The sequence below is a fragment of the Silanimonas sp. genome, assembly GCF_027531545.1.
Lineage (GTDB): Bacteria > Pseudomonadota > Gammaproteobacteria > Xanthomonadales > Xanthomonadaceae > Silanimonas.
Genome location: NZ_JAPZSC010000058.1, coordinates 1 through 56,748, shown reverse-complemented (window position 1 = coordinate 56,748; position 56,748 = coordinate 1). Strand labels below are relative to the sequence as shown.

Below are 56,748 nucleotides of genomic sequence, written 5' to 3'. Positions count from 1 at the left end.
GAATCAGCGCGTTGCGATGCAGGGCGACGATCTGGCGGTGCTCCTCCAACGCGCGCGATCCGGTGCGCACCGCGTTCGTGGCATTGAGCTCGGCGAGCTGCACTCGGGCTCGGGCTTCCGCGACCAGCGCCTCGGCCCGAGCGAGCTTGCCCTGGCCCTGGTTGAACAGCGGCAGTTGCAGACTCAGGGTCGGGCCAGTCAGCCGCGATCCGTCGGCGTCTTTTTCGCGCTCCGCCCCGGCCTCGACCCCGCCGAACCAGCGCGTGGCGCGGGTGGTGCGTAGCGCCGACCGCAGCTGGCTTTCCTGCAGTCGAGCGGCCTGCAGCTCGAGGTTCGACGATTCCGCCAGTCGAACCAGCGCCTCGGCGTCGTCCTCCGCGGTGACGGGCATCGGGAGACGATCGGCCAGCGACCACTCGCCATCCGCGGCACTCAAGCCCAGCAGGTTGCCGAACGCGAGGCGCTCACGCAGCGCGTCGGAACGCGCTTGGGCGGCATCGATGCGGAACTGGGTCGCCACCGCCTGCTCGCGCTTGAGCTGCAGCTCGCTGATGTTGCCGGCGTCATAGAAGCGCTGCGCCAGCTCGGCGGTGGCGTCCGCGCCCTCAGCGACGGCGGAGCGCATGTCAGCGACCTGCTGTGCCGCGACGGCCCGATACCACGCCGCCTCCACCTCAACGGTCAGGCCGATTACAGCCTGCGCCACTTCGATGCTGTGACGCTCGTACTGCTGTCGGGCCCAGCGCGTGCGAACCGGCAGAAGCAGCACGTCGACGAACGGCAGCGATACCCCCACGGTCTGGTTGTACCCGGCGCTAGGGCTCAGATTCATCCGGGCAAAGGACACGCCGGGGTTCGCCACTTCCACGGCTTCGATCACCTCGGCGCGGGCGAGACCCAAGCGGGCATAGGCCTCGCGCATGCGCGGACTGCGCAGCAAGGCAATGGCGACGGCGCGATCCCGGTCGATGGGTGCGGCAAGGCGTTCGCGAAGGTCGATCAGCGGCTCGTCGGCGGCCATTTTCGTCAGGGCCGGTGCGCCCCGCGCTTCCAGCAGGCGATTGACCTGAGCGTCATCAGGGCGTGGGGACAGGGAAGCGCAGCCCCCCAAAAGGGAGGCGAGAGCCACAGCCAGAGCGCTGCGGCGAAACAAAGGATTCATGGTGGTCTCCGGAACTCAGCGGCAAGAGAGCCGCGTCATCCGCCTGTCCGACGACAGGCAGGGGCGTTCAGCGGGCTTGGCGCCCGCTCAGGAGGATCGGTGCGATCGGTGGTCGGAGGCCGGGGGAGCGCGGCGCGCTGGACGCCGCGGTCACATCGAGTGCCGCCACCGGCGGCCAAACGGCCACCACCACCACCGGCGGGACGGAGGCCAGCACGACGGTGCCGTGGTGGATGCAGGCGCAAGCGCAGCGCCCGTCCTCGCAGCAGTCGGTGGCGGCACTGGAGTGATGGTCTGCCGCTTCTGCTGGGGCTGCGGCGACGCTGTCGTGGCAGCCGCCATGGGTTTCGGATGCCAGAGCCGCCGGAGCATCCGCAGGTGCCCCGTGGCCAGCCATGCCCGCCGCCATGGCCACGCCAGCAACGCCGTTGATCACGAGGATCACAGCGAGGAGCAGGTGCAGCAGGGTGCGGACGGGTGACATGGGCCCAAGTCTACATCGGCATACGTTAAGCGCCACCCGGCTGAGCCAGGTCGGCCAGGATTGGGCAGTCCGGGCGGCTGTCGCCGCGGCAGTTCCGGGCCAAATCCAGCAGCGTGTCGCGCATCGCCGCCATCTCGCGGATTCGCGCCTCGAGCTCGTCGGCGTGCGCGAGGGCCAAGGTCTTGACCTCGCGACTGCTGCGCCCTGGGTCCGCCCACAGCCCGAGCAGGACCTCGATCTGCTTCATCGAGAACCCCAGCAGCCGGGCGCGCTTGATGAAGCGGAGCCGATGCACGTCCGCGTTCGCGTAGAGGCGGTAGTTGCTGTCCGTGCGCGCCGCGGCCGGTATCAGCCCCATCGCCTCGTAGTGCCGGATCATCTTGGCCGACACGCCGGACGCCGCCGCCGCCTCCCCGATGGTGTGGGGTCCACTCGGCACGGGGACGAGTCGATCGGCTCGCCGCGTCATCGTTCGCTCCTCGGGGTCCAGCGCTTGAGCAGTAGTGTATTGCCGACCACGCTGACGCTAGACAGTGCCATTGCGGCGGCGGCCACGATTGGATTGAGCAGGCCGGCGGCGGCCAACGGAATGCCGACGGCGTTGTAGACGAACGCCCAGAACAGGTTCTGGCGCATCTTGCGGACCGTGCGTCGCGACAAATCCAGCGCGTCGGTCACCAGGCGCGGGTCGCCGCGCATCAGGGTGATCCCCGCCGTCTCCATGGCGACGTCGGTGCCCGATCCCATCGCCATGCCGACCCGCGCCGCGGCCAGCGCCGGCGCGTCGTTGATGCCGTCGCCCACCATGGCGACCGAGCCATGCCGGGCGAGGTCCGCGACCACGGTCGCTTTGCCTTCCGGCAGCACGCCGGCATGCACGTCCTCGGCAGCGATGCCGACCGCCTGCGCCACGTGGGCCGCTGCCAAGGCGTGATCCCCCGTGACGAGCACGGGGCGGATGCCGTCGGCCTTCAGCAGCGCGATCGCCTCGACGGCTTCCGGGCGAAGGGCATCGCCGAACACCATCAGCGCGACAAGGCGACGCTCTGTTTCGCTGACGTCGGCCAACCACGACACGCTCATGCCCTGAGCCGCAGCCGCGTCGGCGCCATCGATGAGGGGCTGGCGATCAACGCCGAGCTCGTCCATCCACCGACCGCTGCCCAGGGCGTACGTCGCCCCGCCAACCACGGCCTCAACGCCACGGCCGGGGATGGCTTTCACCTGCTCGGGGCTCCCAATGGCCAGCCCCTCGGCCTTCGCCGCCGTGACCACCGCTTTCGCCAACGGGTGCTCGCTGCCCTGCTGCACGGCTGCGGCGAGCGCCAGCGCCTCGCTGCGAGGTCCGGCCGCCGGATAGAAGCCGGCCAAGCGTGGGCGGCCTTCGGTCAGGGTGCCGGTCTTGTCGAACGCGACGACGCGGACATCGCGCGCTGCTTCCAAGGCCACCGCGTCGCGCACCAAAATGCCTGCCCGGGCGGCCAGACCGGTGCCCGCCATGATCGCCGTAGGCGTTGCCAGACCCAACGCGCACGGACAGGCGATCACCAGCACCGCCACGCTGGTGATCAGCGCACGCTCCCAGTCGCCGGTGACCAAGCCCCAGCCCATCAGAGTTCCGACAGCCATCAGCACCACGGCGGGCACGAAGATGGCGCTGATCCGGTCTACCAAACGCTGGATCGGTGGCTTACGAAGCTGGGCGTCCTCGACGAGACGAACGATTCGGGCGAGCGTGCCCTCGGCTGCAGATGCCCGAGCCACCAGGGTCAGCCGTCCTTCACCGTTTATCGAACCGCCGGTCACCCGATCGCCGACGAGCTTGACGACGGGCAAAGGCTCGCCCGTCAGCATCGATTCGTCGACGTGCGTTTCCCCATCGAGGAGATCGCCATCGACCGGAATGCGTTCACCGGGCCGAACCACCAGTCGATCACCCGCACGTACTCGTTCGATCGGCCACGTCACCTCGGTGCCGTCATCCTGCACAAGGCAGGCCAATGCGGGTCGCAAGTCCTGAAGTGCCCGGATGGCGGCCGACGCATCGCGTTTCGCGCGAGCTTCCATCCATTTACCCAGAAGCACGAGAGTGATGATCGCCGCCGACGCTTCGAAGTAGAGCGCCGCGCCCGATCCGGCTCTTGGATCGATCAGGTGCCAGACGCTCAAGCCATAACCTGCCGTGGTGCCCAGCGCGACCAGCACGTCCATGTTGGCGCTGCCGGAGCGAACCGCTGACCAGGCGCCGCGGTAGTAGCGCGCCCCGATCCAGAACTGCACGGGTGTGGCGAGCGCCCACTGCCAGACGCCGGGGAGCATGGCGTGGACGCCGAAGGGCATCAGCAGCATCGGCGCGACCAGCGGCAAGGTCAGTGCGCTGGCGACAAGCAATTGCCAACGCAGCATCGACGAGGTCGTGTCCACTGGCCGAGGGGCGACCCCGGATCGGACGCGACCGGTGTACCCAGCGCGTTCGATAGCGCGCAAGAGCGCCTCCGCGTCGGAAATCGTGCCCTCGACACGAGCGGTATCCGTTGCGAGGTTTACGCTGGCTTCGGTTACGCCAGGCACTTTGGCGAGCGCGGATTCGACACGACCCACGCAGGACGCACACGTCATCCCCTCGACCTCAAGGGTCAGGGATGATGGAGTCGAAAAAGCGTTCGGCATGGGCGTTCTCCGCATCGGTCGGAGCCTAGGCTCCGCCTTGCCATGATGGGAAGGTCAAGCCCCCCCCCAAAGACCGCCGAACTTGACCTTCCCACCAAGGGAAGGGTCACGCTGCTTTCAGTCCACCCAGAGGCCCTCACCATGCGCTTCCATGTCCCTCAAATGACCTGCGGCCATTGCGTCAAGACGCTGCGGACGGCGTTCGACAAGGCGCTTCCTGGCCATCAAATCGACATCGACCTCGCCACGCGCGAGGTCCGCAGTGACGATACCGACCCGCGCGTTCTGGCCGAGGCGATACGCGCCGCCGGGTACGAGGCCCGAACCGTTGATTGAACGAGGATCATGCGCCAAAGCCCCGGGGCGAAACGCCCCGGGGCCCAGGGTCAAAGCAAGGGCAGACCGAAGGCGAACACGGCGCCGATCAGCGTGAGGACCACTGCTGCGCCATAGATCCGATGGGACCAGCGGCGAAGGCTTGCGCACACCTCGGCTTTCGCTCGATCCGCGGGACACGGCAGGCGCCGGGCATTCCAGAGCAGCGCGCCCGAAACTGCGAGTGCTGCGGTTGCGGCGCCAAACACCCATTCTTTCTGCTCTGACAGCCAGATCAGCTGGGGAGCGGCCGAAACCAGGCCAGCCAGAGCGGCGCCCGCGCCGATGCTGACCATGACCGCGGGCAGCACGCAGCACACCAGTGTTCCGATGCTGGTCAACAGTGCGCCCGTAGCGCCCCACGCTGTGGTGCGCAGGGGTCTCAGCGCCTCACCCGCCACGTTCGACCTCGGCCTTGATGTCCGCGACCGACTGCTCTGTGCGCTCGATAGAGACCACGGTGTAGCCGGCCTCCTTCAGCGATTCGGTCACCGCCGCATCAGAAAGATCCTGCCCCTCCTTCAGTCCGATGGCGACGAGGCGGTCTTCCAGACTGACATGGACGGCCGCGACTTCAGGCTTCTTCGTGAATGCCTGCGTGATTCCGTTGGCGCAGAAGGCGCAGACGAGACCATTCACCTCCATCTTCAGCGTGGTGGCGGAGGCGGTGCCGGCGGCGATGGTGAGCATCAGGGACAGTGCGAAACGCTTCATTGGATTCTCCAGAAGATTGGGAAGGATTTAGAAGTTGAACATCAGGTTCAGGGCAGGACGCCCGTCTTGGTCGATACCGGCATCGATCCACCACGTCGAGGTGAAGAACCGCAGGGCGAGCTCGCGATTGACCTCGTCCATCCGCATGCCCGAGGTGCGTTTCGCCTTCAGCACGATCCAAGTGGCCATTCGGTCCATGTCGTGCTCATACGGCGCGACGCCAAACGACGCCACGTCACTGCGGAGGTGCCAGCCTTCGGCGGCGAAGTACTCCGAAACGAGTGCTGTATAGATCCGCCGCGTCTCGAAGTCGAGCTGGAGACCGGCATGCCAGACGTCATTGCCAAGGCCGGCGGCGGGGCCCGCGTATCGGGCGTTGCCGACGCCGGCCCAGACGAAGGCGTTGCCTTGTGCGCTGGGCAGATTCCATCGTTGCAGGAGCCTCGAAGCACGCACGAAAGTCACACTCGTGGTCCCCGAGACGCCCTCAAGGCTTTCCATCCGGGCATGACCACCCGATACGGACCAACGGAAGCTGGGGCTGTACGTGTACGCCACCTGCTGAACGTCTTCGTTGGCATCAACCATCAACATGTGCCCATCGGCGTATCCGACAGGCCGAGCCTGCGCTGCAGACGCGCAGAAGAAGGCGCTGGCCGTGACGGCCAGCATCCGCAAAGAAAAAGACATCGAGAAACTCCATCAGAAGCCCGGGAGGGCAGGGCCGCTGCGTTCGCAGCGGGGCCAATGGAGTTAGGCGATCGGAGGCCGCTGTTCGACGATACTGGCGAGGCTGCCGAGGGCCGCTGGTTTGGAAGCCACGAGTGCGGCGCGAGATCCGCACGTGAGCCTGGGCTTAGTGAGGGTCGCGAGAACCGGGGCGGCGCACGCCGCCTCGCAAGCCGAGGTGCAAGGCTCAGACGTAGAGCCGTCTGGTTGCTCGACGTTCTCCGCCATCGCGGCGCAGTGGGCTTCCGGGGTGGCAAGGCCCTCCAAGGTCATTTCCGCCAATGGCGCGGCCGAAGCCACGACCTGACTCAGAATCAGGGCGAGCAGGCACGCGAAGATGACGAGACGCTGGTACATGACGCAATGATCTTGCGAGTGACGTAGACGGGCGATCAACGTGGTTCAAGACGGACTTGATGCGGGGCCTGGCGGCTCGGCCGACGCTGAGCGTCTTCAAGCATCGCTGACAGATAACGCCCTCCAAATCAGAGCCTTACGCCGATTGTGGGTGAAAAATGCATTTATCCCTGCCAACCCTCCTTACCGGCCCACGCGCCTCTCCAAACCTCACAATCGCTCACAAGGGCTCACAAGCGACCACAGTTGGGGCCGCCCGCCGGCATCAATCTTCAAGCAATCCCGGGATGGTAGAGGCTATGGCAAAGCCAACCGGAAAGATCAAATTAAGTTATTGATTTTATTATTCTTGTGGCGGAGAGAGTGGGATTCGAACCCACGGAAGGTTTTACCCTTCGGCGGTTTTCAAGACCGCTGCCTTAAACCACTCGGCCATCTCTCCGGGTGCGGGCATTGTAGCCGCGGCCTTCCTGGGCCGCAGCCGCAACCTGCGTTACAGCCTCGCCTCGCCCATCAGGCGCGGAAACTCCTCGACCATGTGGTCGATGAAGGCGCGCACCGCCGGCAGCTGGCCGCGTCGCGAGGGAAACACGGCGTGGAAGATGCCCTGCTCCAGGCTCCAGGCCGGCATCACCACTTCGAGGCGCCCGGCGCGCACGGCATCGACGCAGGCGGCCTCGGGCATCAGGGCGATGCCGATGCCGGCCATCGCGGCTTCCTGCAGCAGCGGGAAGTCGAGCGCCATCAAGCGCGGCTTGATCTCGACCTTGCGGGTCTCGCCGTTCGGGCCGTGCAGTTCCCAGACCTGCCGCGCATCGTCCTCGCTCATGCTCAGCGTGACGTGGTCCGCGAGGGCTTCCGGATCGATGGGGCGGCCATGGCGGGCGAGGTAGATCGGGCTGGCGACCAGCAGCTCGCGGAATTCGCCGAAGCGGCGCATCGCGAGGTCGCCGTCGGTATCCAGCTTGGTGCGCACGCGCAGGGCGACGTCGAAGCCTTCCTCGATCACGTCGACGCGGCGGTTCGCCACGTGCACCTGCAGGCGCACCTTCGGATGCTTGATCAGGAAACCCGGCACCACGCGCGAGAGCAGGCGCTGCGACAGCGAGACCGGGCAACTCACGCGCACGACGCCGCGCGGCTCGGCGCTGAGCACCTGCACCGCCTCCTGCGCGGCCTGTGCTTGCGCCAGCATCGACTGCGCGTGCTTGAAGACGTTCTGGCCGACCTCGGTGACCGCGAACTTGCGCGTCGAGCGCTGGATCAGGCGGACGCCGAAATCCTCCTCGAGCTGGGCGATGCGCCGCGACAGCCGGGACTTCGGCACGCCGGAGGCGCGCTCGGCGGCGGCATAGCCGCCATGCTCGACGACGAGGGCGAACAGCTTCAGGTCGTTGAGGTCGAGTTCGCCGCTACTCATCGGGGATTGCTCAGATTCGCTCGGCGCCGCCGAGGTAGGGGCGCAGGGCCTCGGGCACGGTGATGCTGCCGTCGGCGTTCTGGTGGTTCTCCATCACCGCGATCAGCGCACGGCCGACGGCCACGCCGGAACCATTGAGCGTGTGCAGCAGCTCGGGTTTGCCGGTGGCCGGATTGCGGAAGCGCGCCTGCATGCGGCGGGCCTGGAAATCACCGCAGTTCGAGCAGGAGCTGATCTCGCGGTAGGTGTTCTGGCTCGGCAACCAGACCTCGAGGTCGTAGGTCTTGATGGCCGAGAAGCCCATGTCGCCCGTGCACAGCAGCATGCGGCGATAAGACAGGCCGAGCTTCTCCAGCACCACCTCGGCGTTGCGGGTCATGCGCTCGTGCTCATCGGCGCTCTGCTCGGGCGTGGCGAGCGTGACCAGCTCGACCTTCTCGAACTGGTGCTGGCGGATCATGCCGCGCACGTCGCGGCCGCCGCTGCCGGCTTCGGCACGGAAGCACATCGAGTGGGCGGTGAGGCGCATCGGCAGCTGGGCCGCGTCGACGATCTCGTCGCGGACGAGGTTGGTCAGCGAGACTTCCGAGGTCGGGATCAGGTAGCGCTTGCCCTCGCCCACCGTGGTCGAGAACAGGTCCTCCTCGAACTTCGGCAGCTGGCCGGTGCCGCGCATGCTGTCGGCGTTGACGATCAATGGGACGTTCACTTCGAGGCAGCCGTGCTCGCCGGTGTGCAGGTCGAGCATGAACTGGGCCAGCGCGCGGTGCAGGCGGGCGACGCCGCCGCGCAGCACGGTGAAGCGCGAACCGCTGAGCTTGGCGCCGGCCTCGCCGTCGAGCATGCCGTCACGGGCGCCGAGTTCGACGTGGTCCTTCACCGCGAAGTCGAACGCGCGCGGCGTGCCCCAGCGGTGCTGCTCGACGTTGCCGCCCTCGTCGGTGCCGAAGGGCACGGACGCGTCGGGCAGGTTCGGGATGCCGGCGGCGATCGCATCGATCTCGGCCTTGATCGCCTCGAGGCGCGCTTCGGACGTCTTGAGCTCGTCGCCGATGGCCGCGACTTCGGCCATCAGCGGCGCCACGTCTTCACCCTTCGCCTTGGCCATGCCGATGGCCTTGCTGCGGGTGTTGCGCAGGTTCTGCAGTTCCTGCGTGCGCACCTGGATCTGCTTGCGCTCGGCTTCGATCGACTGCAAGGCCTCGACGTCGATGGCGAAGCCGCGCGTGGTCTTCAGGCGCTCGGCGGTGGCGGCCAGCTCGGCGCGCAGCAGGTTCGGGTCAAGCATCGAGGGGGTCTCGCGGGAACAGGAGGCGGATTATCGCTTGCGCCCCAGCCACCACGCCATGGCAGGCGTCGCCCGCAACACCCGTCAGCCCAGCGACGAGGGCATCGGGCCGCGAAGGGCCTCGCCAAGGCGCAGGCCCAGCCATACGAGGGCCAAGCCCGCGGCCAAGGTCAGGGCGAGGTAGCCCAGCGCGCGCTCCGGATGGCCACCGCGATGGAATGCCATCAGTTCCAGCATCAGGGCCGAATACGTGGTGAGCCCACCCATCAGCCCGACGATCAGCAGGGCCCTCAGGGCATCACCGAGCGAACCGCGCCCTGCCAGCACTGCGAACAGCAGGCCGGCGAGGAAACTGCCGCCAAGGTTCGCGGCCAAGGTGCCCCAAGGCAGGCCGTCGCCGAACTTCTGAAGCAGCGAGGCGCCCAGCCAGTAGCGCAATCCGGCGCCCAGCGCGCCGCCCAGCATCGCCAGCGCGAGGTGCGTGGGGTTCATGCGCCCTCGCCCCCGCGCGCCTTCGCACCACGCCCGGCACGGGCCGCCGCGCGCGCTTCGCGCAGGCTGTCGAGCTTCTCTTTCAGCTTGATCTCCATCCCTCGGGCGACCGGCTGGTAGTACACACGCCCTTCGAGTGCCTCTGGCAGGCAGACCTGGTCGAGGGCCACGCCGCCGGCCACGTCCGGGTCGTACTGGTAGCCCTGCCCATAGCCCAGACCCTTCATCAGCGCGGTCGGTGCATTGCGCAGTGGCATCGGCACCTCAAGCGTGCCGTGCTTCGCCACGTCGGCCTTGGCGGCCTTCCACGCGACGTAGCCGGCGTTGCTCTTGGCGCAGCTGGCGAGATACAGCGTGAGTTGTGCCAGCGCCAGTTCGCCTTCCGGCGCACCGAGGCGGTCGAAGGTTTCCCAGGCGGCGATGGCCATGTCGAGCGCACGCGGATCGGCGAGGCCGATGTCCTCGACAGCCATGCGCGTGAGCCGGCGTGCGAGGTAGGCCGGATCGCAGCCGCCATCGAGCATCCGGGCCAGCCAGTAGATCGCCGCGTCGGGGTCGGAGCTGCGCACGGACTTGTGCAGGGCGGAGATCTGGTCGTAGAACTGCTCGCCCTGCTTGTCGAAGCGGCGCGTGCGATCGGCCAGCACCTGCGACAGCGTGGCCGCGTCGATGCGTCCGCCCTCGGCGATCTCCGCGGCGATCTCCAGCAGGGTCAGCGCCCGGCGCACGTCGCCGTCCGCGGCCTGGGCAATGGTGGCGAGGGTGTCGTCGTCCACGCCGAGGCCCAGCGTGCCAAGGCCGCGCACCGGGTCGAGCAGCGCGCGGTGGAGGGCCTCGGCGATGTCCGCGGCGGATACCGCTTCGAGCACGTGCACGCGGCAGCGCGAAAGCAGCGCGGAGTTCAGTTCGAAGCTCGGGTTCTCGGTCGTCGCACCGACGAAGACGATATGGCCGGCCTCGATGTGCGGCAGGAAGGCGTCCTGCTGCGTCTTGTTGAAGCGGTGCACCTCGTCGACGAACAGCACCGTGCGCTCGCCTCGCGCGAAGGCTTCGGCCGCCTCGGCGAGCACCTTGCGCACCTCGGGCAAGCCGCTCATCACCGCCGAGATCGAATGGAAGCGCGCGCTGCTTTGCGCTGCGACGAGGCGCGCGAGCGTGGTCTTGCCGCAGCCCGGCGGCCCCCAGAGGATCATCGAGTGCACGCGCCCAGCGTCGAGTGCGCGACGCAGGGCCGCCTTCGGATCCAGCAGCCGGCGCTGGCCCACGACCTCGTCGAGGTCGCGCGGCCGCATGCGCTCGGCGAGCGGCGCGCTCACTCCTGCAGCGGGCGCACTTCGGCGCTGTCGCGGGTCTCGCCCACCACGTCCACGCCCTCGGGCGGGGTGAAGCGGAACAGGTCGGCCGGCAGAGCGCCATTGCGCTTCCACTGGCTGAAGCGCACTTCGGTGCGCTGGCCGAGCTGGTCCTCGAACACCATGCTCGCAAGGCCGTCGGCGCTGAAGCCGAGCTTCGCCGCCTGCACGGCCGAGTCTTCCGGCTTGCGCGCCTTCAGATCGACCCATGTCAAACCTTCAGACCGCCCGCCTTCGCTCACGACGAATTGGCGATCGAGCTCGCCAGGATCGATCAGCGCGGCGAGCGGGCTCGACTGCTCCTCGTAGCTCTGCACGCGCACCGTCACCTGCTCGAGGTCCGGGTCGTACAGCCATAGGTGGTCGCCATCGGCGACGATCAACTGCGGGTACGGCTGCTGGTACTCCCAGCGGAACTGGCGCGGCGCCTTCAGCGAGATGCGGCCTTCGCTGCGGTCGGTGGCGGTGCCGTTGGCGTCGAACACCTGCTGCGCGAAGCGGCCATCGAGGCTGCGCAGGTCGGTGGAGAAGCGGGTGATCGCCTCGCGCCCAGCGCTGGCCGCGGCCAGGGCGGGCGCAAGCATCAGGGCGACGATGGCGGTGCGGAACAGGGTCGGGGTCGTCATCGGAAGGCGATTCGGGCCGGAAAGGACGCCGGGAAGTGTCCGGCGTCGCGACTGAACGGAGGCGTCACCGCGGCGGAGGCGGCGCGATCACCATGCGGTCGCCGTTGTGCTCGGCCGGCGAGACGATGCCGGCGTGCTCCATGGCTTCGACGAGGCGCGCGGCGCGGTTGTAGCCGATCTTCAGGCGCCGCTGCACCGACGAAATCGAGGCCTTTCGGCTCTCGGTGACGAAGACAACGGCCTGGTCGTAGAGCGGATCGTTCTCGCTGTCGTCGCTGCTGGCGGCCTCCGGCAGGCCGCTGGCGCCGACCACGGTGCCGTCGCCCAGCGTCTGCACCTCGGCCAGCACGCCCTCGACGTAATCCGCGCCACCGCCATGCTGCTTCAGGAACTCGACGACGCGATGCACTTCCTCGTCGCTGACGAAGGCGCCGTGCACGCGCTCCGGCAGCGCCGTGCCCGGCGGCAGGTAGAGCATGTCGCCGTGGCCGAGCAGCGTTTCCGCGCCGGACTGGTCGAGGATCGTGCGCGAGTCGATCTTCGAGCTGACCTGGAACGCGATGCGGGTCGGGATGTTGGCCTTGATCAGGCCGGTGATGACGTCGACCGACGGGCGCTGGGTGGCGAGGATCAGGTGGATACCGGCGGCGCGGGCTTTCTGCGCCAGACGGGCGATGAGTTCTTCGACCTTCTTCCCGACAATCATCATCATGTCGGCGAATTCGTCGATGAAGACGACGATGTAGGGCAGCTCCTCCAACGGGCGCGGCTGCTCGCCGAGCTCCGGGTTCGGCTTGAACAGCGGGTCCATCAGCGGCTGGCCGGCGTCGCGGGCGTCCTTCACCTTGCGGTTGAAGCCCGCCAGGTTGCGCACGCCGACGGCGCTCATCAGCTTGTAGCGGCGCTCCATCTCGGCCACGCACCAGCGCAGGCCGTTCGCCGCTTCCTTCATGTCGGTGACGACCGGCGCCAGCAGGTGCGGGATGCCCTGGTAGACCGAGAGCTCCAGCATCTTCGGGTCGATCATCAGCATCCGCACGTCCTTGGCGGAGGCCTTGTAGAGCAGCGAGAGCACCATCGCGTTGACCGCCACCGACTTGCCCGAGCCGGTGGTGCCGGCGACGAGCAGGTGCGGCATGCGCGCGAGATCGGCCACCGTGGGCCGGCCAGCGATGTCCTTGCCGAGCGCCAGCGTAAGCGGGCTCGGCGACTTGTCGTACTCCTTCGAGCGCAGCATCTCCGAGAGGAAGATCATCTCGCGCTTGGTGTTCGGGATTTCGAGGCCGACCACCGACTTGCCGGGGATCACGTCGACCACGCGCACCGACTTCACCGAGAGACCGCGGGCGATGTCCTTGTCGAGCGAATTGATCTGGCTGCCCTTGACGCCGGGCGCCGGCTCCATCTCGAAGCGGGTGATGACCGGGCCCGGATAGGCGCCGACCACCTGCACGTCGATGCGGAAGTCCTTGAGCTTGAATTCGATCTGGCGCGAGAGCGTTTCCAGCGTTTCCTCGCTGTAGCCGCGCTCCTGCACCTTGGGCTCGTCGAGGAGCGAAAGCGGCGGCAGGCCGCCTTCCGGCACGGCGTTGAACAGCGGGATCTGCTGCTCGCGCTTGGCCCGCTCGCTCTTCTCCACGACGGCCGGGGCCGGGGCCTCGATGTGGACCGGCTCGCGCTTGGCACGCTTCTGCGTCTCGACCTTGCGGACTTCCTCGCGTTCCTCGCGCATCACGCGGGTTCGCTGCCATTCCGCGGCCTGCTCGCGGCCGGCCTTGGCGCGCTCGAACAGACCGAGGATGCGGGCGCCGATCCACTCCATCACGGCGAACCACGACATCCCCGTGGCCAGCGTGATCGACACCAGCACCAGTGCAAGCAGCAGCAGATGGCCGCCGGCCAACCCGAACACGACAGTGACGGACCGGCCGACCAGCTCGCCGAGCACGCCCCCTGAGGAGGTGGTCGGCAAGGCCGAGGACGCGCCGAACCAGAGCTGCATGAGGCCGGTGCCGGCGACGAGTACGCCGACGATGCCCACGAGGCGCAGGGCCGGGCCGAGATCGACCTGGCCGTCGCCGTCGCTGTCCATCCCGAACAGAGCCACCCAAGTGATGCCCCCGAGGATCAGGGGCAGGGTGTAGGCCATCCAGCCGAACAGGCCGAAGGCGAAATCCGCGATGTAGGCGCCGGCGGGGCCGCCGAAATTCTGGATCTCGCCGGCCACGCTGCCGGTCCGGGACCAGCCGGGATCGGCCGAGGAGTAGCTGACCAGGCTGGCGAACAGGTAAAGCAGGGCCGGCGCGGCAACCACCAGCGCCACTTCGCGCCACAGCTTCTGTTTGCGGTCCAGTGCCCTGCCCTCCACGCCCTGCATCAGCACGCATCCACTCCCTGCGCGAACTTGCCGCAGGGAGTGTAGCGCGCGGGGCTCAGACCGCCATGTCCTTCAGCGCGGGGTGCACGATCTGGCCACCCTCGACGTTGATGCCACGGACCAGGGCGGTGTTGTCGCGCCAGGTGCCGGAGGCCAGCTTCTGCACCCACGGCAGGATCGCCGCGCAGATCGCCTGCGAGGAGGTCTGCGGCACGGCACCCGGCATGTTCGTCACGGCGAAATGGATGACGCCCTCCTCGACGTAGGTCGGCTCCTTCCACGTGGTCGGGCGGGTGGTCTCGAAGCAGCCGCCCTGGTCCACCGAGATGTCGACCAGCACGCTGCCCTTCTGCATGCCCTTGATCATCTCGCGGGAGACGACGTGGGGGGCCTTGGCGCCGGTGACCAGCACGGCACCGATGACCAGGTCGGCGTCGCGCAGTTCGCGGGCGACGGCGTCCTCGTAGGGATACAGCGCGGTGACGTTCGGGCCGAGCGCCATCATCTGCGCCATGCGGTCCTGGCGCTTCTCGAACACCACCACGTTCGCACCGCTCGATGCGGCCAGCGCGGCCGAGTTGCCGCCGGCGGCGCCGGCGCCGAGCACCACGACCTTGCCGCGCTCGGTGGACGGCAGGCCGCCCAGCAGCTTGCCCTTGCCACCCATCGGCTGGTGCAGGTAATGCGCACCCACCTGCACGGCGATGCGGCCGGCGACGATCGACATCGGGGTCAGCAGCGGCAGGTCGCCGTTGTCGAGCTCCACCGTCTCGAACGCGACGCCGGTCAGGCCGATGTCGAGCAGCTTGCGCGTCAGCACCGGCTCGGCGGCGAGGTGCAGGTAGCAGAACAGAAGGTGGTCCTTGCGCAGGTGCTTGAGGTCGCCTTCGATCGGCTCCTTCACCTTCACCACGAGTTCGGCCTTCTCGTAGAGCGCGGCCGCGTCGGCGGCGATCTTGACGCCAAGCGCGGTGTACTCGTCGTCGCTGAAGCCGCTTTTGATGCCCGCGTCCTTCTCGATCCACACCTCATGGCCACGGCGCACGAGGTCGGCGCAGGCGGCGGGCACGAGGGCCACGCGGCCTTCGAGGGTCTTGGTTTCGCGGGGGATACCGATACGCATGGTGCTGGGCTCCAGGGGGCGGCGCGGGACGCGCGCGTTGAACGAATGAAGCCGCCGTGAGGCGGCTTGGAAGCAACGTCGATGCAACCTTGATTTGAAGGGCCTCGGCCCCCAAGCTTTGCAGCCCGCATGCCGCGCCTTTGTTGCGCCGCACACCGCCACGAAGCCGCGAAAGTATAACGACATGACCGCCACCAAGCATTCCCGCCTCCTCATCCTCGGCTCCGGCCCCGCCGGCTACACGGCTGCCGTGTACGCCGCGCGCGCCAACCTGAAGCCGGTGCTGGTGACGGGCCTGCAGCAGGGCGGCCAGCTGATGACGACGACGGAAGTCGACAACTGGCCAGGCGACGCGCACGGCCTGATGGGCCCGGACCTGATGGCGCGCATGCAGGCGCACGCCGAGCGCTTCGAGACTGAAATCGTTTTCGACCACATCCATACGGCGGAGTTGGGTTCGCGACCGTTCCGCCTGAAGGGCGACAGCGGCGAATACACCTGCGACGCGCTGATCATCGCCACCGGCGCCAGCGCCAAGTACCTCGGCATCCCGTCCGAAGAGGCCTTCAAGGGCCGCGGCGTCTCCGCCTGCGCCACCTGCGATGGCTTCTTCTTCCGCGGACAGGACGTCGCGGTGATCGGCGGCGGCAACACCGCGGTCGAGGAAGCGCTCTACCTCTCCAACATCGCCAACAAGGTCTACCTCGTGCACCGCCGCGACACGCTGCGCGCCGAGAAGATCCTGCAAGACAAGCTGTTCGCCAAAGCCGCGGCCGGCAAGATCGAGCTGGTGTGGAACCACGCCGTCGACGAGGTGCTGGGCGACGAATCTGGCGTCACCGGCGCGCGCCTGCGCTCGGTCAAGGACGACAGCACGCGCGAGATCGCCGTCACCGGCTTCTTCGTCGCCATCGGCCACAGCCCGAACACCTCGCTGTTCGACGGCCAGCTCGACATGCGCGACGGCTACATCAAGGTGAAGTCTGGCCTCGACGGCGGCGCCACCGGCACCAGCATCCCGGGCGTGTTCGCCGCTGGCGACGTGGCCGACCACGTCTACCGCCAGGCCATCACTTCGGCCGGCTCGGGCTGCATGGCGGCCCTCGACGCCGACAAGTTCCTCGACAAGCACGAGTAAGCGCGGCGCGGCCGGCGATGCCCGAGCTCCGCCTCCATCGCCGGCTCGACGAGATCCCCGCATCGACGTGGGACGCGCTGAACCGCGGCGGCCACCCGTTCACCTCACACGCCTTCCTCGCGGGGCTCGAGGCGCATGGCTGCCTCGACCCCGAGTACGGTTGGACGCCTTTGCACGCGGCATTGTGGGAGGGCGACGCCCTGCTCGCCGCCGCACCGGCCTACGCGAAAGGAAACTCGCACGGCGAGTTCGTGTTCGACCACGCCTGGGCGAACGCCTACGCGCAGTACGGCCTCGACTACTACCCGAAGTGGCTGATCGGCGTGCCCTACTCACCCGTCACCGGGCCGCGCCTGCTGTCGGTTGACGATGGTTCGAAGCGGACGCTGCTGGAGGCCATGCGCGAGGCGGCACCGGCGCTCGGCCTGCATTCGCTGCACTCGAATTTCCTCGATGCCGCCGATCTCGATGCCTTCGACGCGAGCTGGCTCGCTCGCGAGGACGTGCAGTTCCATTGGACGCGCGATCCGTCGTGGCGCACTTTCGATGACTTCCTCGGCGCCCTCGACCACAAGCGCCGCAAGAACCTGAAGGCGGATCGCCGCAAGGTGTGCGAGGCCGGCGTGCGCCTCCGCGTGCTGGACGGCCGAGCCGCCCGCGGTGAACCGATGGCCGCGATGCACCGCTTCTACGTGCAGACATTCGCCGAGAAGTGGAACCACGCGGCGATGACGGAGGCCTTCTTCCAGCACCTGTGCGAGGCCCTGCCCGATGCGGTGGTGCTGATCCTCGCCGAGCGCGAGGGCGAGGCGATCGCCGGCGCACTGTGCCTGCGCTCGGACGACACGCTCTACGGCCGCTACTGGGGGGCCATGGTCGATGTGCCGGGCCTGCATTTCGAGGCTTGCTACCACCAGGGCATCGCCTACTGCATCGAGCATGGGCTCGACCGGTTCGAGCCCGGCGCCCAAGGCGAACACAAAATCGCCCGCGGCTTCCTGCCCACGCGCACGCGCAGCCGGCACTGGCTGGCCGAACCACGCTTCCATGACGCGCTGAAGCGCTGGTGCGCGGCCGAGCGCGAGGCCACGCGGCGCTATCGCGAGTCGCTGGCGGCGCACTCGCCCTTCCGCTCGCCATGACGCGCCCCCTGCTGCTGGGGCCCGACCCCGCCTCGCCCTTCCCGCCCGCCGAACTCGCCCTCGACGATCCCGATGGCCTGGTGTGCATCGGTGGCGACCTGTCACCCGTGCGACTGGTGAATGCCTATGCCGCCGGGATGTTCCCGTGGTTCAGCGAGGGCCAGCCCATCCTGTGGTGGTCGCCGTCGGAGCGCCTCGTGTTCCGCAGCGAGGGCGTGCGGCTTTCGACGCGCTTCCGACGCGAACTGCGCCGCAGCCCATGGGAGGTTCGGTTCAACACCGCCTTCGATCGCGTGATCGCCGCCTGCGCCAGCGCGCCCCGGCCCGGCCAGGACGGCACCTGGATCACGCCAGCGATGCAGCGTGCCTACGGCCAGCTGCACCGGCTCGGGCATGCGCACAGCGTCGAGGTCTGGGACGGTGAACGGCTGGTCGGCGGGCTGTATGGCGTGTCTGTCGGCACCGGTTTCCACGCCGAGAGCATGGTCAGCCTCGAGAGCGGCGGCTCGAAAATGGCGCTCGCGGCCCTCGGCCGACGCCTCGGCGAGCTGGGCTGGCCGCTGTTCGACGCCCAGATCGAGAACCCGCACCTGCGCTTCATGGGCGGCGAGGTCTGGCCCCGGGCGCGGTTCCTCTCGACCTTCCTCGCCCGCACCGCCTCGGGCGCGCCGAGCCTCGACTGGGCGGGCACGCCCTACCCGGCCCGCCAGCTGGCGGACTGAACCCCGCCCGACCCGCTTAACCGGATTTTTGCAAGCGCCGGCCCGGCGTGGCACACTCCGCGCCTTCGATTCACCCCCTTTCCCGCCCCAGACCGCCAAGGCCAGAAGCCCGCTGCATGTCAAAAGACGATTCCATCGAGTTCGAAGGCACCGTGACCGAAACGCTGCCGAACACCATGTTCCGCGTGAAGCTCGAAAACGGCCACGTCATCACGGCTCACATCTCGGGCCGCATGCGCAAGAACTACATCCGGATCCTGACGGGTGACAAGGTCAAGGTCGAAATGACGCCCTACGACCTCACCAAGGGTCGTATCACCTACCGCATGAAGTAAGCGCCGCGCGCGCTCCATGCCAAGAAAAACGGCAGCCTCGGCTGCCGTTTTTCGTTTCGAGACCCGGAAGTCCGGGCCTCACTCCACGGTGGCGGGAAGCAGCTTCTCCGGCTCGGCGAAGGCTTCGACCGTGAGCTGGCCGTCGCGCACACCCACCTCGACCTTGCCGCCGTTCACCAGCTTGCCGAACAGCAGTTCGTCGGCCAACGGACGCTTGATCTTGTCCTGGAGCAGGCGCGCCATCGGGCGCGCGCCCATCTGCGGGTCGAAGCCGTGCTCGGCCAGCCACTGCCGCGCTTCCGGCGTCGCCGACATGGCCACGTGCTTCTCCTGCAGCTGCGCCTCGAGTTCGATCAGGAACTTGTCGACGACGCGCAGGATGTGTTCGAAACCGAGCGCGCCGAACTGCACGACGGCGTCGAGGCGGTTGCGGAACTCCGGCGTGAACGCCTTGCGGATCACTTCCATCGCATCGGTGCTGTGGTTCTGCTCGACGAAACCGATGGTGCGGCGCGCGGCCTGGGCGGCACCGGCGTTCGTCGTCATCACGATGATGACGTTGCGGAAGTTCGCCTCGCGGCCGTTCGTGTCCGTCAGGATGCCGCGGTCCATGACCTGCAGCAGGATGTTGAACACATCCGGATGCGCCTTCTCGATTTCGTCCAGCAGCAGCACGCAGTGCGGCGTCTTGACGATCTTCTCGGTGAGCAGGCCGCCCTGGTCGAAGCCGACGTAGCCCGGGGGCGCGCCGATGAGGCGGCTCACGGAATGCGGCTCCATGTACTCCGACATGTCGAAGCGGACCAGTTCGATGCCCAGCTGCATGGCGAGCTGGCGCGTGACCTCGGTCTTGCCGACGCCGGTCGGGCCGGCGAACAGGAAGTTGCCGATCGGCTTGTCGGGATTACCGAGGCCGGAGCGCGCGAGCTTGATCGACGACACCAGCGATTCGATGGACGAGTCCTGCCCGAAGATCACCATCTTCAGGTTGCGCTCGAGGTTCTTCAGCACGTCCTTGTCCGAAGCGCTCACCTGCTTCGGCGGGATGCGCGCCATCTTCGCGACGATGAGTTCGACCTCCTCGACGTCGATCAGGCGCTTGCGCTTGTCTTCCGACATCAGGCGCTGGCGGGCACCGGCCTCGTCGATCACGTCGATGGCCTTGTCCGGCAGCAGGCGGTCGCCGATGTGCTTCACCGACAGGTCCACGGCCGCCTGCAGCGCATCGGCGCTGTAGGTCACGTCGTGGTGCAGTTCGAACTTGCCCTTCAGGCCGTTGAGGATGGCCACCGCCTCGGCGACCGTCGGCTCGACGACATCGATCTTCTGGAAGCGACGCGCCAGCGCGCGATCCTTCTCGAAGACGCCACGGTATTCCTGGAAGGTGGTCGAGCCGATGCAGCGCAGCTCGCCGGTCTGCAGGGCCGGCTTGATGAGGTTCGACGCATCCATGGTGCCGCCCGACGCCGAACCCGCACCGATGATGGTGTGGATCTCGTCGATGAAGAGGATGGCGTTCGGCTCTTTCTTGATCTGGTTGACCACAGCCTTCAAGCGCTTCTCGAAGTCACCGCGGTACTTGGTGCCGGCGACCAGCGCGCCGAGGTCGAGCGAGTAGACCGTGGCGTCCTTCAGCACGTCCGGCACGTCGCCCTCGACGATGCGCCACGCCAGGCCTTCGGCCAGCGCGGTCTTGCCCACGCCAGCCTCGCCGACGTAGAGCGGGTTGTTCTTGCGGCGACGGCACAGCACCTGGATCGTGCGCTCGATCTCCGCCTCGCGGCCGATGAGCGGGTCGATCTTGCCCTCGCGGGCCAGCTGGTTGAGGTTGGCCGCGAATTCCTCGAGCGGATTCTGCTTCGGCTGGCCATCCTCGCCCGTCTCGCCTTCCGACTTCGGCGCATCGGCCGGCTTGGCGTCGGTCGACTCGCCGCTCTTGGCGACGCCGTGCGAGATATAGTTGACGACGTCGAGCCGGGTCACGTCCTGCTGCTGCAGGTGGTAGACCGCGTGGCTGTCCTTCTCGCCGAAGATCGCCACCAGCACGTTGGCACCGGTCACTTCCTTCCGGCCGCTGCTCTGCACGTGGTAGACGGCGCGCTGCAGCACGCGCTGGAAGCCCAGCGTCGGCTGCGTGTCGCGGGTGTCGTCCTCCGGGAGGATCGGCACCGTCTCGGCGATGACGTTGCGCAGGTCCTGCCCGAGGCGACCGTTGTCGGAGCCGCAGGCCTTCAGCACCTGCACGGCCGACGCGTTGTCGAGGAGTGCCAACAGCAGGTGCTCGACCGTCATGAACTCATGCCGGGCTTCGCGGGCCTGCTTGTAGCACTGGCCGATGGTGAATTCGAGATCTTTGCTGAACATTCGGGGCCTCCAGGGCAATGACCCGGATATGGGGGCGGCTCAGGCCTTTTCCATCGTGCACATCAGCGGATGCTGGTGCGTCCGGGAAAAATCGTTCACCTGCGACACTTTCGTTTCTGCCACTTCGCGTGTGTAGACGCCGCAGACACCTTTGCCGCGCGTGTGCACGTGCAGCATCACCTGGGTGGCTTTCTCGCGGTTCATGCCGAAGAACACCTGCAACACCTCGACGACGAAATCCATCGGGGTGTAGTCATCGTTCAACAGGACCACCCGGTACAGCGATGGGCGTTCCAGTTCGGGCTTGGCCGTCTCGACGGCGAGGCCGCGTTCATGTTCGGAATCGGGGCGTTCGTGTTGGCTCATGGGGCCAGTATATGAGGCGCTCGGAGCGCGACGGCAAGGGCCGGAAGCGCGGCGCACGAACGTGGACGCTGCCGGATGCCGGCGTCACAATGCGGGCTTTCCCCGATCCGGCCGCCGCATGGCCGCGGAGTCCGCGTTGAGCTATCGCCAAGGCCGCTTCTGGCAACCCGATGTGACCGTCGCGACCGTCGTCTTCCGTGATGGCCGCCTCTTGGTCGTGGAGGAAGAGGTCGGAGGCCGCCGGGTGCTGAACCAGCCGGCCGGCCACCTCGAGCCGGACGAGGCCATCGTCGACGCCGCGATCCGGGAGACGCTGGAGGAAACCGGCTGGACGGTGCGGCTGACCGCGTTCGTTGGCGCTTACCAATGGCAGGCGCCGGAGAGCGGCCGCAGCTACCTCCGCCTCGCCTTCACCGCGGAGCCCGTGGCCCACCACCCGGAGCGCCCTCTCGATGCCGGCATCGTGCAGGCGCACTGGCTGACGCCCTCCGAATTGCGCGCCCGCGAGGCCGAACACCGCAGCCCGCTGGTCTGGCGCGTGGTGCAGGACGCCCTCGACGGCCGCCGGTTGCCGCTGGAGTCGGTGGCGGCGCTGTGAGGGGCCGGCGGTGAATGCCGTTTCGGCGCGCGTCATCGTCGGCATGTCCGGCGGTGTCGACTCCTCGGTGGCGGCGTGGCTGCTGCGCGAGCGCGGGGAGTCCCTGGCCGGCCTGTTCATGCAGAACTGGGACGAGGACGGCAGCGGCGAGTGCCGTGCCGAAGACGACCGCCGGGACGCCCTGAAGGTCTGCGGCCAGCTGGGCCTGCCCTTCATCGCGCGCAATTTCGCCGCCGATTACTGGTCCGGCGTCTTCGAGACCTTCCTCGCCGAGTACCGGGCCGGGCGCACGCCGAACCCCGACGTGCTCTGCAATCGCGAGATCAAGTTCAAGACCTTCCTCGACGAGGCGAAGGCGCTGGGCGCGGAGAAAATCGCCACCGGGCACTACGCCCGCGTGGACGAGGCCGACGGGCGCTGGCGCCTGCTGCGCGGGGTCGACGCCTCGAAGGACCAGAGCTACTTCCTCCACCAGCTGGGTCAGTCGCAGCTGGCGAGCACGCTGTTTCCCGTGGGCGAGCTGCCGAAGACCGAGGTGCGGGCCATCGCCGCCCGGCTGGGCCTGGCGACGGCGAAGAAGAAGGACAGCACGGGCATCTGCTTCATCGGCGAACGCGACTTCCGCGAATTCCTCGCCCAGTACATCGCGGTCACGCCCGGCGAGATCGTCGATGCCTCGGGGGATGTCCTTGGCCGCCACGACGGCATCGCGTTCTACACCCTGGGGCAGCGCGAAGGCTTGCGGATCGGCGGCGTCCGGGGCCGGCCCGACGCGCCCTGGTTCGTGGTCGGCAAGGACGCGGCCCGCAACCGGCTGGTCGTCGAGCAGGGCGACTCCCCGCTGCTGAAATCCTCGGCGCTGCGCAGCGAGGCCTTCCATTGGATCGCCGGCGAGCCGCCCACGTTCCCGCTGCGCTGCGAGGCGCAGGTGCGCTACCGCCAACCGCCGCAGGCGTGCACCGTCCTGCCCCGCGACGACCAGGGCGTGGACGTCCACTTCGACGAACCCCAGCGCGCCGTCACGCCCGGCCAATCGCTGGTGCTCTACCGTGGCGAGGAATGCTTGGGCGGCGCGGTGATCGCCGCCACCGATGCCCCGCTCGACCCGCTCCGCGCCACCGTCGCCACCCCCATCGCTCCCTTCTTCGCACCAGCGTCCCCATGATCGAACGCGTCATCGCCCTCGCCGCTCTGGCGCAATCCCTGAAGCTCGTCCAGCAGTTGGCCTCCTTGGGCCAGACCGAGCAGCACCCGGAATCGGTCCTTTTCGACAGCCTGTTCCGCTTCGAGGCCGAGGACGCCGAGACGATCTATGGCGGCACCGAGACGCTGGGCCGCGGCCTTGATCGCGGCCTTCGGGAGCTCCTCGCCCTGCTCGGGCATGGACCGAAGGATCCCGCCGTCGGCCGCATGGGCCTGACCCTTCTCGCCCTGGAACGCAGCTTCGTGCGCCACCCGACCGCCGGCGAGCGCGTCCAATCGACGCTGCGCGATGTCGAACGGCAGCGCCAGCACCTCGGCCCGATGCACCCGACGGTGATCAACCGGCTCGGCGACCTCTATGCCGAGCAGGTGAGTCCGATCGGCCAGCGCGTGCTGGTGCAGGGCAACCCGGTCTACCTCGGCCAGCCGCCGATCGTGGCCGAAGTCCGCGCCTTGCTTCTCTGCGGTCTTCGCGCCGCGGTGCTCTGGCGCCAGATGGGGGGCAGCCGGTTGGACTTCCTGCTCCGCCGCCGGGCCATGACCGAGGCGGCCCACCAGTTGCTGTCGCCGCTCGATTGAAGCCGCCCCGGAACGGGATCGCTTCCGGCATAATTCACGCCTGCCAGCGCCCCGCCGTGAGGCGGTGCGATCGGACCCTCTCGCCGCACCACCAGCCTGGAGCCATCCATGAGCGACTCCTTCGCCACCCGCGACACGCTTGCCGTCAACGGCAAGTCCTACGCCTTCTACAGCCTGCCGAAGCTGGGCCAGCGCTTCGACATCAAGCGCCTGCCCTACTCGATGAAGATCCTCCTCGAGAACCTGCTGCGCTGCGAGGACGGCGTCACCGTGAACCCGGCACACATCGAAGCCGTGGCGAAGTGGGAGCCGAAGAAAGAGCCGGACACCGAGATCGCCTTCATGCCCGCCCGCGTGGTGCTGCAGGACTTCACCGGCGTGCCTTGCGTGGTCGACCTCGCCGCCATGCGCGATGCCGTCAAGAAGCTGGGCGGTGATCCGAAGCGCATCAACCCGCTGATCCCGTCGGAACTGGTCATCGACCACTCGGTGCAGGTCGACGTGTTCGGCAAACCCTCGGCCGCCGACGAGAACGGCGTGTTCGAATTCACCCGCAACAAGGAGCGCTACAGCTTCCTGCGCTGGGGCCAGAAGGCGTTCGACAACTTCAAGGTCGTGCCGCCGAACACCGGCATCGTCCACCAGGTGAACCTCGAGAACCTGGCGCGCGTGGTCATGACCCGCACCATCGACGGCGTCGAGCACGCGTTCCCGGACACCGTCTACGGCACCGACTCGCACACCACGATGATCAATGGCATCGGCGTGCTGGGCTGGGGCGTGGGCGGTATCGAGGCCGAAGCCGCGATGCTGGGCCAGTCCTCGTCGATGCTGATTCCGCAGGTCGTGGGCTTCAAGCTCACCGGCAAGCTGCCGGAAGGCGCCACCGCCACCGACCTCGTGCTCACCGTCACCCAGATGCTCCGCAAGCACGGCGTGGTCGGCAAGTTCGTCGAGTTCTACGGCGACGGCCTCGACCAGCTGCCGCTGGCCGACCGCGCCACCATCGCCAACATGGCCCCGGAATACGGCGCCACCTGCGGCATCTTCCCGATCGACGGCGAATCGCTGAACTACCTGCGCCTCTCGGGCCGCTCGGCCGAGCAGATCGCGCTGGTCGAGGCCTATGCCAAGGCCCAGGGCCTGTGGCGCGACCCGTCGGTGGAAGCCGAGTACAGCTCGACGCTCGGCCTCGACATGGGCAGCGTGCTGCCCTCGCTCGCCGGCCCGAAGCGCCCGCAGGACCGCGTGCTGCTCTCCGACATGCAGAAGGTCTACCGCGAGTCGCTGAAGCCGATGGCTGAGGCGCGCGCCGCCAAGACCCCGGCGAAGGCCTCGGGCGAAGCCGACTTCCAGGGCACCAAGCTGAAGGACGGCGCGGTGGTCATCGCCGCGATCACCTCCTGCACCAACACCTCGAACCCGGCGGTGATGCTCGGCGCCGGCCTGCTGGCCCGCAATGCCGTCGCCAAGGGCCTGAAGGTCGCGCCGTGGGTGAAGACCTCGCTCGGCCCGGGCTCGCTGGTGGTCACCGACTACCTCAAGAAGGGCGGCGTGATGGATGACCTGGAAGCGCTCGGCTTCCACGTCGTCGGCTACGGCTGCACCACCTGCATCGGCAACTCCGGCCCGCTGCCGGAAGCCGTCTCGAAGGCCATCGCCGAGGGTGACCTCGTCGTGACCTCGGTGCTCTCGGGCAATCGCAACTTCGAAGGCCGCGTGCACGCCGAAGTGAAGATGAACTACCTCGCCTCGCCGCCGCTGGTTGTTGCCTACGCCATCGCCGGCACGACGGATCTCGACCTCTCGACCCAGCCGCTGGGCACGGGCAAGGACGGGCAGCCGGTCTACCTCAAGGACATCTGGCCGTCGAACAAGGAAATCGGCGACACCATCGCCGCCACCATCGGCCCGGAGATGTTCGCAAAGAACTACGCCGACGTCTTCCGCGGCGACAGCCGCTGGAACGCGGTGGAATCGCCGGACGGCGACGCCTACCAGTGGGACGACAGCACTTACATCAAGAACCCGCCCTACTTCGACGGCATGACGATGCAGGTCGGCTCGATCAGCGACATCCACGGCGCGCGCGTCATGGGCATCTTCGGCGACTCGATCACCACCGACCACATCTCGCCGGCCGGCAACATCAAGGCCAGCTCGCCTGCGGGCAAGTTCTTGCAGTCGCGCGGCGTGGCGCCGGTCGACTTCAACAGCTACGGCTCGCGCCGCGGCAACGACGACGTGATGGTGCGCGGCACCTTCGCCAACATCCGCATCAAGAACCTGATGCTGGGCGGCGAAGAGGGCGGCAACACGATCCACTACCCGTCGGGTGACAAGCTGGCCATCTACGACGCGGCCATGAAGTACAAGGCCGAGGGCGTGGGCACGGTCGTGTTCGCGGGCAAGGAATACGGCACCGGTTCGTCGCGTGACTGGGCGGCCAAGGGCACCAACCTGCTGGGCATCAAGGCGGTCATCGCCGAGAGCTTCGAGCGCATCCACCGCTCCAACCTGGTCGGCATGGGCGTGCTGCCGCTGCAGTTCCTCGACGGCCAGAATGCCCAGACGCTCGGCCTGAAGGGCGACGAGGTGGTCTCGATCACCGGCCTGCAGGACGGCGCCGGCAAGGTCGCGGACATCAGCGCCAAGCGCCCGGACGGCTCGGTCGTGAGCTTCAAGGCCCAGGTGCTGCTGCTGACGCCGAAGGAAGTCGAGTACTTCCGCCACGGCGGCCTGCTGCACTACGTGCTGCGCCAGCTGGCCGCGGGCGCCAAGGCCGCCTGATCGAAGCCAAGGAACGCCGCGTTCGCGCGGGCGTTCCTTGATCCACCGAAGGCCGCCTCCGGGCGGCCTTCCTCGTTGCGGCGGCGCAATGGGCGGTGATGCCGCGCCGTGCGGGCGCGCTACTTCGCCAAGGCCGGCTTGGACCAGTCAGCGCTCACCAGCACCCAGTCATCTCCCTCCAAACGCCAGACCGTCTCCACCCGCCGGGCCTCGACGCCCTCGGGAACGAAGCGGTTGCTGCCGGTCACGACGGCATCGAAGCGGGCCGCGGCGCGGTCGCCGCGGAGTTCGACGTCGACCGGCCCGATCGCGACGCCGACGTTCTGCTGCCGCAGCAGCATCAAGGTCGCGTAGCGGCGCAGGCCGTCCCGGTCCATGCCGTCGGGCCCGCCGAACTCCGGATCGACGGCCTCCAGCAAGGCTCCCGAATCGCGGGCTTCGACCGCCTCCTGCAGGCTGGTGATCCGGGCCCGGAGCGCGGCCTCATCCGGCGGATCCGCGCAGCCGGTGAGGGCCATGAGGACGAGCCATGTCAGCACGGCGAGAAGACCACGCCCCTTTCGCCACGACGAAGCGAAGAAACAGCGCGCTCGCGGCTTGCCCGATATCGCCCCCTGTGCTGCAATCGAGCGAATACTCGAAATTCCGTACGGCGCCGCACTGGCGTGTCGGGCGGTCCACGCGATAGGGGTGTTGTCGATGAGCATTGAGCGTCCTTGGTTGTCCAGCTATCCGCAGGGCGTCCCCGCGGAAATCGACGTGGACGAGTTCCCGTCCATCGTCTCGGTCCTCGACAACGCCCTCGCCAAGTACCGCGACCGTCCGGCGTTCTCGAACATGGGCAAGGTACTCACCTACGGCGACATCGACCGCCTCAGCCAGCAGTTCGCCAGTTACCTGTTGAACGTGCTGAAGCTGAAGAAGGGCGACCGCGTCGCCCTGATGATGCCGAACGTCCTGCAGTACCCGATCGCCATTTTCGGCACCCTGCGCGCCGGCCTCACCGTCGTCAACACCAACCCGCTCTACACCCCGCGCGAGCTCAAGCACCAGCTCGATGACTCCGGCGCCAGCGTGCTGGTGGTCCTCGAGAACGTCGCGCACACGGCTGCCGAAGTGGTGGCCGGAACGCAGGTGAAGCAGGTCATCGTAACCTCGGTGGGCGAGATGCTCGGCTTCCCGAAGGGCAAGGTCGTCGACTTCGTCATCAAGTACGTCAAGAAGCTGGTCCCGGACTACGACATCCCCGGCGCCGTGGATTTCCGCCACGCGCTGTCCGAAGGCGCCAAGCACACCCTGCCCTCGGTGACGCTCCGCAACACCGACATCGCCTTCCTGCAGTACACCGGCGGCACCACCGGCGTGGCGAAGGGCGCGATGCTCACGCACCGCAACCTCGTCGCGAACATGCAGCAGGCCTCGGCATGGATCGGCACGAACGCGAAGCCCGGCCAGGAAATCATCATCACCGCGCTGCCGCTTTACCACATCTTCGCGTTGACGGCGAACGGCCTCGTCTTCATGAAGTTCGGCGGCCTGAACCACATGATCACCAACCCGCGCGACATGCCCGGCTTCGTCAAGGAGCTGAAGTCAGTGCGCTTCACCGCCATCACCGGCGTGAACACGCTGTTCAACGGCCTGCTCAACACGCCGGGCTTCGACACCATCGACTTCTCCTCGCTGCACCTCACGCTGGGCGGCGGCATGGCCGTGCAGCGCGCTGTTGCGGAACGCTGGAAGAAGGCCACCGGATGCACGCTGGTCGAAGCCTATGGCCTCACCGAGACCTCGCCGGCGGCGTGCATGAATCCGCTGAGCCTGAAGGACTTCAACGGCGCGATCGGCCTGCCGATCTCCTCCACCGATGCCTGCGTGAAGGACGACGAAGGTCGCACCCTGCCCCACGGCGAGGTCGGCGAACTCTGCATCAAGGGCCCGCAGGTCATGCAGGGTTACTGGCAGCGCCCCGAGGAGACCGCGAAGGTCATCGACGCCGAAGGCTGGCTGCACACCGGCGACATGGCGAAGATGGACCCGGCGGGCTTCTTCTACATCGTCGACCGCAAGAAGGACATGATCCTCGTGTCGGGCTTCAACGTGTACCCGAACGAGATCGAGGATGTGATCGCGACGATGCCCGGCGTGCTGGAAGTGGCGGCGGTCGGCGTTCCGGATGACAAGTCGGGCGAGGCGGTGAAGGTGGTGGTGGTCCGCAAGGACCCGAACCTCACCGCCGAGCAGGTGAAGGCCTTCTGCAAGGACAACCTCACCGGCTACAAGCTCCCGAAGATCGTCGAGTTCCGCACCGAGCTGCCGAAGACCAACGTCGGGAAGATCCTGCGCCGCGAGCTCCGCGACTCCGCGACCAAAGCACAGGCCTGACCCCAAGCGATGGCTGTCGAGGAGGTTCGGCTCAACGTCAACGAACTGCAGCCCGGCATGTTCGTGTGCCGGCTTGAGGGTCGCTCGTGGGACACCACGGCGTTCCCGCTGCAGGGCGTGATGGTTCGCACCGTGGACGACATCATTGCCGTCCGCCAGCACGCCGACTACGTGTTCATCGACCGCATCCGCAGCGTCGATGGCACGCCGGAAGCCGTGCTGATGAGCCTGGACGTGGGCGGCGGCGGCAGCGGCCTGCGCCACGTGGGCGCACCGACGCAGTACCGGATCAGTGCCAGCCTCGAGGAAGAGCTCCCGCGCATCAAGTTCGCGGCGAACGAAGCGCAGAAACTGTCGCGGCGCCTGACCGCCGACCTGCGCGAGGGCCGCAAGCTGTCGATCGAAGAGATCAGCACCGCGGTCGAACCGGTCGTCGCCAGCGTCATCCGCAATCCGGACGCGTACTTCTGGCTCGCCAGCCTGAAGGAGCGCGACCCCTACGCCTACAGCCACGCGGTGAACTGTGCGGCGCTGATGTCGGCCTTCGGCCGCCAGCTCGGTTTCCCGGGCAGCGTGCTGGTCGAGCTCGCCAGTGCGGGCATGCTGATGGATCTCGGCATGGGCTCCCTGCCCGAGGGCACGGTGAACCATGCGGCGCCGCTCTCCGATGCACAGCGCGAGGCGATGAAGCGCCATGTCGAGGCCAGCCTCGCGCAGCTCGACGGCACGCCGGGCACGACGCCGCTTATCCGCAGCGCCGTGGCCCACCACCACGAACGCCACGATGGCAGCGGCTATCCCGCCGGGCGCCGCGGTTTCGAGATCCCGCTCGAAGCGCGGATGCTCGGCATCGTCGACAGCTTCGACGCAATGAGCAGCGCTCGCGTCTACCAGCCGGCGTCCGCCCGCCACCACGTGCTGCAGGCCCTTTATCGCGAACGCGACCGCCTGTTCCAGGCCGAGCTGATCGAGCAGTTCAGCCAAAGCATCGGCGTATACCCGACCGGATCGCTGGTCGAGTTGAGCAGCGGCGAAGTCGCCGTCATCACCGCGCAGAACAGCGCGCGCCGGCTGCTGCCCAAGGTCACCGTGCTGACGCGCCCGGACAAGACCTTCAACCCCGCCTTCCGACAGGTCGACCTCTGGCAGCAGCCCGAGGCGGACGGCCCGCGGCTCACCATCCACCGCGCGCTGCAGCCGGGAGCCTACGGTCTTGATCTCGCCGAGTTCTTCCTCTGACACCCCGGCGGGCTGGCCGGCGTACGAAGCGTCCGCGGCGCAGCTCCTCAAGTCCGCCTCGCCGAACGCCAGCCTCGCCCTGCTGCAGGTTCACTTCCGGCAGCGGCTGGCACTGACCGCCGCCCACGGGCAGCCGCTGACGGAATTGGCGTTCGACGAAGCCGAAGCCCGCATCGTCGCCGCGCTCCGCCCGGGCGACCACCTGCTGCGCAGCGGACACGGCGATTTCTACGTGCTCCTGCCGCGACTCCTCGGCCTCGGCCACGCCGAGCTGGCGGCCCAGCGCATCCTTCGTGAACTGGAATCGCCGATCGTGGCCGGTGGCCGCCACCTGCACCTGATGCCGACGGTGGGGGCTGCGCTCGCCACCGAACCAGGGGAATCCCCGACCTCGCTACAGCAGCGTGCGAGCGCCGCCGTCGTGCACGCGGTGCGCGAGGGCGAAACCATCGCCATCGCCCGCGAGTACACCCAGGACGCGATGGTCACCGAGCTCCGCGATGCGCTGTCGCGCAACGCGCTCGACCTCGTTTACCAGCCCATCGTCACCCTGCCCGAGCAGCGTGTCGTGGGCTACGAAGCGCTCGCGCGCTGGCGCCGCGGCGATGGCAACGAGGTCGCACCCTCGGTCTTCATTCCCATGGCCGAGGACGCCGGCCTCGCCGAGGAACTCACGCGCTGGACGCTGCAGGTCGCGCTGCGCGAGTTCGTGCCCCTGCAGCGCCGCCATCCGGAGCTCTACTGCGCCATCAACCTGTCGGCCCGCGCTTTCGACAATCCCGCACTCTGCGAGCAGGTCCTTGCCGCCCTGGCGATCTGGGAACTGCCGCCGCACAGCCTGATGATCGAGGTGACCGAGACGGCCGTGCTGCACGACGTCGGACGCAACGCCAGCGCCCTGCAGCGCCTCGCCACCGAGGGCGTGCGCCTCGCCATCGACGACTTCGGGCAGGGCTATTCCTCGTTGGGCTACCTGCGCCACCTGCCGGCCGCCATCCTCAAGATCGACCAGAGCTTCGTCGCCGATGCCGCCAATCCGCGCACGCGCGCACTGCTGGAGGCGATCTCCGGCATGGCCCACCGCCTCGACATGCGGGCTGTGGCCGAAGGCGTGGAAACGGAAGCGATGCTCGGCGCCGTGCTCGAGGCCGGCTGCGACCACGCGCAGGGCTATCTCTTCGGCCGACCTGCGCCGATCAGCCACTGGCTGCGCTGATCCCCAGCCCGCCGGGCGCGCCTCGGCGCGCCCCCGTGCCCCTCGACCGTCAGAGCGTGCAGCCCTGCAGCGACGTGCTGCCACCCAGTGCCTGCACGCTGTCGGTGCCACTCCAACGGCCGCTGACGCCCGCCGCATAGGTGGCGTCGACGGTCATGATCGACAGGCCCCCGCTAGCGTAAGAGCGTTGGAGCGTTCCTGCCGCGCGACGCGTCGGGGCTGCGGTCCGCGCGCACAGCGGGCAGAACCCGGTGAGCTGTTCAAGCGGCACGCTGGCGCTCGCGCCGCCAAAACCGGAGCGCTCCGCGGTGAGGAAGCGCGGCACGCCCGCGGCGTCGTACACGAAGGCGGCGTAGAACTCGTAGTTCGGGAACATCTGCACGCTGTAGCCCGTGCCTGCACGCGCCGGATCGAACCAGTGGCCGCTGGCGTTCACCGGCGCGCCATTGAGGCTGGGGCAGCCGCGGCCGAAGCTGGAGAAGGCCTCGCTACCCGCCTGCCCATCGAGGCGGTAGCTGAAGGTGAAGGCGTCGGCGCCCGTCGGCGTGGTCACGGCTTCGCCGACCGCGGACAGCGTGTTGCGTGAACCGTCCCACGCGCTGCGATAGACCGTGCCGCGCCACTGCCCGTTCGCGCCCGGCGCCCGTCCCTGCAGGTAGTACCAGGTCGAACTGCCGTCCTGCAGGTAGGTGTACCAAAGCCCCGCCCACTCGGCACCCGCGGGGTAAAGGAACAGGCCGTGCCCCGGACGACCGGTGTTGAAGTAGCCGCCCGGGCGCACGACCGGTGCGGTGCCAGCCACCGTGGCCCGCACGGCGACCTCGCCGATGCGCGCCGAAGGATTGGTCGGGACGATGTACCAGCGTCCCGGTGACAGGGCAGCACCGCTGACCGTCAGGGTCTGCATCGGGGCCGACGCACTCGACGCAGCGTTCGCGGCGCTGCGCGCCGGTGCGGCGGCGATGGTGGGAATGGCCACGTTAGCGACGGGCGCCGGCACGCGCGCCAGATACAGGTCGACACCTTCGCTGGCGCGCGCGGTCACGGACAGACTGCTCGCCCCCGCCGGGACGTCGATGAAGAGACGATCCTGCGCGGCTCCCGCCGGCAGGCGGAACGCCCGCTCTTCGCCGCTGGCCAAGGCGATCCCGTTCTCGACGCGGCCGGCACGGTTGACGCGCACCGGCACGCTTCCGACCGTCACGCCCGCCGCCGACTGCACGGAGACGTAGCCCACGCGGCTCTGCGTGTCGGCAAGGCCGGGCGCGTTCCAGCCCATGCGCAGCGGGAACGCGGCACGAGCGGCGATGTTGCCCGGCCCGGTCGCGACCAGACTGCCGTCACCGGCATCCATCGGCACCTCGAAGGTCTCGACGCGTGCGGTGTGCGCGACGCTGCCCGCGTTCACCACCAGCATCCAATACATCACGTTTCCGCAGTTCGGCACCGTGACGGCCATTTCGCAGCGTTCCGCCGTGGCCGACATGCCGGCCGAACAGCGCAGTTCGTTCGCGGAGGCCCGCCCGTCGCGATTGCTGTCAATGCCGAGGTAAACGTCGACGTTGCCGGACGAGAGCGAGCGAGCATCGACCAGCACGCGCCAGTCGCGGGCCGTCGGCGCCGATGGCAGCACCCGCAGCGACAGTTCCGCGTTGCCAGCGAAGGGCAACCATGGCGTCGGGTCGACCGCGAGCGGGTATTCCGAGACCTGGGCCTCCACCAGCGGGCTGGCGACGAAACGCGCCGATGGCAGGGCGCGGACATTGGCCGCACCGAGGTCCTGGTAGCCGCTGCCCGAGGTCACGGCTAGGGTGATCGATTCGGCGATGGGACGGACGACGATCGCGACCTCGCCCTCGGCGCAGGCACCGCCACCACAGACCCGATAGCGCAGTGAATCCTCGCCGCTGCGGTCGGCGGTCGGCTGGTAGACGAGAACGTCGTCCGCCACGGTGCCCGTCGTACCCGAGCCATTGATCGATGCGGAGCCCAGCACCGGCGCGCGGAGTATGGTCAGGGTCCCATCCACGAGCTCCGCCGCGGGAATGCGGTCGTTGGCGAGCACCCGCAGGCTCAGCGCGGCCGAGTTCTCGGTGACGACGAAGCGGTCGGCGACGGTCTGCACCGCGGCGGCAAGGGGGCCCGCAACCGTCGCAACGAGGGTGATGAGGAGGGAAGAGGCGGCCCACGCCACTCGCGGGCGGGCGGGCAGGACACGGCGCTCGGGGGCGCGGGCGGTCGTCGGCATGCACGTCTAGGCAGTCAGCAGGCCTTGGACTCTAGCAGTGCGAACTGCGTCACACACCAGCTTCGTCAACGGATGTGAAAAAACGTGAGGCGCCCCACACTTCTGTGGCGCATATCACATTTTCTTGCGTTTCCCGACGAGTCTCAGGCCTCGGGGCGCATGTACGGGAACAGCAGCACGTCGCGGATTGAGGCGCGGTCGGTGAGCAGCATCACCAAGCGATCGATGCCGATGCCCAAGCCGCCGGTGGGGGCCAGGCCCACTTCCAGTGCGCGGATGTAGTCAGCGTCGAAGTGCATGGCTTCGTCGTCGCCGGCGTCCTTGGCTTCGACCTGCGCCTTGAAGCGCGCCGCCTGGTCTTCCGGGTCGTTGAGCTCGGAGAAGCCGTTCGCGATCTCCTTGCCGCCGACGAACAGCTCGAAGCGGTCGGTGATGCCCGGCTCGGTGTCGCTCTCGCGGGCCAACGGGCTGACTTCCACCGGGTAGTGCGTGATGAAGGTCGGCTGCACGAGGTTTCCCTCGACGAGCTTCTCGAAGAGCTCCAGCAGCAGCTTGCCCCAGCCGTAGGACGGCTTCACGTGCACGCCGTGGCGGGCGCAATGCTTGGCCAGCGCCTCGCGGTCGCGGCAGTCGGCGGCGGTGATCGTCGCGTCCGCTTCGCGCACGGCATCGTCCATGCGCCAGCGACGGAACGCGGGACCGAGGTCGATCGCCCTGCCCTCCCACTCCAGCGCGGTGCGGCCGAGCACCTCCTGTGCGACGTCGCGGATCACGCCTTCGGTGAGGTCCATGATCTCGGTGTACGTGGCGTAGGCCTCGTACAGTTCGAGCATCGTGAACTCGGGGTTGTGCCGCGTCGACACGCCCTCGTTGCGGAAGTTGCGGTTGATCTCGTAGACGCGCTCGAAGCCACCGACGACGAGGCGCTTCAGGTACAGCTCGGGCGCGACGCGCAAGTACAAATCAAGATCCAGCGCGTTGTGGTGCGTCATGAACGGCTTGGCCGTGGCGCCGCCGGGGATGTAATGCATCATCGGCGTCTCGACCTCGAGGAAGCGCCGTGCGTCGAGCCAGCGGCGCATCGCACCGATGATCCGCGAGCGAAGCACGAACACCTCGCGCGACTCCTCGCTGACGATGGTGTCGACATAGCGCATGCGGTAGCGCTGCTCCACATCGCTCAAGCCATGGAACTTGTCCGGCAGCGGGCGCAGCGCCTTCGTGAGCAGGCGGATCGCCGTGGCCTTGACCGACAGCTCACCGGTACGCGTGCGGGTGAGGCCGCCTTCGACCGCGACGATGTCGCCGATGTCCCAGCCCTTGAAGGCGTCGTAGCTCTCACCCAAGTCGGCGCCGACGAGGTAGAGCTGGATGCGGCCCGTCATGTCCTGCAGCTGCGCGAACGCGGCCTTGCCCATCACGCGCTTGGCCATCAGGCGGCCGGCGATGCGCACCGAGCGGCCACCGGCTTCCAGCGCCTCGGCCGTCCACTGGTCTTTGTCGGCGAACTCGGCCTGCAGGTCGCCGGCGTAATGCTCGCGCTTGGCGTCGTTCGGGAAAGCGACGCCCTGCCCGCGCAGCGCCGTCAGTTTCGCGCGGCGCTCGGCGATGAGCTTGTTCTCATCGAGGGCGTTTTCGGCGGCGGGCGTCGGCTGGGCGTTGGGTTGTTCGGACATGGGGGCGTCAGGCGGATGAGGTTGGGTGCAGGAAGGAAGCAATGCGTCGGCAAACGCCGAGGGCCGCGAGGGCGATGCGGTCAGGCCGCATCGCTCCGTTTGGCGCCGACCTCGAGGCCGGCCTTCAGGCTCGCCTCGACGAATTCGTCGAGGTCGCCGTCGAGCACTTTCTGCGTGTCGGAACGCTCGATGCCGGTGCGCAGGTCCTTGATGCGGCTCTGGTCGAGCACGTAGTTGCGGATCTGGCTGCCCCAGCCGATGTCGGACTTGGTCGCCTCGACGGCGTCCTTCTCGGCGTTGCGCTTCTGGATCTCGAGCTCGTACAGCTTCGCGGCGAGCATCTTCATCGCGGTGTCGCGGTTCTGGTGCTGGCTGCGGCCGTTCTGGCAGGCCACGACGATGCCGGTCGGCACGTGCGTGATGCGCACCGCCGATTCGGTCTTGTTCACGTGCTGGCCGCCGGCGCCCGAGGAGCGGTAGACGTCGGTCTTGAGGTCGGCGGGGTTGATCGTGATGTCGATGTTGTCGTCGACTTCCGGCGAGACGAACACCGAGGTGAAGCTGGTATGCCGGCGGTTGTCGGAGTCGAACGGCGACTTGCGCACGAGGCGGTGCACGCCCGTCTCGGTCTTGAGCCAGCCGTAGGCGTAGTCGCCCTCGATGCGCACCGTCGCCGACTTGATGCCGGCCACGTCGCCGCCGCTGACTTCCATCAGCTCGGTCTTCCAGCCGCGCGATTCGCACCAGCGCAGGTACATGCGCAGCAGGATCTCGGCCCAGTCCTGCGCCTCGGTGCCGCCGGCACCGGCCTGGATGTCGACGAACGCGCTCGCCGCATCCATCTTGCCGCTGAACATCCGCTGGAACTCGAGCTTCTCCAGGTGCACCTGGGCGGCATCGACATCGGCGACGACCGCGTGGAAGGTGTCCTCGTCGCTCTCCATCTCGGCGAGTTCGAGCAGCTCGAGCGCGCCGGTGAAGCCCTCGTCGAGCGTCTTCAGGCCATGCACGACCTTCTCGAGCGCCGCGCGCTCGCGGCCGAGGCCCTGCGCCTTCTCGGGCTCGTTCCAGATCGTCGGGCTTTCCAGCTCGCGGCTGACTTCCTCTAGACGTTCGACCTTCTGGTCGTAGTCAAAGGTACCCCCTCAGCACATCCAGCCGGCCCTTGAGGTCGGCGATGCGCTGGCGCACGGGATTGGTCTCCATGGCGCGTTCTCGTGTTCGTGAAAGACCGCGGAGTTTATCAGGCCGCGCGGCGAGCCCGGGCTCAGGCCACCCACCAGTGCCGGACGAGGAGCTGCACGTCGCGCCGACCGCGGAAATCGTCGAGGTCGAGGCCAAAGGCCAGGCGCACGCGAGCCGGCGGTGCGCCGAGGGCGGCGCCCCCGAAGTGGATGGCGTTGACCGGGCCGAGGCGGCCCGGCATGCCGAGTTCGAACTTGAGATGGCGCTCGGCCAGGACTTTCCATGAGCGCACTTCGAACTCGCCGTCGAACAGCGGCTCGGGGAAGCCCTGCCCCCACGGCCCGGCCAGGCGCAGCGCTTCCGCGGTCGGCCGGTTCAATTCCTGCGGCGCGAGCTCGCCGTCGGACCACAGCTCGGCCTCGCGCAGCTCATCGGTGAGCCGGCGTGCCACAGCAGCCTCGAAGGCGTGACGGAACGTGTCGAAGTTCGCGGCGTCGAGGCTCAGGCCGGCCGCCATCGCGTGGCCGCCATAGCGGAGGATGAGCCCGGGATGCAGAGCATCGACATCCGCCAGCGCGTCGCGCACATGCACGCCGGGAATGGAGCGGGCGGAGCCGCGCAGGGTCGTCGAACCCGCATCGGCAGGCGCGAAGGCGATCACCGGGCGGTGCAGCTTTTCCTTGAGCTTCGAGGCCACCAGACCGACCACACCGGGATGCCAGCTCTCGTCGCGCAGGCAGTACGCATCATGCCCGCCCTCGGGCAGCGGCAGCGCCAGGGCCGCGGCTTCGGCATCGTCCACCATCTGCTGCTGAAGCTCGCGGCGCTCGGCGTTGATGGCGTCGAGCTGCTTCGCGAGCTGCATCGCGCGTTCGGCGTCGTCGGTGAGCAGGCACTCGATGCCGAGCGTCATGTCCTCGAGCCGGCCCGCGGCATTGATGCGCGGCCCGATCCCGAACCCGATGTCCGTCGCCGTCAGCACCGGCAGACGGCGCTGGGCGACCTCGGCCAAGGCCAGCACGCCCGGCTGTCCGCGGCCTTCGCGCAGGCGCTTGAGGCCCGCGGCGACCAGCAGGCGGTTGTTGTCGTCGAGCTGCACGAGATCGGCCACCGTGCCAACGGCCACGAGGTCGAGAAGGCTGGAAAGATCCGCGTCTGCGCCGGCTTCACCGCGTTCGCGGAGCCGCGCGCGCAGCGCCAGCAGCAGGTAGAACACCACGCCGACGCCGGCCAGCGCCTTGCTGGGGAAGCCGTCACCGCGCAGGTTCGGATTGACGATGGCATCCGCCGCCGGGAGGGCGTCGCCCGGCAGATGGTGGTCGGTCACCAGCACCTGCCAGCCGCGCGCCTTCGCCGCCGCCACGCCGGGCAGGCAGGCGATGCCGGAGTCGACGGTGATGACGAGGTCCGGCGCGATCGGCGCCAGCTCCTCCTCGACCAGGGCCGGCGACAGGCCGTAGCCGTGGGCGATGCGGTGCGGCACGCGGTAGGACACCCGCGTCGCGCCGAGCAGGCGCAGGCCGCGCACCGCCACCGCCGTGCCGGTCGCGCCGTCGCAGTCGAAATCGCCGACCACGACGAGGTGGGCATCGCGACGCAGCGCGCCATGCAGAAGATCGACAGCGGCGTCGATGCCGCCCAACTGCTGCGGGGCCAACAGCTTCGCCAGCTTCAGTTCGGCCTGTTCGGCGGAAGCGATGCCCCGCGCGGCGTACAGCCGCTGCAGCAGCGGCGGCACGTGGGACGGCCAGTCGCCGACGGCCGGGACGGCGCGGCGGCGCAGGGTCGGCGATGCCGTCACGCGAAGCCCTTGAAGGCTGGCTTCCAGAACCGCCAGCGCTGGGCCGGCTCAAGCGTGACCAAGTGGCCGTCAGCGAAATCGAGGCGCAGGGCGGCGAAGGCGCCCTGCCCCATCGACGCCATCGCCAGAGCGACCAGATCGTCGATGACCGACCAGCGCCGCTCGGCACGAAGGTCGATCAGGCCGGGTTTCGTGGCATCGACGCGATCACTCACCGCGGCGCCGGCCGCCTGCGCATACGCCGCCAGTTCGGGATCGGCGGTGGCGACATGCCCTCGGGGGCCTTCGACCTGGTCGGGCAGACCGCCTTCGCCCCAGAACCACAGGCTGTTCGCCGGCGGCAGGCCGCGGCGAGCGCGCTCCGCATTGACCGGATGCTGGTGCATCAGCACCTGCGCCTCGCCCATCAGGCTGCGCCAGCGACGCGCCTCGGGGCCCTCAGGCAGGTAAGGAAAGGCGTCATCGCCGAGCGCCGCCAGCGGGTGCGGAAAGGACGGCAGGCGCGTCTCGCGCGGGCACTGCACCGACCACGCCTCCGCTTCGCGGGCTTCGAAGACGTAACCGAAATCGCCGAACAGCGGCTTCAGCGGTGCCATCAGCGCCGCGGCGTCCTCCGCCGTGAGCCCGAGGTTTCCCCAGGCCATCAGCCGCGCCGTGGTGAGGTCGGGCTGCAACCACACGGGGTCGGCACGCAGCCATTGGAACGGCTGCACGTCGCCCTCGTGCCTCAAGCGCCGCTCCATGAGGGCGGCGCTGGGCCATTGGCCCACCGGACGCAGGCGGAAGGGCCGACGCAGCTGGGCGAGTTCGCCCGCCTCGGCATCGTTCGTTGCCGCACGCCCAAGGGCCTTCGCGACAGCGGGCGATGGACCCTGGCCGGCGAAGTACCGGCGAGCCGGAAGCAGCAGCGTCAGCACGGGGTCAGGGGATATAGCTGACGCCGGTGATCTCGAACTCGCGCTGGCCGCCCGGCGCCTCGATGGTGACGGTGTCGCCTTCGTGCTTGCCGATCAGGGCGCGCGCCACTGGCGAGGAGATCGAGATCAGGCGCTGCTTGATGTCGCTCTCGAGGTCGCCAACGATGGTGTAGGTGACCTTGTCATCGGTATCGACGTCGGCCAGCTCGACCGTCGCGCCGAAGACGATGCGCGAGCCCGCGTTGAGCGAGGCGATGTCGATCACCTGCGCGTGCGAGAGCGTGTACTCCAGTTCCTTGATGCGGCCTTCGACGAAGCCCTGCATCTCGCGCGCGGCGTGGTACTCGGCGTTTTCCTTGAGGTCGCCGTGGGCGCGGGCCTCGGCGATCGCCTCGATGATCTTCGGGCGATCGACGGTCTTCAGCTTCTCGAGCTCGTCGCGCAGGCGCGTCGCGCCCTTGCTCGTCAGCGGGGCTCTCATGCGTTCAGTTCCTTGTGCAGTTCCTGCAGCGAGGTCACGCGCGGGTTGTTGCGCGCGTCGATCGCCCCCACCAGTGCCCGGGCCCCAGCCACCGTTGTCGAGTAGGTGACGCGGTGCTGCAGCGCCTCGCGCCGGATGGAGAAGGAATCGGCGATGGCGACCTTCCCCTCGGTGGTGTTGATGACGTAGCTGATCTCGCCGTTCTTGATGAGATCGACGATGTGCGGGCGGCCTTCGGCCACCTTGTTGATGCGCTCGACGGCGAGGCCTTCGGCGGCGAGGAACTTCGCCGTGCCCTCGGTGGCGACCAGCTTGTGGCCGCGCGCCAGCAGGTCGCGCGCCACTGGCAGAAGTCGCTGCTTGTCGGCATCACGCACCGAGCAGAACACCTTCTTGCCCGGCGCCGGCGCCTTGATGTTGGCCGCTTCCTCGGCACGCGCGAACGCGTCTTCGAAGGTCGGGCCCACGCCCATGATCTCGCCGGTGGAGCGCATCTCGGGCCCGAGGATCGGGTCGACGCCCTGGAACTTCGCGAACGGGAAGATGGCTTCCTTCACCGAGAAGTACGGGGGGATGATCTCCTTCGTCGCGCCCTGCTCGGCCAGCGTCATGCCGGCCATGCAGCGCGCCGCGATCTTCGCCAGCGGGCGCCCGATGGCCTTCGAGACGAAGGGCACGGTGCGCGAGGCGCGCGGATTCACTTCCAGCAGGTAGATCGTCTCGCCCTGGATCGCGAACTGCGTGTTCATCAGGCCGACGACCTTCAGCGCGCGGGCCAGCTCGGCGACCTGTACGCGCAGGCGGTCCTGGATCTCCTTGGACAGCGAGTACGGCGGCAGCGAGCAGGAGCTGTCGCCCGAGTGCACACCGGCCTCCTCGATGTGCTCCATGATCCCGCCGATCAGGACATTGCCGTCCTTGTCGGCGATCACGTCGACGTCCACCTCGACGGCGTTGTCGAGGAAGCGGTCGAGCAGCACCGGCGAGTCGTTCGAGACCTGCACAGCCTCGCGGATGTAGCGCGAGAGGTCCTCGTCGGAATACACGACTTCCATGGCGCGGCCGCCCAGCACGTAGCTCGGGCGCACGACCAGGGGGTAGCCGATCTCCTTGGCGTGGGCCAGCGCCTGCTCGGCGTTGCGGGCGGTGCGGTTCGGCGGCTGCAGCAGGCTCAAGCTCTCGACCAGCTTCTGGAAGCGCTCGCGGTCCTCAGCGAGGTCGATGCTGTCCGGCGAGGTGCCGATGATCGGCACGCCGTTGGCCTCGAGCGCGCGCGCCAACTTCAGCGGCGTCTGGCCGCCGTACTGCACGATCACGCCCTTCGGCTTCTCGAGGTCGACGATCTCCAGCACGTCCTCGAGCGTCAGCGGCTCGAAGTACAGGCGGTCGGAGGTGTCGTAGTCGGTCGAGACCGTCTCCGGGTTGCAGTTGACCATGATGGTCTCGAACCCGTCCTCGCGCAGCGCGAGCGCCGCGTGCACGCAGCAGTAGTCGAACTCGATGCCCTGCCCGATGCGGTTCGGGCCGCCGCCCAGCACCATGATCTTGTCGCGGTTCGTCGGATGGGCCTCGCACTCGTCCTCGTAGGTCGAGTACATGTAGGCCGTCGACGTGGCGAACTCGGCGGCGCAGCTGTCCACGCGCTTGTAGACCGGACGCACGCCGAAGGCGCGGCGCAGCGCGCGCACGGCCGACTCGTCGGTACCGACCAGTTGGGCGAGGCGCGCGTCGGAGAAGCCAGCGCGCTTCAGGGTGCGCAGGCGCGGCTTGTCGAGGCCGGCGAGGCCACCGGCAGCGACGTCGCGCTCCATCGCGATCAGTTCCTCGATCTGGTCGAGGAACCACGGGTCGATGTACGAGAGCTTGTAGACGTCGTCCACCGAGAGGCCGGCGCGGAAGGCCTCGCCGACGTGGAACAGGCGCTCCGGACGGGCGTCCTTGAGCTCGCGCTTGATGCGGGTCAGGCCTTCCTCGCCCTTCGTCGCGTCACCGGTGGGGTCGAAGCCGACCTTGCCGATCTCAAGGCCACGCAGGGCCTTCTGCAGCGATTCCTGGAAGGTGCGGCCCATGGCCATCACCTCGCCCACCGACTTCATCTGCGTCGTGAGGCGGGCGTCGGCGGCGGCGAACTTCTCGAAGGCGAAGCGCGGGATCTTGGTGACGACGTAGTCGATCGAGGGCTCGAACGAGGCCGGAGTCAGGCCGCCGCTGATGTCGTTCTTGAGCTCGTCCAGCGTGTAGCCGACGGCGAGCTTCGCCGCGATCTTGGCGATCGGGAAGCCGGTGGCCTTCGAGGCCAAGGCCGAGGAGCGCGACACGCGCGGGTTCATCTCGATGACGACCACGCGGCCGGTCTGCGAGTTGATGCCGAACTGCACGTTCGAGCCGCCGGTATCGACGCCGATCTTGCGCAGCACGGCGATCGAGGCGTCACGCAGGCGCTGGTATTCCTTGTCGGTGAGCGTCTGCGCGGGGGCGACGGTGATGCTGTCGCCGGTGTGCACGCCCATCGGGTCGAGGTTCTCGATCGAGCAGACGATGATGCAGTTGTCCGCGGTGTCGCGGACCACTTCCATCTCGAACTCCTTCCAGCCGAGCACCGATTCCTCCACCAGCACTTCGCTGGTGGGCGACAGGTCGAGGCCGCGGGTGACGATCTCGACGAGCTCTTCGCGGTTGTAGGCGATACCGCCGCCGCTGCCGCCGAGCGTGAAGCTCGGACGGATGATGGTCGGGTAGCCCACCGTGGTCTGGATCTCGATGGCCTGCTCGAGCGAACGCGCCACCTGGGCCTTCGGGCACTCGAGGCCGATCTCCTTCATCGCCACGCGGAACAGCTCGCGGTCCTCGGCCATGCGGATGGCCTCGCGCGAGGCGCCGATCAGCTCGACGCCGTACTTCTCCAGCGTGCCGGCGTCGGCCATGTCGAGCGCGCAGTTCAGCGCGGTCTGGCCGCCCATCGTCGGCAGCAGCGCGTCGGGCTTCTCCTTCGCGATGATGCGTTCGACCGTGGCCGGGTTGATCGGCTCGATGTAGACGGCGTCGGCCATCTCCGGGTCGGTCATGATCGTCGCCGGATTGCTGTTCACCAGCACGACGCGATAGCCCTCTTCCTTCAGCGCCTTGCAGGCCTGCGCGCCGGAGTAGTCGAACTCGCAGGCCTGGCCGATGACGATCGGGCCGGCGCCAATGATCAGGATGGTCTGGATATCAGTGCGCTTCGGCATGTCAGCGGGCTCCCTGCGGGTGGGCCTGCATCAGGCCGATGAAGCGGTCGAACAGACCGGCCACGTCGTGCGGGCCGGGGCTGGCTTCGGGATGGCCCTGGAAGCTGAAGGCGGGCACGTCGGTGCGCGCGATGCCCTGGTTGCTGCCGTCGAACAGCGAGCGGTGCGTGACGCGCAGCGTCGCGGGCAGCGTGGCCTCGTCGACGGCGAAGCCGTGGTTCTGGCTGGTGATCATCACGCGGCCGGAGTCGAGGTCCTGCACCGGGTGGTTCGCGCCGTGGTGGCCGAACTTCATCTTCAGCGTCTTCGCGCCGCTGGCCAGCGCCAGCAGCTGGTGGCCGAGGCAGATGCCGAAGGTCGGCACGCTGGCCTTGAGGATCTCGACGATCGCGGCGATGGCGTAGTCGCAGGGGGCCGGGTCGCCGGGGCCGTTGGAGAGGAACACGCCATCGGGCTTCATCGCCAGCACATCGGCGGCCGGCGTCTTGGCCGGCACGACGGTGAGGCGGCAGCCGCGGTCGGCGAGCAGGCGCAGGATGTTGGTCTTCACACCGAAGTCGTAGGCCACGACGTGGAAGCGGCCGTCGGCCTTGGCGAAGCCGCCGCGGTCGAGGTCCAGCGAGCCTTCCGTCCACTCATGGGTGCGGTCGGTGGTGACGACCTGGGCGAGGTCGAGGTTCTTCAGACCCGGGAACTTGCGGGCGGCCTCGATGGCCTTGTCGGCGTCGATGTCACCCGCCATCAGCGCGCCGTTCTGGGCGCCGCGCTCGCGCAGCAGGCGCGTCAGCTTGCGGGTGTCGATGCCGGCGATCGCAACAACGCCGCGCTTCGTGAGCCATTCCGGCAGCGCCTCGCGAGAACGCCAGTTGCTTGGGCGGCGCGGCACGTCGCGGACGATCAGGCCGGCGCACCAGACCTTGGCGGCCTCGTCGTCTTCCGGCGTGAACCCGGTGTTGCCGATGTGTGGGTAGGTCAAGGTGACCATCTGCCGCGCGTAGGAGGGGTCGGTCAGGACTTCCTGGTAACCGGTGAGTGCGGTGTTGAACACCACTTCACCAACGGAAAGGCCGGGCGCGCCGACGGAAACGCCCTCGAACACGGTTCCGTCTTCGAGCGCGAGGATGGCGGGTTGGGTCACTTCGATCGCCTTACGGTGGGGTGACTCGCGCGCGGCGTGCGCTTCCCTTGCACCGGCCGAAGGCAGGCGCATGGGAGGGGAGTCAGGCGAGCCGGAATTCTAGCCGCGAAGCCCGCGTGACGCCAGCGGAATCCGCCTTGGGCGCCCGCATCTCGTTCAGCGAAGCGCCGAATCGCGGGCCCGTCAGTCCCGGGCTTTGGCCGCGACCCAATCGCGCATCGTGTACTGGCCCGGCGGCTGCCCGGCCAGCCATTCGCCCACGGCCAGGGCGCCGCGGGCGAAGATGTCGCGCGAGGTGGCCCGATGGGCCAGTTCCACCCGCTCCCCTTGCCCGGCGAACTGCAGCCAGTGTTCGCCGACGATGTCGCCGGCACGCAGGCTGGCGTAGCGCGGCTCGGCACCGCCCGCCTTGGCCGACGCCCCGAGCGCCAAGGCCGTGCCGGAGGGCGCGTCCTTCTTGTGCACGTGGTGGCTTTCGACGATGTCGAGGTCCCAGCCCGGCAGGGCGCGGGCCGCACGTTCGACGAGGTCGGACAGCACGGCCACGCCGAGGCTGAAATTCGCCGACCACAGCACCGGGATCTGCCGGCTCGCCGCCTCCAGAGCCTTCAGCTGAGCGAGCGACAGGCCGGTCGTGCCGCTGACGAAGGCCGCGCGGCGCTGCACCGCCAGGGCCAGGGCCACGTCGAAGGGTTCGGGCAGGCTGAAGTCGATCAGCAGGCGGAACGCCGGCGCTTCGGCGAGCCGCATCGCCGGGATGGCCACGCCTCCCGGCACCACGAGGCCAGCCGTGCCGCGCGCGACGGCGGCGACCAGATGCAAACGGGCGAACTCGCCGGACAGCGCGAGGAGGCGCTGGCCCATGCGGCCGGAAGCGCCGTGGACCAGCAGGTCGATGGAGGTCGTCATGCGCGCAAGGCTACGCGCCGTGGCGCGCCGCCTGCAACGCAGGCGGGCACGGGGCTCAGCCCGTCATGCGGTCCCAGAAGGCCCGCACGCCATCGAAGAAGGTGCTCGACTTCGGCGAGTGCCGCGCCGCCTCCTCGCCCTCGAAGGTCTGCTCGAACTCCTCGAGCAGCTCGCGCTGTCGTGCGGTGAGGTTCACCGGCGTTTCGACGACGACGCGGGCATGCAGGTCGCCGGTCTGGCGCGAACGCACCGAGCGCACGCCCTTGCCGCGAAGGCGGAACAGCTTGCCGGTCTGCGTTTCGGCGGGAACCTTGATCTCGACTTCGCCCTCGAGGGTGGGCACGGCAATGCTCGCGCCGAGCGCAGCCTGCGAGAAGCGGATGGGGATCTCGCAATACAGGTCATCGCCGTCGCGCTCGAAGACCGAGTGCGGACGTACCTGCACGTCGACGTAGAGGTCGCCGCTGGGCGCGCCGGGCTGGCCGACTTCGCCCTCGCCCTGCAGACGGATGCGGTCGCCGGTGTCGACGCCCGCCGGGATCTTCACCGAGAGCGTCTTCTCCTGCCGCACGCGGCCGGTGCCGTGGCAGACCTTGCAGGGCTTCGGAATGATTTTTCCGCTGCCGCCGCAGGTCGGGCACGGCTGCTGCATCTGGAAGATGCCGCGCTGGATGCGCACCTGGCCCATGCCGCGGCAGGTGCCGCAGGTCTCGGTCTTCTTGTCCTCGGCGCCCGTGCCTTCACAGGAACCGCAGTTCGCCATCGTCGGCACGTCGATGCGCTTCTCGATGCCGGCGACGGCCTCCTCGAGGTCGAGCTCCATCACGTAACGCAGGTCCGAGCCGCGGCGCGGACCGCCGCGCTGACGCCCGCCGCCGAAGATGTCCCCGAAGATGTCGCCGAAGATGTCGCCCATGTCGGCATAGCCGCCCGGGCCGCCGCCACCGCCGCCCATCCCTTGCTCGAAGGCGGCATGGCCGTGCTGGTCGTAGGCGCGGCGCTTGTTGGCGTCGGAGAGGACGTCGTAGGCCTCCTTGGCCTCCTTGAACGCCTCTTCAGCCGCCGCATCACCGGGGTTGCGGTCGGGGTGGTGCTTCATCGCCAGCCGGCGGTACGCCTTCTTGAGCTCATCTTCCGACGCGCCCTTCGAAACGCCCAGCACCTCGTAGTAGTCCCGTTTGCTCATCCGCTACCCGCTGTTGGTGTCCACGAACGACGCCGCGTTGACCGGTTGATCCGGTCGAACGCGGCCCGTTGGTCCGTCCGAGCCGAAAGCCCGGAGGGATACGCCTTACTTGTCTTTCTTGACCTCGGTGAACTCGGCGTCGACCACGTCGTCCGCCTTGCCCGCCGCGGCACCCGCACCGGACTCACCCGCATCCGCCGGGCCGGCCGAAGCGGCCGCCTGCAGCGACTGCGCGGCCTGCGCCAGCGCCATGGTCTTGGCTTCGATCTGGCCCTTGTCGTCGCCCTTCATGGCGGTCTCGAGGTCGGCCAGCGCGGTCTCGATCGCGCCGAGCTGGTCGCCCGGCACCTTGCTGCCGTGTTCCTTGATGGCCGTGCGGGTCTGGTGGATCAGGCCGTCGGCCTGGTTGCGGGCCTGCACGAGCTCCTGGAACTTCTTGTCTTCTTCGCGATTCGCCTCGGCGTCCGCGACCATGCGCTGGATCTCCTCCTCGCTCAGGCCCGAGCCGGCCTTGATCTCGATCTTCTGTTCCTTGCCGGTCTTCTTGTCCTTCGCCGAGACGTGCAGGATGCCGTTGGCGTCGATGTCGAAGGTCACTTCCACCTGCGGCATGCCGCGCGGGGCGGCGTCGATGCCGGAGAGGTCGAAGCGGGCCAGCGACTTGTTGAAGCGGGCCTGGTCGCGCTCACCCTGCAGCACGTGCACGGTGACGGCGCTCTGGTTGTCCTCGGCGGTGCTGAAGACCTGCGAGGCGCGGGTCGGGATGGTGGTGTTCTTCTCGATGATCTTGGTCATCACGCCACCGAGCGTCTCGATGCCCAGCGACAGCGGGGTGACGTCGAGCAGCAACACGTCCTTCACCGAACCGCCCAGCACGCCGCCCTGGATGGCGGCGCCGACGGCGACGGCCTCGTCCGGGTTCACGTCCTTGCGCGGCTCCTTGCCGAAGAACTCGGCCACGGCGGCCTGCACCTTCGGCATGCGGGTCATGCCACCGACGAGGATGACGTCGGTGATCTCCGAGGTGCGCAGGCCGGCGTCGTTGAGCGCGATGCGGCAGGGCTCGATCGACTTCTTGATGAGGTCGTCGACCAGGGCTTCGAGCTTGGCGCGGGTCAGCTTGATGTTCAGGTGCTTCGGGCCCGAGGCGTCGGCCGTGACGTACGGCAGGTTCACCTCGGTCTGCTGCGACGAAGAGAGCTCGATCTTGGCGCGCTCGGCGGCGTCCTTCAGGCGCTGGAGCGCCATCGGGTCCTTGCGCAGGTCGATGCCCTGCTCCTTCTTGAACTCCTCGACGAGGAAGTCGATGACGCGGGCGTCGAAATCTTCACCGCCGAGGAAGGTGTCGCCGTTGGTGGCCAGCACTTCGAACTGCTTCTCGCCGTCGATGTTGGCGATCTCGATGATCGACACGTCGAAGGTGCCGCCGCCGAGGTCGTACACGGCGATCTTGCGGTCCTTGGTGTCGCCCTTGTCGAGGCCATAGGCCAGCGCGGCCGCGGTCGGCTCGTTGATGATGCGCTTCACTTCGAGGCCCGCGATGCGGCCGGCGTCCTTGGTCGCCTGGCGCTGCGAGTCGTTGAAGTAGGCCGGCACGGTGATCACGGCCTCGGTGACCGTCTCGCCCAGGTAGGCCTCGGCGGTCTTCTTCATCTTGCCGAGCACTTCGGCCGAGATCTGCTGCGGCGCCATCTTCTTGCCGTCGGCGGTGGCCACCCAGGCGTCGCCGTTCTCATGGGCGAAGATGCCGTACGGCACGAGATCGAGGTCCTTCTTGACCTCGGCGTCGGTGAAGCGGCGGCCGATCAGGCGCTTGACGGCGTAAAAGGTGTTCTTCGGGTTGGTGACCGCCTGGCGCTTGGCCGAGGCGCCGACGATGGTCTCGCCGTCCTTGGTGAACGCGACGATGGACGGCGTGGTGCGATCGCCCTCCGCGTTCTCGATCACCTTGACGTTGCCGCCTTCGATGACGGCGACGCAGCTGTTGGTGGTGCCGAGGTCGATGCCGATGATCTTGCCCATGGGAGTCTCCTGTTCTTGGATTCGTCCGGCGCGCGGCGCCGATTCAGTGATGTCTGCGAGATGGGTGCGCAGGCCGCCGATTCAAGTCGTCGTCACGCGCGACGCGCCGGCGTGGCGCGAGCTGTTCAAGGAACCGTCAGGCGTCGGCGACGACCACGACCAGCGCGGGGCGCAGCAATCGCTCGTTGAGCACGTAGCCCTTCTGGAACACGTCGAGCACGGTGCCGGGGGCGGCCCCCGGGCTCGGCAGCTGGGTCACGGCCTGGTGGAATTCCGGATTGAAGACCTCGCCCTTCGGGTCGAGCTCGACCAAGCCGTTGTCCTTGGCGGTCTTGATCAGCTGCCGCAGGGTGAGCTCCAAGCCTTCCTTCAGCGGATGCGCTTCGGCACCCGCGGCCTTGAGGCCGGCGTGCAGGCTGTCGAACACCGGCAACAGATCGCCGAGCAGGCGCTCATTGGCGAACTTGCGGGCGCTTTCCACTTCGCGCGCCATGCGGCGGCGCTGGTTCTCCAACTCGGCACGCTCGCGCAGCGTCTGCTCGCGCAGTTCGGCCAGCGCCATGCGCAGCTCGGCGTTCTCGATCTCCAACGGCGAATCCGTGGAGAGGTGTTCGCCCGGCGCAGCGCCTTCCGGGGCCTCGGCCGGATCGGCCGGCTCGTGCTCGTGGTTCATGGGTTTTCCAGGCCGCGAATGGCGGCAGTTCGGTGACGTTCGACCCGGTTATGGGGCCGGCGTCGACGGTTTCAAGGCCTGTCCGACCAGTTGGGCCGTGGCCTGAACCATCGGGATCACCTGCTCATAGGCCATCCGCGTGGGGCCGATCACCCCCAGCACCCCGAGCACCCGCCCGTTCACGGCGTACGGGGCCGTGACCACCGTGCAACCGCCGAACGGGGCCAGCCCGGTTTCCTCACCGATGAAGATCCGCACGCCCTGCGCCCGGGCACAGCGCTCCAGCAGGCCGAGGATCTCGCGCTTTTGGGCGAAGGCGTGGAACAGGCCGCGCAGGCGCTCGACATCGGCCATGTCGGGGCTGCCCATCAGGCGGGTCTGGCCGGCGACCAGCACGTCATCGCCGCCCTCGGGAAGCACCTGCTCGGACAGTTCGACCGCGGCGGCTAGGGTGCGTTCCAGTTCGGATTTCGCGTCCTGCAGTTCGCGTAGCAGCGCGGCGCGGATGTCGGCCCAGCCCCGCCCCGCGTAGTGCCGGTTGAGGTAGTTCGAGGTCTGCTCCAGCTCGTCCGGCGCGTAGGGCCGGCGCGTCTGGATGATGCGGTTCTGCACCTCGTGGTCCATGAAGACGATGACCACCAGCACGCGCTGGGCGTCGATGGGCACGAATTCGATGTGGCGGAAAGCGAAGGCGGCCCGCTGCGGGACCGTGATCACCCCGACCGAGTGGCTCATCGACGAGAGCAACTCGGTGGCCCCTGCCAGCAGGCCCTGGGTGCCCTGCCCCTGCGGCAGCTGCTGGGCCAACTGGCGCACCAGCCCCTCGTCCGGCTGCGGCAGCTCGATCAGGCTGTCGACGAACACCCGGTAGCCGTGCGAGGTGGGAATGCGGCCCGCACTCGTGTGCGGCGCGGCGACCAGCCCCAGTTCCTCGAGGTCAGCCATGATGTTGCGGATGGTCGCGGCGCTGACGTCGAGCCCGGACTGCTTGGCCAGCGTGCGCGAGCCCACCGGCTCGCCATGGGCGATGTACTGGTGCACGAGCGAGCGCAGGAGCTGGCGGGCACGGGGATCGAGGCGATGCGAGGACGGCGACATGTCGCATAGATAAGTCCGTGAATCCCCGATGGCAAGCGTTGGCGCTGCCATGGCCGGATGCTAGCGTTCGCCCTCGCCGGCACGGGGCATCCCCCTGCCCGCCCCTTTCTCCGTCGTGACGCCATGCTCAAGCTGCTCTCCCTCCGTGATTTCGCCGTTGTCCGCGCCGCCGAGCTGCGATTCGGCCCCGGCATGACGGTGATCTCCGGCGAAACCGGCGCCGGCAAGTCCCTGCTGGTCGACGCCCTGCTGTGGCTCTCCGGCGCCCGGGCCGACGCCGGCATGGTGCGCGCCGGAGCCGCCCGCGCCGAGCTGTCCGCCGAATTCACGCTGGACGACGCGCCAGATGCCGCCGTCTGGCTGGCCGAGAACGAGCTGGACGACGAGGGGGCCTGCCAGCTCCGCCGCGTCGTCAAGGCGGATGGCGGCTCGAAGGCCTGGATCAACGGGCGCGCCGTCAGCATCGGCCAACTGGCGGCGCTCGGCGCCCGCCTGGTCGAGATCCATGGCCAGCATGAGCATCAGGCGCTTCTCGATCGCTCCCGTCAGTTGAGCCTGCTGGACGCCTTCGGGCGCCTGCAGCCCCTGCTGGCGCCGGTGCAGAAGGCCGCCGCCGAATGGCAGGCCGCCGACCGCGAGCTGGCGCAGATGCAGGAGCGCGGTGATGTCGGCGACCGCATCGATTACCTCGGCCACCAGCTCGACGAGCTGGATCGTGAGTCCTTGGCACCGGCCGACATCGACGCCCTGCTCGCCCAGCACCGCCGCGCGGCAAACGCAGGCGCCCTCGTGCAGGCCTGCGACCGCGCCGGGCTGCTGATCGGCGATGACGACGGCGCCGCTGCTGGCATCGGGCAGGCGCTGGCTGCCTTGTCGAAATGGGCGCCAGAGGAGCCGCGCATCGCCGAGGCCGCGGCCCTGGCCGAATCCGCACGGCTGCAACTCCAGGAAGCCGCCGGTTTGCTCGAGGCCGCCCGCGACGGACTCGATCTCGACCCCGACGAACTGCAGCGGGGCGAGCAGCGGCTCTCCCGCCTGCACGACCTCGCCCGCAAGCACCGCGCTCCTTTGCACGACCTCGAGGCACGGCGTGAAGCGCTGCGCGTGGAGCTCGAGGCCCTACGCGGCTCGGAGGGCCGCGTGGTGGCCCTGCAGGCCGAACGTGAGTCAGCCGCTGGGCGTTGGCGCGAAGCGGCATCCGCCCTTTCCGCGGCGCGACGCACGCAGGGCGCCGCCCTCGGCTCGGCGATCTCCGCACTGATGCAGGAACTCGGCATGGGCGGGGGCGTCTTCGAGGTCGCCTTCGAAACGCACCCGGAACCGCGTCCAAACGCCACGGGGGCGGAGCGAATCGAGCTTCTGGTCAGCGCCAACCCCGGCCAGCCGCCGCGTCCGCTCCGGAAGGTCGCTTCGGGCGGCGAGCTGGCGCGCATCGCGCTGGCCATCGAAGTCGCGACCCTCGGCCTCGACGACACGCCGACGATGGTCTTCGACGAGGTGGATACCGGCATCGGCGGCGCCGTCGCCGAGATCGTCGGGCAGAAACTGCGCCAACTCGGCGGCGGCAGGCAGGTGCTCTGCGTCACCCATCTCCCGCAGGTGGCCGCCCAGGGCCACGCGCACTACCGCGTGGCGAAATCGGTGAGCGGCGAGGAGACCTTCAGCCAGCCTGAGAAACTCGAGGAGCCGGCGCGGGTGGAGGAGATCGCGCGGATGCTGGGGGGCGTCGAAATCACCGCCGCCGTGCGCACCAGCGCGAGGCAGATGCTGGAGAAAGCGAGGAAAGGCTGAGGCCGGGCCTGCGGCGGCGCGTCGTCGCCGCGCCTGCGGCCGTCCCGGAAGGCGCCGCTTACTTCCGCTTCTTGCGGACGTACAGCACCAATGCGTGGTCTTCGATCTCGTAGCCGTGCTTCGCCGCGATGGCGTGCTGCAGGGCCTCGATCTCGTCGCTGTGGAACTCGATCACCTTGCCGGTGTCGAGATCGACCATGTGGTCGTGGTGCTCGCCCAGGTTGAGCTCGTAGACGGCCTGGCCGCCCTCGAAGTTGTGCTTCAGCACGAGGCCGGCGGCTTCGAACTGGGTCAGCACGCGGTACACGGTGGCGAGGCCGATGTCGTCGCCCTTGTCGAGCAGCACGCGGTAGATGTCCTCGGCGGTCATGTGCTTCGCCGACGGCTGCTTCTCGAGGATATCGAGGATGCGCATCCGGGGAATCGTGACCTTCAGGCCGACTTTTCGCAGGTCTTTGGATTCCATCGGCATCCTCGCGGGCTCCTGAACAGCGCCACCGGGGCTGCGGCGCATGACGGCCCGGAGTGTATCATCGTGGGGTTTCCGACCCGCCGAGTTCCCATGCGCCGCATCCTCATCGCCCTGGCCGTCGCCGCCCCTCTCCTGCTCTCGGGCTGCCTGTACCGCCAGCCGATCTTCCAGGGCAACCTGCTCGAACAGAAGAACGTGGAGCAGCTCGCGACCGGCATGAGCAAGCGCCAGGTGTTCGCCCTGCTCGGCTCGCCGTCGGTCGCCGACCCGTTCCGCCAGAACCGCTGGGACTACGTCTCGTCGGAGCAGCGCGGCCACGACGATGCCGTGGTCAAGATCTTCACCGTGCACTTCGAAGGCGACAGCCTGACGAAGTGGGAAGGCGAGTACTTCGCGGAAGCGGACAGCGCGATGGCGAAGGAACAGGTCGAGCGTTTCGGCCCGAACCTCGCCCGCGACAAGGACAAGGACCGCCGCGGCCGCTGAGCCCCGCTCAGCCCGGCTTGCCGGCCCCGGCGCGGGCACGGCGCGCCAGCTTCGGATCCGTCGGAAGCGCGCGCAGCAACTCCAAGCGGTCGCCCTCGCGCAGCCGCGCATCGAGGCCCACCTCGCGCCCGAACACCGCCATGGCCACCGGCGCGTAAGCCGCCTCCGGCCACGACGGCGCATGCTGCCTGAGGCACGCCAGCACGTCGCCCGCCGTCAGTGCTTCCGTCGCCGGAAGCCGCAGCCGCCACGCCCGGCCAGCCTCGGCGTAGATCACTTCGATACCACCGGCCTCGGCCATCGGCGTCAGTCCCGCCCGCGATCCGCCGTGTTCGCGATGCGGCAGAAATCGTCGACCAGCCGGTCGGCCAGCCCCTGGAAGCCGAGTGCCAGGGCATTGCCGACCAGCGCACCGGCGACATCGAAATCGAGGTTCAGGCTCACCTTGCACGCCTCCTCGTCGAGCGCGTGGAAGGTCCAGTGCCCTTCCAGTTTCCGGAATGGGCCGTCGACAAGCTGCAGCTCGAGTCGCGTCGGTTCCACCCAACGGTTGCGCGTGGTGAAGTTCGTCCGCAGCCCGGCGATCTTCAGGTCGAGGCGGGCCACCATCGTGTCCGCGCTGCGCTCGAGCACCGCCGCCTGCTCGCACCAGCCGAACCAGCGCGGATAGCCCTCGACCTCGTTGACGAGGTGGAACATCCGGCTGGCGGAATGCATGACGAGGGCGTGGCGCTGGATGCGGGTCATCGGCGGGCGTTGGGGTTGTACAGCGTGGGCCCGTGCGACAATGCGCGCATGGCAGGCAAGAAGAAAGAAAAGGATACCGAATCCGGCGGCGGCACCATCGCGCTGAACAAGCGCGCGCGCCACGAGTTCGCGCTCGGCGAGCGCTACGAGGCCGGGCTGTCGCTCCAGGGCTGGGAGCTGAAGTCGATCCGCGCCGGTCGCGCCAACATCGGCGATGCCTACGCGGTGATCCGCGGCGGCGAGCTGTTCCTGTTCGGTTCGCAGATCACGCCCCTGATCCAGGCCAGCACGCACGTGGTCGCCGACGACCGGCGGACCCGCAAACTGCTGCTGCACAAGCACGAGATCGACAAGCTCATCGGCAAGGTCGAACGCGACGGCTACACGCTCGTGCCGACCGCGATGTACTGGAAGCGCAACAAGGTGAAGCTGGAGCTCGCGCTGGCGAAGGGCAAGCAGGAGCACGACAAGCGCGACACCGCCCGGGACAAGGACTGGCAGCGCGAGAAGCAGCGCGCCCTGCGCCACCGCAACAAGGACGCCTGAACGGCGGCGCGGCCGCCCTTGTGCCGCTCCGGCCCCGTCCCCATACTGGCCTCGTCAGTCGTTTCACGACGACCGCAGAACCGGGGGTGTCCTGGCTTCGACGGGGGTTGCGAAATTGCTTGGCGCATGCCGAGGGGGCGGCTTTCCTCGTTAATCCAGCAGCAAAAACTCAGACGCCAACGACGACGTCTACGCTCTCGCCGCTTAAGGCGTAAGCCCCGAACCCACTTGTGCCTGTGCTCGTGGATGTAGGGTCACTATCACGGGATGGTTCCCGGCGGCGACCCGCCAACCGGAAACGAGACTTAGCGGGTATGTCCTGCGGCGTGCTTCGCACACCGTGTTTCCGCAGGCCGAGAACGAACGGTGAGCTAAGCATGTAGTGCCGGGCATGGAGTGCTCTCGGACGCGGGTTCAACTCCCGCCACCTCCACCATTTGCTAGTCCAAAGTGGTACAACTCAGGCCGGAATCCTCAGCTAAATCAGGGATTTCGGCCTTTTTTGTGTCCAAAGGAAGCCAAAGGGGTGCATTGCCATATGCCCCCATGCGGGGGCATCTTTGGGGGCATCCGGGGGCACGGGAAGTCCGATGCCCCCACGATGCCCCCAGCGGCGACGGAGAAATGCCCCTCATGCCCCTGACCGACACGGCCATCCGCCAAGCCAAGCCCGCCGACAAGCCCAAGCGGCTCGCGGATAGTGGCGGCCTATACCTCGAAGTCTCGCCGGCTGGCGGCAAGCTCTGGCGCTTGAAGTACCGGATGGACGGGAAAGAAAAGCGGCTCGCCATCGGGGCCTACCCTGCCGTCACCCTCAAGGACGCGCGGGATCGACGCGACGACGCCAAGCGGCAACTGGCTGCCGGCATCGACCCCGGCGCAGCCAAGCAAGCCCAAAAGGCCACGCGCGCCGAGGCGGCAGCGAATAGCCTGGAGGCCATCGCCCGCGAGTGGTTCGCCAAGCGGGAAGGCGAATGGGTGCCGTCCTACAGCGTCAAGGTGAAGGCGTGGCTGGAGGGCGACATTTACCCGTGGATCGGGGCTAGGCCCATCAAGGACGTCACAGCCCCGATGGTTCTCGACTGCCTGCGGCGGGTGGAGGAGCGCGGCGCTGTGGAGTCTGCCCACCGGATCCAGCAGCAGCTTGGCCAAGTCTTCCGCTACGCCATCGCCACAGGACGCGCCGAGAACAACCCTGTGCCGAACCTGCGCGGAGCCCTCACCCGCCCGAAGGAGAAGAACCTCGCAGCAATTACCGACCCCAAACAGGTCGGCGCGTTGCTACGGGCCATCGAGGACTACAGGGGCAGCTTCACGGTGCGTTGCGCCCTGCGCCTCGCCCCTCTGGTCTTCGTTCGCCCAGGTGAGCTGCGGCAAGCCGAGTGGGCAGAAATCGACCTCGACGCCGCCGAGTGGAACATCCCCGCCGCGAAAATGAAGATGCGCGAGCCGCACCTTGTGCCGCTGTCGTCGCAGGCACTCGCCGTGCTGCGCGATCTGCAACCGTTGACCGGATCAGGCCGCTACCTTTTCCCATCCCCGCGCAGCCCCAAGCGACCAATGAGTAACAACGCCATTCTCTCCGCACTGCGGCGCATGGGGTTCGCGAAAGAGGAAATGAGTGGCCACGGGTTCCGTGCGATGGCGCGGACGATCCTCGATGAGGAGCTTGGCGTCCGGCCCGACTTCATCGAACATCAGCTTGCCCACGCGGTGCGCGACGCTAACGGACGCGCGTACAACCGCACCAGCCATCTGGTGGAGCGGCGAAAGATGATGCAGCAGTGGGCCAACTACCTCGACATGATCAAGGTGGGCGGAAACATCATGCCCATGCGACGAACAGGTTGAATGGCCTACGTACTCGCCAAACACGTGCGGAACTCCAACCACGCGCGTAAGTCTGGCATTCCAAATCACTCGAACGCTATGTACGCATCCATCCGAGTGTCTCGGCCGGCCTCTCCCCTCTGAGAAACTGAAACCAATTCAGCTCGATCCAGATACGACCGATCTCGAAAGGCCGCTGCGTACTCTTGTCACGTAGTGACAAACCAAAACATATCCACAGTTTTGTCTGCAACGCACCGAAATCTCGAAAAGCATAATGTCCGCTGCCGCACAACGCCGTGCGCTAGAGGGCAGAAAATTGAAACAGTTCACTCGCAATACGAACGGAGTCGAGATGATGCTCCGCTTGCCACAGGTTCTGGCTCGCATTCCTGTGGCGCGCTCAACCCTTTGGGGGTGGGTGCGAGAAGGCCGATTCCCGAAGCCGATCAAACTCGGTCCGATGACTACCGCTTGGAAGGCATCTGAGGTAGACGCGTGGCTGGAATCAGTCGGCGAGGACGCTGCATGAGCCTCCCAATGAAAAACCCCTCGATCCCGGACAGCTTGGCGGCGGACGGGAATCGAGGGGCAGGCACGAACACCCTAAGGGTCCGCGATGTGAAGTGTACTGCGACCGATGCCTGGCGCCCACGCTTGGCATTCATCGCGATTCAATCGACTCGAGGGCATCTCGGGCGCTCTGCATGGAGAACCAAGGCTCCGCTGTCGGACCTCGTAGACACGGCGGATTCACTGGACAGAACCGCTACCCTCCCTGAACGGAGAGCAATGAGCGGCCCTACACGCACCAGATGGGGTAAGCCTAGGAGGAAAAGCGCCATTCTCCAGAGGAGCGATGCATGAGCCGCCCCAAACGATGGAGAGAGAAAAACAGACGCGAGTCGGGAACGTTTACGCTGCTTCCGTGTCAACGCCGATCGAAATCTGACCCACTTTGCGTGGTTGTCGCCGATTGAAAACTGACCCACCTCGGGACTTCAGTTGGCTCCCCGTGCCTTGATGGCCCCAGCTCGCCGCTTGTCCTTCAACCGATAGCTCTCCCCCG

General features: G+C 68.1%; 50 protein-coding genes, 1 tRNA gene and 1 other RNA gene (1 of these 52 only partly in view). 17 read left to right on the top strand and 35 right to left on the bottom strand.

The genetic code is table 11. The features are described from left to right. The 4 genes from O9280_RS16685 to O9280_RS16670 form a co-directional block, all read right to left on the bottom strand. A protein-coding gene (locus tag O9280_RS16685) for a TolC family protein (RefSeq protein WP_298345433.1) crosses the window boundary here: on the bottom strand, positions 1-1,021 show its 5' portion. It extends 626 nt beyond the left edge of the window; the window shows 1,021 of its 1,647 coding nt (coding positions 1-1,021); the start codon lies at positions 1,019-1,021; its stop codon lies beyond the left edge, outside the window. 208 nt (positions 1,022-1,229) lie between these two features. Then, positions 1,230-1,646, bottom strand: coding sequence for a CopL family metal-binding regulatory protein (locus O9280_RS16680; RefSeq protein ID WP_298345430.1), 417 nt, complete (start codon positions 1,644-1,646; stop codon positions 1,230-1,232). Between the two features lie 25 nt (positions 1,647-1,671). Continuing rightward, complete coding sequence (cueR, locus tag O9280_RS16675; RefSeq protein ID WP_298345427.1) at positions 1,672-2,115, bottom strand: Cu(I)-responsive transcriptional regulator; 444 nt, start codon at positions 2,113-2,115, stop codon at positions 1,672-1,674. After that, positions 2,112-4,316 (bottom strand): heavy metal translocating P-type ATPase, encoded by a 2,205-nt coding sequence (locus O9280_RS16670; RefSeq protein WP_298345424.1) that lies wholly within the window; start codon positions 4,314-4,316, stop codon positions 2,112-2,114. Before O9280_RS16670 ends, cueR begins: the two co-directional genes overlap by 4 nt. 141 nt (positions 4,317-4,457) lie before the next feature. On the opposite strand from O9280_RS16670, the gene O9280_RS16665 reads away from it, so the two are divergent. Continuing rightward, positions 4,458-4,652 (top strand): heavy metal-associated domain-containing protein, encoded by a 195-nt coding sequence (locus O9280_RS16665; protein ID WP_298345421.1) that lies wholly within the window; start codon positions 4,458-4,460, stop codon positions 4,650-4,652. Between the two features lie 50 nt (positions 4,653-4,702). Here the strand turns inward: O9280_RS16665 and O9280_RS16660 are convergent, their stop codons facing one another. The 12 genes from O9280_RS16660 to ald form a co-directional block, all read right to left on the bottom strand. Further along, positions 4,703-5,032, bottom strand: a complete 330-nt coding sequence (locus O9280_RS16660; protein ID WP_298345418.1) for a hypothetical protein — start codon at positions 5,030-5,032, stop codon at positions 4,703-4,705. 49 nt (positions 5,033-5,081) lie between these two features. Beyond that, a complete protein-coding gene (locus tag O9280_RS16655; protein ID WP_298345415.1) occupies positions 5,082-5,405 on the bottom strand; it encodes a heavy-metal-associated domain-containing protein in 324 nt (107 codons plus the stop codon). A 27-nt stretch (positions 5,406-5,432) separates the two neighbouring features. After that, positions 5,433-6,095, bottom strand: coding sequence for a hypothetical protein (locus O9280_RS16650; protein WP_298345412.1), 663 nt, complete (start codon positions 6,093-6,095; stop codon positions 5,433-5,435). 63 nt (positions 6,096-6,158) lie between these two features. After that, complete coding sequence (locus O9280_RS16645) at positions 6,159-6,491, bottom strand: hypothetical protein (RefSeq protein WP_298345409.1); 333 nt, start codon at positions 6,489-6,491, stop codon at positions 6,159-6,161. A 352-nt stretch (positions 6,492-6,843) separates the two neighbouring features. Then, positions 6,844-6,933: transfer RNA gene (locus O9280_RS16640), tRNA-Ser, on the bottom strand. A gap of 51 nt (positions 6,934-6,984) precedes the next feature. After that, entirely contained in the window at positions 6,985-7,911 is a 927-nt protein-coding gene (locus O9280_RS16635; protein ID WP_298345407.1) for a LysR family transcriptional regulator, read from the bottom strand. A 10-nt stretch (positions 7,912-7,921) separates the two neighbouring features. Further along, complete coding sequence (serS, locus tag O9280_RS16630) at positions 7,922-9,199, bottom strand: serine--tRNA ligase (protein WP_298345404.1); 1,278 nt, start codon at positions 9,197-9,199, stop codon at positions 7,922-7,924. Between the two features lie 84 nt (positions 9,200-9,283). After that, the gene (locus tag O9280_RS16625) at positions 9,284-9,691 is read right to left on the bottom strand and encodes a CrcB family protein (protein ID WP_298345401.1); all 408 of its coding nucleotides are present in this window, start codon (positions 9,689-9,691) and stop codon (positions 9,284-9,286) included. Further along, the gene (locus tag O9280_RS16620) at positions 9,688-10,983 is read right to left on the bottom strand and encodes a replication-associated recombination protein A (protein WP_298345485.1); all 1,296 of its coding nucleotides are present in this window, start codon (positions 10,981-10,983) and stop codon (positions 9,688-9,690) included. Before O9280_RS16620 ends, O9280_RS16625 begins: the two co-directional genes overlap by 4 nt. A 20-nt stretch (positions 10,984-11,003) precedes the next feature. Then, a complete protein-coding gene (lolA, locus tag O9280_RS16615) occupies positions 11,004-11,669 on the bottom strand; it encodes an outer membrane lipoprotein chaperone LolA (protein ID WP_298345399.1) in 666 nt (221 codons plus the stop codon). Positions 11,670-11,733: 64 nt separating this feature from the next. Beyond that, complete coding sequence (locus tag O9280_RS16610) at positions 11,734-14,046, bottom strand: DNA translocase FtsK (protein WP_298345482.1); 2,313 nt, start codon at positions 14,044-14,046, stop codon at positions 11,734-11,736. A 55-nt stretch (positions 14,047-14,101) separates the two neighbouring features. Continuing rightward, positions 14,102-15,169, bottom strand: coding sequence for an alanine dehydrogenase (gene ald / locus O9280_RS16605; RefSeq protein ID WP_298345396.1), 1,068 nt, complete (start codon positions 15,167-15,169; stop codon positions 14,102-14,104). A 184-nt stretch (positions 15,170-15,353) separates the two neighbouring features. Between ald and trxB the strand changes: the two genes are divergently transcribed. The 4 genes from trxB (at position 15,354) to infA (ending at position 18,506) form a co-directional block, all read left to right on the top strand. Then, positions 15,354-16,307 carry a thioredoxin-disulfide reductase gene (gene trxB, locus O9280_RS16600; protein WP_298345394.1) on the top strand — a complete coding sequence of 318 codons (954 nt, stop codon included), beginning with the start codon at positions 15,354-15,356 and terminating at the stop codon, positions 16,305-16,307. Positions 16,308-16,324: 17 nt separating this feature from the next. Next, the gene (locus tag O9280_RS16595) at positions 16,325-17,449 is read left to right on the top strand and encodes a GNAT family N-acetyltransferase (RefSeq protein WP_298345391.1); all 1,125 of its coding nucleotides are present in this window, start codon (positions 16,325-16,327) and stop codon (positions 17,447-17,449) included. Then, positions 17,446-18,171, top strand: coding sequence for a leucyl/phenylalanyl-tRNA--protein transferase (aat, locus tag O9280_RS16590; RefSeq protein ID WP_343228774.1), 726 nt, complete (start codon positions 17,446-17,448; stop codon positions 18,169-18,171). Before O9280_RS16595 ends, aat begins: the two co-directional genes overlap by 4 nt. A 116-nt stretch (positions 18,172-18,287) precedes the next feature. Further along, entirely contained in the window at positions 18,288-18,506 is a 219-nt protein-coding gene (infA, locus tag O9280_RS16585) for a translation initiation factor IF-1 (RefSeq protein ID WP_028769496.1), read from the top strand. A gap of 78 nt (positions 18,507-18,584) precedes the next feature. Here infA and clpA read toward each other — a convergent pair whose 3' ends face one another. Then, on the bottom strand, positions 18,585-20,870 hold the full coding sequence (gene clpA / locus O9280_RS16580) for an ATP-dependent Clp protease ATP-binding subunit ClpA (RefSeq protein ID WP_297866351.1): 2,286 nt from the start codon (positions 20,868-20,870) through the stop codon (positions 18,585-18,587). Positions 20,871-20,909: 39 nt separating this feature from the next. Further along, complete coding sequence (gene clpS, locus O9280_RS16575) at positions 20,910-21,236, bottom strand: ATP-dependent Clp protease adapter ClpS (RefSeq protein ID WP_297866352.1); 327 nt, start codon at positions 21,234-21,236, stop codon at positions 20,910-20,912. 136 nt (positions 21,237-21,372) lie between these two features. Here clpS and O9280_RS16570 point away from each other — a divergent pair, with 136 nt between their 5' ends. The 4 genes from O9280_RS16570 (at position 21,373) to acnA (ending at position 26,406) form a co-directional block, all read left to right on the top strand. Next, positions 21,373-21,834, top strand: coding sequence for an NUDIX hydrolase (locus O9280_RS16570; protein ID WP_298345479.1), 462 nt, complete (start codon positions 21,373-21,375; stop codon positions 21,832-21,834). A 10-nt stretch (positions 21,835-21,844) separates the two neighbouring features. Next, a complete protein-coding gene (mnmA, locus tag O9280_RS16565; RefSeq protein WP_298345388.1) occupies positions 21,845-22,999 on the top strand; it encodes a tRNA 2-thiouridine(34) synthase MnmA in 1,155 nt (384 codons plus the stop codon). Beyond that, positions 22,996-23,616, top strand: a complete 621-nt coding sequence (locus O9280_RS16560) for a lysogenization regulator HflD (protein ID WP_298345385.1) — start codon at positions 22,996-22,998, stop codon at positions 23,614-23,616. Before mnmA ends, O9280_RS16560 begins: the two co-directional genes overlap by 4 nt. A 108-nt stretch (positions 23,617-23,724) precedes the next feature. Further along, complete coding sequence (acnA, locus tag O9280_RS16555; protein WP_297866355.1) at positions 23,725-26,406, top strand: aconitate hydratase AcnA; 2,682 nt, start codon at positions 23,725-23,727, stop codon at positions 26,404-26,406. A 119-nt stretch (positions 26,407-26,525) separates the two neighbouring features. Here acnA and O9280_RS16550 read toward each other — a convergent pair whose 3' ends face one another. Beyond that, positions 26,526-27,113, bottom strand: coding sequence for a nuclear transport factor 2 family protein (locus O9280_RS16550; RefSeq protein ID WP_298345382.1), 588 nt, complete (start codon positions 27,111-27,113; stop codon positions 26,526-26,528). On the opposite strand from O9280_RS16550, the gene O9280_RS16545 reads away from it, so the two are divergent. The 3 genes from O9280_RS16545 to O9280_RS16535 are packed head-to-tail and all read left to right on the top strand — an operon-like array spanning position 27,106 to position 31,246. Next, positions 27,106-28,791, top strand: a complete 1,686-nt coding sequence (locus tag O9280_RS16545) for a long-chain fatty acid--CoA ligase (protein ID WP_298345379.1) — start codon at positions 27,106-27,108, stop codon at positions 28,789-28,791. The genes O9280_RS16550 and O9280_RS16545 overlap by 8 nt on opposite strands. Before the next feature lie 9 nt (positions 28,792-28,800). Further along, entirely contained in the window at positions 28,801-30,030 is a 1,230-nt protein-coding gene (locus tag O9280_RS16540; protein ID WP_298345376.1) for an HD-GYP domain-containing protein, read from the top strand. Beyond that, positions 30,005-31,246 (top strand): GGDEF domain-containing phosphodiesterase, encoded by a 1,242-nt coding sequence (locus O9280_RS16535; RefSeq protein WP_298345373.1) that lies wholly within the window; start codon positions 30,005-30,007, stop codon positions 31,244-31,246. The genes O9280_RS16540 and O9280_RS16535 overlap by 26 nt, the downstream gene beginning before the upstream one ends. A 49-nt stretch (positions 31,247-31,295) precedes the next feature. Here the strand turns inward: O9280_RS16535 and O9280_RS16530 are convergent, their stop codons facing one another. The 13 genes from O9280_RS16530 to hrcA form a co-directional block, all read right to left on the bottom strand. Continuing rightward, positions 31,296-33,494, bottom strand: a complete 2,199-nt coding sequence (locus tag O9280_RS16530) for an Ig-like domain-containing protein (protein WP_298345370.1) — start codon at positions 33,492-33,494, stop codon at positions 31,296-31,298. Positions 33,495-33,637: 143 nt separating this feature from the next. Continuing rightward, positions 33,638-35,170 carry a lysine--tRNA ligase gene (gene lysS / locus O9280_RS16525; protein WP_298345367.1) on the bottom strand — a complete coding sequence of 511 codons (1,533 nt, stop codon included), beginning with the start codon at positions 35,168-35,170 and terminating at the stop codon, positions 33,638-33,640. 80 nt (positions 35,171-35,250) lie between these two features. Then, positions 35,251-36,376, bottom strand: a protein-coding gene (gene prfB / locus O9280_RS16520) for a peptide chain release factor 2 (RefSeq protein WP_298345364.1) whose coding sequence is annotated in 2 segments (ribosomal slippage) — positions 35,251-36,303 and positions 36,305-36,376 — 1,125 coding nt in all. Because the reading frame shifts where the segments join, the coding sequence is not laid out codon by codon here. Between the two features lie 61 nt (positions 36,377-36,437). Continuing rightward, entirely contained in the window at positions 36,438-38,138 is a 1,701-nt protein-coding gene (recJ, locus tag O9280_RS16515; RefSeq protein WP_298345475.1) for a single-stranded-DNA-specific exonuclease RecJ, read from the bottom strand. Between the two features lie 14 nt (positions 38,139-38,152). Further along, entirely contained in the window at positions 38,153-39,073 is a 921-nt protein-coding gene (locus O9280_RS16510) for a phosphoglycerate mutase (protein ID WP_298345361.1), read from the bottom strand. A gap of 4 nt (positions 39,074-39,077) precedes the next feature. Next, on the bottom strand, positions 39,078-39,554 hold the full coding sequence (gene greA / locus O9280_RS16505) for a transcription elongation factor GreA (protein ID WP_298345358.1): 477 nt from the start codon (positions 39,552-39,554) through the stop codon (positions 39,078-39,080). Further along, entirely contained in the window at positions 39,551-42,781 is a 3,231-nt protein-coding gene (carB, locus tag O9280_RS16500) for a carbamoyl-phosphate synthase large subunit (protein WP_298345354.1), read from the bottom strand. The genes greA and carB overlap by 4 nt, the downstream gene beginning before the upstream one ends. Before the next feature lies 1 nt (position 42,782). After that, a complete protein-coding gene (gene carA, locus O9280_RS16495; protein WP_298345350.1) occupies positions 42,783-43,919 on the bottom strand; it encodes a glutamine-hydrolyzing carbamoyl-phosphate synthase small subunit in 1,137 nt (378 codons plus the stop codon). 183 nt (positions 43,920-44,102) lie between these two features. Further along, entirely contained in the window at positions 44,103-44,828 is a 726-nt protein-coding gene (locus O9280_RS16490) for a dihydrodipicolinate reductase C-terminal domain-containing protein (protein ID WP_298345347.1), read from the bottom strand. 55 nt (positions 44,829-44,883) lie between these two features. Beyond that, positions 44,884-46,014 carry a molecular chaperone DnaJ gene (gene dnaJ, locus O9280_RS16485; protein ID WP_298345345.1) on the bottom strand — a complete coding sequence of 377 codons (1,131 nt, stop codon included), beginning with the start codon at positions 46,012-46,014 and terminating at the stop codon, positions 44,884-44,886. Between the two features lie 105 nt (positions 46,015-46,119). Next, entirely contained in the window at positions 46,120-48,036 is a 1,917-nt protein-coding gene (gene dnaK, locus O9280_RS16480; protein ID WP_298345343.1) for a molecular chaperone DnaK, read from the bottom strand. A gap of 136 nt (positions 48,037-48,172) precedes the next feature. Next, complete coding sequence (gene grpE, locus O9280_RS16475) at positions 48,173-48,709, bottom strand: nucleotide exchange factor GrpE (RefSeq protein WP_298345340.1); 537 nt, start codon at positions 48,707-48,709, stop codon at positions 48,173-48,175. Positions 48,710-48,757: 48 nt separating this feature from the next. Then, on the bottom strand, positions 48,758-49,807 hold the full coding sequence (gene hrcA / locus O9280_RS16470) for a heat-inducible transcriptional repressor HrcA (protein ID WP_298345337.1): 1,050 nt from the start codon (positions 49,805-49,807) through the stop codon (positions 48,758-48,760). Between the two features lie 123 nt (positions 49,808-49,930). On the opposite strand from hrcA, the gene recN reads away from it, so the two are divergent. Next, the gene (recN, locus tag O9280_RS16465) at positions 49,931-51,598 is read left to right on the top strand and encodes a DNA repair protein RecN (protein ID WP_298345334.1); all 1,668 of its coding nucleotides are present in this window, start codon (positions 49,931-49,933) and stop codon (positions 51,596-51,598) included. 58 nt (positions 51,599-51,656) lie between these two features. Here the strand turns inward: recN and fur are convergent, their stop codons facing one another. Further along, positions 51,657-52,064 carry a ferric iron uptake transcriptional regulator gene (gene fur / locus O9280_RS16460; protein WP_298345471.1) on the bottom strand — a complete coding sequence of 136 codons (408 nt, stop codon included), beginning with the start codon at positions 52,062-52,064 and terminating at the stop codon, positions 51,657-51,659. Positions 52,065-52,160: 96 nt separating this feature from the next. Between fur and O9280_RS16455 the strand changes: the two genes are divergently transcribed. Continuing rightward, on the top strand, positions 52,161-52,556 hold the full coding sequence (locus tag O9280_RS16455; RefSeq protein WP_297866374.1) for an outer membrane protein assembly factor BamE: 396 nt from the start codon (positions 52,161-52,163) through the stop codon (positions 52,554-52,556). Positions 52,557-52,563: 7 nt separating this feature from the next. Here the strand turns inward: O9280_RS16455 and O9280_RS16450 are convergent, their stop codons facing one another. Then, a complete protein-coding gene (locus O9280_RS16450; protein ID WP_298345331.1) occupies positions 52,564-52,857 on the bottom strand; it encodes an RnfH family protein in 294 nt (97 codons plus the stop codon). A 5-nt stretch (positions 52,858-52,862) separates the two neighbouring features. After that, positions 52,863-53,303: a type II toxin-antitoxin system RatA family toxin gene (locus O9280_RS16445; protein ID WP_298345328.1), complete on the bottom strand. Its 441-nt coding sequence runs from the start codon at positions 53,301-53,303 to the stop codon at positions 52,863-52,865. A gap of 48 nt (positions 53,304-53,351) precedes the next feature. Between O9280_RS16445 and smpB the strand changes: the two genes are divergently transcribed. The 3 genes from smpB to O9280_RS16430 all read left to right on the top strand — a co-directional run bounded on the left by smpB (position 53,352) and on the right by O9280_RS16430 (position 55,700). After that, positions 53,352-53,849 (top strand): SsrA-binding protein SmpB, encoded by a 498-nt coding sequence (smpB, locus tag O9280_RS16440; protein WP_298345325.1) that lies wholly within the window; start codon positions 53,352-53,354, stop codon positions 53,847-53,849. Positions 53,850-53,931: 82 nt separating this feature from the next. Continuing rightward, positions 53,932-54,285, top strand: a transfer-messenger RNA (tmRNA) gene (gene ssrA / locus O9280_RS16435). Positions 54,286-54,473: 188 nt separating this feature from the next. Then, the gene (locus O9280_RS16430; RefSeq protein ID WP_298345322.1) at positions 54,474-55,700 is read left to right on the top strand and encodes an integrase arm-type DNA-binding domain-containing protein; all 1,227 of its coding nucleotides are present in this window, start codon (positions 54,474-54,476) and stop codon (positions 55,698-55,700) included. The last annotated feature ends 1,048 nt before the right edge of the window (positions 55,701-56,748 follow it).

Excerpts from the sequence above, each read along its gene's own strand:
- O9280_RS16680 (WP_298345430.1), bottom strand. The coding sequence starts at position 1,646 with ATGTCACCCGTCCGCACCCTGCTGCACCTGCTCCTCGCTGTGATCCTC.
- cueR (WP_298345427.1), bottom strand. The coding sequence starts at position 2,115 with ATGACGCGGCGAGCCGATCGACTCGTCCCCGTGCCGAGTGGACCCCAC.
- O9280_RS16670 (WP_298345424.1), bottom strand. The coding sequence starts at position 4,316 with ATGCCGAACGCTTTTTCGACTCCATCATCCCTGACCCTTGAGGTCGAG.
- O9280_RS16665 (WP_298345421.1), top strand. The coding sequence starts at position 4,458 with ATGCGCTTCCATGTCCCTCAAATGACCTGCGGCCATTGCGTCAAGACG.
- O9280_RS16655 (WP_298345415.1), bottom strand. The coding sequence starts at position 5,405 with ATGAAGCGTTTCGCACTGTCCCTGATGCTCACCATCGCCGCCGGCACC.
- O9280_RS16650 (WP_298345412.1), bottom strand. The coding sequence starts at position 6,095 with ATGTCTTTTTCTTTGCGGATGCTGGCCGTCACGGCCAGCGCCTTCTTC.
- O9280_RS16645 (WP_298345409.1), bottom strand. The coding sequence starts at position 6,491 with ATGTACCAGCGTCTCGTCATCTTCGCGTGCCTGCTCGCCCTGATTCTG.
- O9280_RS16635 (WP_298345407.1), bottom strand. The coding sequence starts at position 7,911 with ATGAGTAGCGGCGAACTCGACCTCAACGACCTGAAGCTGTTCGCCCTC.
- serS (WP_298345404.1), bottom strand. The coding sequence starts at position 9,199 with ATGCTTGACCCGAACCTGCTGCGCGCCGAGCTGGCCGCCACCGCCGAG.
- O9280_RS16625 (WP_298345401.1), bottom strand. The coding sequence starts at position 9,691 with ATGAACCCCACGCACCTCGCGCTGGCGATGCTGGGCGGCGCGCTGGGC.
- O9280_RS16620 (WP_298345485.1), bottom strand. The coding sequence starts at position 10,983 with ATGCGGCCGCGCGACCTCGACGAGGTCGTGGGCCAGCGCCGGCTGCTG.
- lolA (WP_298345399.1), bottom strand. The coding sequence starts at position 11,669 with ATGACGACCCCGACCCTGTTCCGCACCGCCATCGTCGCCCTGATGCTT.
- O9280_RS16610 (WP_298345482.1), bottom strand. The coding sequence starts at position 14,046 with ATGCAGGGCGTGGAGGGCAGGGCACTGGACCGCAAACAGAAGCTGTGG.
- ald (WP_298345396.1), bottom strand. The coding sequence starts at position 15,169 with ATGCGTATCGGTATCCCCCGCGAAACCAAGACCCTCGAAGGCCGCGTG.
- trxB (WP_298345394.1), top strand. The coding sequence starts at position 15,354 with ATGACCGCCACCAAGCATTCCCGCCTCCTCATCCTCGGCTCCGGCCCC.
- O9280_RS16595 (WP_298345391.1), top strand. The coding sequence starts at position 16,325 with ATGCCCGAGCTCCGCCTCCATCGCCGGCTCGACGAGATCCCCGCATCG.
- aat (WP_343228774.1), top strand. The coding sequence starts at position 17,446 with ATGACGCGCCCCCTGCTGCTGGGGCCCGACCCCGCCTCGCCCTTCCCG.
- infA (WP_028769496.1), top strand. The coding sequence starts at position 18,288 with ATGTCAAAAGACGATTCCATCGAGTTCGAAGGCACCGTGACCGAAACG.
- clpA (WP_297866351.1), bottom strand. The coding sequence starts at position 20,870 with ATGTTCAGCAAAGATCTCGAATTCACCATCGGCCAGTGCTACAAGCAG.
- clpS (WP_297866352.1), bottom strand. The coding sequence starts at position 21,236 with ATGAGCCAACACGAACGCCCCGATTCCGAACATGAACGCGGCCTCGCC.
- O9280_RS16560 (WP_298345385.1), top strand. The coding sequence starts at position 22,996 with ATGATCGAACGCGTCATCGCCCTCGCCGCTCTGGCGCAATCCCTGAAG.
- acnA (WP_297866355.1), top strand. The coding sequence starts at position 23,725 with ATGAGCGACTCCTTCGCCACCCGCGACACGCTTGCCGTCAACGGCAAG.
- O9280_RS16545 (WP_298345379.1), top strand. The coding sequence starts at position 27,106 with ATGAGCATTGAGCGTCCTTGGTTGTCCAGCTATCCGCAGGGCGTCCCC.
- O9280_RS16550 (WP_298345382.1), bottom strand. The coding sequence starts at position 27,113 with ATGCTCATCGACAACACCCCTATCGCGTGGACCGCCCGACACGCCAGT.
- O9280_RS16540 (WP_298345376.1), top strand. The coding sequence starts at position 28,801 with ATGGCTGTCGAGGAGGTTCGGCTCAACGTCAACGAACTGCAGCCCGGC.
- O9280_RS16530 (WP_298345370.1), bottom strand. The coding sequence starts at position 33,494 with ATGCCGACGACCGCCCGCGCCCCCGAGCGCCGTGTCCTGCCCGCCCGC.
- lysS (WP_298345367.1), bottom strand. The coding sequence starts at position 35,170 with ATGTCCGAACAACCCAACGCCCAGCCGACGCCCGCCGCCGAAAACGCC.
- greA (WP_298345358.1), bottom strand. The coding sequence starts at position 39,554 with ATGAGAGCCCCGCTGACGAGCAAGGGCGCGACGCGCCTGCGCGACGAG.
- carB (WP_298345354.1), bottom strand. The coding sequence starts at position 42,781 with ATGCCGAAGCGCACTGATATCCAGACCATCCTGATCATTGGCGCCGGC.
- O9280_RS16490 (WP_298345347.1), bottom strand. The coding sequence starts at position 44,828 with ATGACGACCTCCATCGACCTGCTGGTCCACGGCGCTTCCGGCCGCATG.
- dnaJ (WP_298345345.1), bottom strand. The coding sequence starts at position 46,014 with ATGAGCAAACGGGACTACTACGAGGTGCTGGGCGTTTCGAAGGGCGCG.
- dnaK (WP_298345343.1), bottom strand. The coding sequence starts at position 48,036 with ATGGGCAAGATCATCGGCATCGACCTCGGCACCACCAACAGCTGCGTC.
- grpE (WP_298345340.1), bottom strand. The coding sequence starts at position 48,709 with ATGAACCACGAGCACGAGCCGGCCGATCCGGCCGAGGCCCCGGAAGGC.
- hrcA (WP_298345337.1), bottom strand. The coding sequence starts at position 49,807 with ATGTCGCCGTCCTCGCATCGCCTCGATCCCCGTGCCCGCCAGCTCCTG.
- recN (WP_298345334.1), top strand. The coding sequence starts at position 49,931 with ATGCTCAAGCTGCTCTCCCTCCGTGATTTCGCCGTTGTCCGCGCCGCC.
- fur (WP_298345471.1), bottom strand. The coding sequence starts at position 52,064 with ATGGAATCCAAAGACCTGCGAAAAGTCGGCCTGAAGGTCACGATTCCC.
- O9280_RS16455 (WP_297866374.1), top strand. The coding sequence starts at position 52,161 with ATGCGCCGCATCCTCATCGCCCTGGCCGTCGCCGCCCCTCTCCTGCTC.
- O9280_RS16450 (WP_298345331.1), bottom strand. The coding sequence starts at position 52,857 with ATGGCCGAGGCCGGTGGTATCGAAGTGATCTACGCCGAGGCTGGCCGG.
- O9280_RS16445 (WP_298345328.1), bottom strand. The coding sequence starts at position 53,303 with ATGACCCGCATCCAGCGCCACGCCCTCGTCATGCATTCCGCCAGCCGG.
- smpB (WP_298345325.1), top strand. The coding sequence starts at position 53,352 with ATGGCAGGCAAGAAGAAAGAAAAGGATACCGAATCCGGCGGCGGCACC.
- O9280_RS16430 (WP_298345322.1), top strand. The coding sequence starts at position 54,474 with ATGCCCCTCATGCCCCTGACCGACACGGCCATCCGCCAAGCCAAGCCC.